Consider the following 56463-nt stretch of genomic DNA (forward strand, 5'->3'; position numbering starts at 1 on the left):
GGCGCCGGGGAACATCGATCCCGAGCGATTCACCTGGGGCCTGGTCACCCCGCGCGAGACGGTGATGCTGTTGCTGCCCGACGCCGTACTGCCGGAGAGCCCGCGCAGCGGATGGTCGGCGTACGAGATCGGGCCCGGTGAGCTGGCCGCGGCCGAGGAGGGCCTCGACGAGCACTGGCCGGCCGAGATCGAACGCGGCCGCCGGCACTGGGGTGCCCCGGTGTACGTCGGACCTGGATCGGACCCGCGGGTCCCGCCGGAGTGGCGGGATCGCCGGCGGCACCTGGCCGTCTGGCTGCGCCCGGGCGCCGAGTTCCACCTTTATGCCACGCAGCCGACTGTGGACACCCCGCAGGCCGGGTTCGGGTACTCCGTCTATGCGAGCGAGGTCGCCTGATGGCTGATGAAGCCGAAGAGATGCTGGAGATCCTGTTCAAGCAGATCAGGAAGCTGGTTCGCGACCTGGACAAGGTCCGCAAACAGATCCAGCAGTACAAGCAGGCGCAGATGCCGCGCTCCCTGATGGAGGAGGCCCGCGACATCCAGCAGCAACACCCGGGCGTCGATCGGGTCACGTCCCAGCGCGAACCCGCGGATCGGTACGCGCAGATCGAGCGCGAAGTGCAGGTGCTGCGGCAGCGCGAGGCCGACCTGCAGCGGCAGCTCGACGACCGGCAGCGCGAACTCGAGGCGAACCAGGACCTGAACCGCGACGGTATCGACGACACCTCGGTCGACGACCGCGACGAACGCGACGAGGTCACCGACGACCGCGACGACCGCGAAGAGAACACCGACGACCGCGACGAGCGGGACGAGCAGGAGCAGCAGGACGAGCGCGAACGCGAGGAGCAGGAGCAGCGCGAGCGCGAAGAGGAAGAGCGCCGGCGCGAGCAGGAAGAAGAGCGCAAGCGCGAGGAGGAAGCGCGCAAGCGTCAGGAGGAGGAGAAGCGCGAGACCGGTACGCCGAACCCCACGCTGCCGGTGGCTGGTGCCGCAGCGGGAGCGGGCGCCGCGGCCGCACTCGACGACGACTTCGACCAGACCGCCGAGCAGATGCAGGCGGACAACGAGGCTGCACGCGATCAGTTGCGCGAGTCGATGGACGCCCAGCGCGAGCAGATCGCGGAGCAGCAGCGTGAGCAGCTGAACCAGGGTCTGGAAACTCCGGAGCAGGAGCAGACGGAGACACGCCAGGAGCAGGCTCAGCAGGAGCGGGTCCAGCAGGAGCAGCCCGACCAGACCCAGGCTCGGCAGGAGCCGCTCGAGCAGACGCAAGCTCAGCAAGAGCAGCTTGACCAGACTCAGGATCCGCAGGAGCAGGTTCGCGAGCAGGAGGAGCGGGAGCCGCAGGCTCAGGAGGATCGCGAGCAGCAGGCCGAGGTCGAGCAGGACGGCGTGGATGGCGACGGGCCCGAGAGCCGGCGGGAGCAGGAGACCGAGCGGCAGGAAGAGGATCGCGAGCAGGCTGACGTCGGTACCGGGGAAGGGTTCGCGACCGGCGGCGATCACGCGGTGGCGGATCGTGCGGCTGAGCAGGCGGAGCAGCCTGATGGGCGCGTTCAGGCCGAGGACCAGCTGCTCGAGCAGGAGCGGCTCGACCGCCAGAACCAAGGCGGCGCGAGTCCCGAGCAGGACGGGACCGGCCGGAGCCAGATGTCACCGGAGGAGATGCAGCGTCTCCAGGACATGAACAAGGGCCTCGAGAACCCGAACGGCGCCGTCGGCAGCCGCCCCAGCGGGGAGTCGCTGGATGGCGCCCGCGGCGGTCAGACTGCGGCCCAACTGCATGCGAAGACCACCCAGCGCGGCGGCCGCGAACAGAGCGGCCACGAACTGCAGAAGGGTTAGTAGACGATCGCCTGGGCGTTGTCGGCCAGGATCTCCTCGGTGAACGCGGGCGCTCCGGCGATCCGCGTACCGGGGAGCAGATCGGCCTCGGTCAGATCCCGGCGCTTGACGCACTGCGTGCAGGCGGTCAGCTGACCACCTTCCAACACCGCCGCGAGCAGATCCGCGAGAGGAGCGGCGTACGGGAGTTCGAAGCTCTCGGCGCGCCCGGGGACGGCGAACCAGACGGCCTCACCGGTCAGCCAGAGCGACACCTCGGCACCGGCCGCGACCGCGGTGGCGGCGACGGTGAAGGCCTGGTTGGCGCGCTCGGCCTCGTCGGCGCCTGCGGTCAGTTTGATCACCAGCGTGCGGGACATCACGCCACGGTAGCCGAAGGCCCGCGAACCATCCTCTAGACTCGTGATCGTGCTCCACGTCATCTTCACCACGCTGCTGGTCCTGGTCACGATCTTCATGGGCTGGTTCTCGGCATACGTCGTCTACCGGCTGTTCAAGGGCCGGACGGCCAGCTGATGGCGTTCGAGATCCCGCAGAACCTGCACCCCGACCTGATGCCGCTGGCCTGGCTGCTCGGTCGCTGGGAGGGCCGCGGACACGGTGACTACCCGACCATCGAGAAGTTCGAGTTCGGGCAGCAGATCGACTTCAGCCACAACGGCAAGCCGTTCCTGCACTACGTCAGCCAGACCTTCGTGGTCGGCGAGGACGGCAAGCGGGAGCGTCCGCTGGCGCTCGAGACCGGCTTCTGGCGGCCGAAGCCGGACAACAAGCTCGAGGTGATCCTCGCGCACCCGACCGGCTTCGCCGAGATCTGGTACGGCGAGATCGAGGGCGCCAAGATCGAGTTGCGGACCGACGTCGTCGCCCGCACCGAAACGGCCAAGGAAGTCACCGCCGGCCACCGCCTCTACGGCCTCGTCAAGGGCGAGCTCATGTGGGCCTACGACATGGCCGCCGAAGGCCAGCCCCTCCAACCCCACCTCTGGGCCACTCTCGTCCGCTCCTAGCTCTCGGCCACCCAGCTGTACTCAACCTTCGGGCGGCCGCTGCGCCCGTCGTATCGCTGGGTGCGCAGCGCCTGGCCCTGGTCGGCGAGGTGTTCCAGGTAGCGGCGTGCGGTGATGCGCGACGTACCGAGTGAGGTGGCGACTTCTTCTGCGGTCCAGCCTTCGCGGTTGCCGAGGAGTTGGACCACTCGGTCCAGGACTGAACCCGCCAGGCCCTTGGGGACCGACGAGATTCTTGCTGGGTGCAACAAACGGTCGACCTCGTCCTGGTCGGCGACCACCTGGCCGGCTTCGGCGGCTCGGCGTTGGCGGGCGTACGCCGTGAGTCGGTCGCGCAAAGTCTCGTAGGCAAAGGGTTTCAGCACATACTGGACGACGCCGATCCGCGCCGCCGCCTGGACCGCCGCGACCTCCCGTGCGGACGTCACCGCGACCACATCGGTTTGGTTGCCCTGGGCCCGCATTCGGCGAACCACGTCCAGGCCGTGACCATCCGGCAGGTTCATGTCCAGCAGCACGAGATCCACGCCCGGCCGGGTGAGCACCTGGAGCGCGCGAGCCGCCGTACCGGCGATGCCGATACACGTGAACCCCGGCAGCCGATCGACGTACATGCGATGTGCCTCGGCCGCGACGGGGTCGTCCTCGACCACGAGGACCTGCAGGTCAGGCACTCGCGCTCACCGCCCGCGGCAGCCGCACGCGCACGGTCAGAGCTGGTACGTCGGCCAGTTCGGAATCCGGGTCGACCATCAGGGTGCCCTGCCAGCGCTCGACCGTGCTGCGGACGAGGACGAGTCCAAGGCCATGACCGGGCTCGGCCTTTGTGGTCCAGCCGCGCTCGAACATGTGCGCCAGTTCAGTCGCGCCGAGCTCGGCGCCGGTGTTGGTGACAATCAGGTCGATCGCGTCTGGCGTCGTACCAGCTCGGAGCTCGACGCGGCGGGGTGCCGGTCCGCCGCGGGCGGCCTCGATCGCATTGTCGAGGAGGTTGCCGACCACAGTGACGACATCCTGAGCCGGGAGCCGGGTGTTCAGGGGCTCGTGGCCGAGTTCGAGGGTGAGCGTGACACCGCGCTCCTGGGCCTGCGCCAGCTTGGCGAGCAGCAGCGACGCCAGCACCGGGTCGCCGACGGTGCCGACCACTCGATCCGTCATCGCCTGGGCGAACTGCAACTCGGACACTGCGAACTCCCTGGCCCGCTCGGGCTTGCCGATCTCGATCAGGCTGACGACCGTGTGCAGCCGGTTCGACGCTTCGTGGTTCTGTGCCTGCAGCGATTCGGCCAGGCTGCGAACCGCGTCCAGCTCGCCAAGGAGTCGCTGCAGCTCGGTGTGGTCCCGCAGGGTGACGATCCGGCCGGCCCGGGACGGTTGCTGGTTCACGACCAGGACACCACTCGCGCCGAGGTGAAGTTCGTCGTACGCCGTCCGGCCGTCGCGGAGGAGCTCGGCCAACGGCGTACCGAGGTGGAGCTCCTCGATCGGCGTACCGGGTGGGACCTCGCGCAGGCCGAGCAGCTGCAAGGCCTCGTCGTTCGCGAGCTGGACCCGGCCGTTGGCGTCCAACAGGATCAGGCCTTCGCGGGCGGCGTGCAGGACGCCCTCGTAGAAGTCGAGCATCCGGGCCAGCGATTGCGTGCCGATCCCGCGGGTGGCACGGCGGACACGGAAGGCGACCAGTGCGTTTCCGGCGATCGCGACCCCGAGCATCAGGCTGGCGATGCCGAGCATCGGACGCAGATCGAGCCGGATGAGCTCCCACAATCCGGCCGGGGTGGTACCGGTCGCGGCCGCGTCACGGTCGGCCTGGGCGCGGGATCTTGCGACCAGGGAGATCCAGACCATCACAATGAGCACCAGGACCGTGACCGTCTGCAGCCAGAGAACCTGGCGACGGAGTTCCCACGGCCTGCGTTTCACACCGGACAGTCTGCACCGAGAACGATATGAACGAAACGCGCACTTCTCCTGTGCGTCACGTCACAGTTACTCAAGCCCTCCCAGTCCCTTGGTTGTCAGTACTGCCCGCCGGCCGACACAGGAGTCCCGCATGGCCACGACCGAACCCCGACCCACCCCGGTCCGGAACGATCGAACCCACTTCCTCTACATCGCCGTCATCGTCGCCGCTCTGCTCGGTATCGGTGTCGGACTGCTGTTCCCGAGTTTCGCGGTCGAGCTGAAGCCGCTCGGTACCGGATTCGTGAACCTGATCAAGATGCTGATCAGCCCGATCATCTTCTGCACCCTGGTGATCGGCATCGGCTCGGTCCGCCAGGCGGCGTCCGTCGGCAAGGTCGGTGGCCTTGCGCTCGTCTACTTCCTGGTGATGTCGACGGTCGCGCTGTTCATCGGGCTGCTGGTCGGCAACATCGTCCAGCCGGGCTCCGGTCTGAACCTGACCGACAAGCTCCGCGAGGCCGGCCAGAAGCAGGCCGGTGGCGCCCACGAGACGACGACCGACTTCATCCTCGGGATCATCCCGAAGTCGCTGCTGTCCTCGCTGACCGAAGGTGAGGTCCTGCAGACCGTCCTGGTGGCGTTGCTGGTGGGCTTCGCTCTGCAGGCTCTGGGCTCGAAGGGTCAGCCGATCCTGGTCGGCATCGGCCACATCCAGCGGCTGGTCTTCAAGATCCTGTCGATGATCATGTGGACCGCCCCGATCGGTGCCTTCGGCGCACTCGCCGCGGTCGTCGGCGCGGCCGGCTCGACCGCGCTGGTCAGCCTGCTGAAGATCATGGTCGCCTTCTACATCACGTGTGCGCTGTTCGTGTTCGTGGTCCTGGGCACCATTCTCAAGATCGTCACCGGGATCTCGATCTTCCAGCTGCTCAAGTACCTGGGCCGCGAGTTCCTGCTGATCGTCTCGAGCTCGTCGTCGGAGACCGCGCTGCCGCGCCTGATCGGGAAGATGGAACACCTCGGCGTCGGTAAGCCGGTCGTCGGTATCACCGTCCCGACCGGCTACTCGTTCAACCTGGACGGCACCGCGATCTACCTGACCATGGCGTCCCTGTTCATCGCCGAGGCGATGGACACCCCGTTCTCGCTCGGTCAGCAGGTCTCGCTGCTCGTCTTCATGATCGTCGCCTCCAAGGGCGCCGCCGGTGTCACCGGCGCCGGCCTGGCCACCCTGGCCGGCGGTCTGCAGTCGCACCGCCCCGAACTCGTCGACGGCGTCGGCCTGATCGTCGGCATCGACCGCTTCATGTCCGAAGCCCGCGCCCTGACCAACTTCGCCGGTAACGCGGTCGCCACCGTCCTCGTCGGCCACTGGGTCGGCGACTTCGACAAGGCCCAGGCCCGCCAGGTCTTCGCCGGCGAAGACCCCTTCGACGAAGCCGCCTTCGCCGCCGGCGACACCCACGCCGGCGACGTCCCCCAACCCACCGCCCCCGGCACCGCCGCCACCCACTAACCACCTTCCCACCCCCCACACTGCCCGCCGGAGCCACAGCCCGGCGGGCAGTGTCACGCCCACCCCACCCCAGCAGGCAACCCCCCACTCCCCCCGCCAACCCCCCAACTGAAGGGGTGCCCGTCCACATCGGGGGTTGCCCCCTCAGAATCTCGGTGGGCAACCCCCCATCTCAGCGGGCAACCCCCTACTCTTCCCGCCAACCCCCCAAGCTGAGGGGGTGCCCATCCACATCGGGGGTTGCCCCCTCGGAATCTCAGGGGGCAACCCCCCAATCGCGTGGATATCCCCTGAGATGGGGGGTTCGCCGGCGGGGTGGGGTGGGGTGGGGTGGGGTGGGGTGGGCGGTTGGTTAGTTGCCGGCGAGGAGTTCGATGACGGGGGCTAGGTCCTCCAGGTAGCCGTCGTTGACGGTTATGTAGGTGGTGCCGATGGATTCGCGGCGGCGGAGGAGTTCGTCGGCCATTTGGTGAGGGGTGCCGCGGAGGAGCATGAGGGAGTCCATGGCCTCTAGGGCGTCGGGGTCTACGCCGGAGGCTCGTTTGGTCCAGGGTGGGAGGGGGCGGGTGCCGGCGGCCAGGAGGTTCGTGGCTAGTTCGATGTCGTCGGCTCGGGAGCCGGCCAGGGTGCGGAGTTCTTGGGCTACGGCTTCCACCTCGGAGCGTGGGGTGGTGGCGTCCTTGGCCAGCGAGACGATGTCGGCGCGTTCTGCGGCAAGGGCGAGGGCTTTGGGTCCGCCTGCGGCGAGCATGATCGGCGTACGGCGTTCTCCGTCGAGCTCGCGCAGTAGGTCCAGCGTCTCGATGACCTGCTCACGGCGTTCGCGAGCCGTGCCCCAGGGCAGGCCGACCTCGGCGGTCTGCTGTTCGGCGACCGGGCGTCCGGTGCCGATGCCGAACTCGAACCGGCCGTCGGTCAGCACGGTCAGCGTGTGCGCCTCCCAGGCCGTCTGCCGCGGAGTGCGAAGCGGGGCCGCGGCCACGAACGTGCCGACGCGGATGTCGGCGACCGCCGCCGCCATCGCCAGCGACGGGAACGGGGACGGCAGTTGCAGCCCGTCCGGCATCAGCACGGTCTCGTAGCCGAGTTCGGCCGCTCGTCGTGCGGTCGTCATCCAATCCGCTCCGCTCCGCGGGCTACCCACCACACCGAACCGGAATCGCCTGTCACTCATCGTCCTGCTCCCTTCAACCTGGTGTACCCACAGCCTCGCCGGAGACGGGTGTCGTTCACATCCCACGGTGGGAGGCGATCGCCGTACGCCGGGCGACGTACTCTGGTGACATGTCACGGACCCGCAGCCCCCTGCTCGACCGGCCCGCAGCCGTCGAGGCCGACGGACTCGACGCCGGAGTCGCGGCCCACTACGGCTCGGATCTGCGCGAACAACGCGCCCTGGTCGCCGGTACGGCGTTCGTCGACCTGTCGCACCGTGACGTCGTCACGATCGCGGGCCCGGATCGCCTGACCTGGCTGCACGCGCTCACCACCCAGTACTTCGAAGGTTTCAAGCCCGGTACGTCGACCACCGCGCTCCTGCTGTCGCCGACCGGACACGTCGAGCACGCCATGTACGGCGTCGACGACGGCGAAACGTTCTGGCTGCACACCGAGCCTGGTGCCGCGGCCGCGTTGGTCGAGTGGCTGCAGAAGATGGTCTTCATGTCGCGAGTCGAGATCACCGACGTCACGGACGACTACGCGATCGTCTGGCGGCCGGGCGCGGCCAGCGGTGAGCACCTGACGCGCTCCGGCGCGGACTCGCTGGGCGGGCACGAGGTCTTCCTCCCGCGGGCTGAGCTGGCCACGCTGGAGGGTCCGGCCGCTGGTATCTGGGCCTACGAGGCGCTCCGGATCGAGGCCGGCCACCCGCGGTTCGGTCTCGACACCGACGAGCGCGCGATTCCCAACGAGCTGGGCTGGCTGGGCATCGGCGTCCACCTGGACAAGGGCTGCTACCGCGGTCAGGAGACAGTCGCCCGCGTCCACAACCTCGGCCGCCCACCGCGCCGCCTCGTCCGACTCCTGCTCGACGGCTCGGTCGACCACCTCCCCACGCACGGGTACGCCGTACGGGCCGGTGAGAAGCAGGTCGGCTTCATCGGCTCCGCGGCCCGGCACCACGAGCTCGGCCCGATCGCGCTCGCGTTGGTGAAGCGGAACGTCGACCCCGAAGCCATCCTCGAGGTCGTCGCCGACGAGCAGCCGACCGTGACCGCGACCCAAGAGGTCCTGGTCGACCCCGAGGTCGGCCTGCACGTCCGCTCCCGGCTGTGAGCCGGATCATTCGCAAGACCGCTTTTTGCCCCTGACATTCAGGCCGTACAGTTCGTGCCGTGAGCGAACTTGTGATCCTGGCCGACGTCGTCCGCAGCGGCTTCGTCGAAGGCCACCACCGTGGCTCCGTCGTGGTGACCGACCCCGACGGCACCGTCTCCTGGTCGGTCGGTATCACCGACCAGCCGATGTTCCCCCGCTCCTCCAACAAACCCATGCAAGCCGTAGGAATGCTCCGCCACGGCCTCCCGCTGGAGGATGAGCTGCTGGCACTCGCGGGAGCGTCGCACTCCGGCGAGCAGTTCCACCTCGACGGCGTACGGCGGATCCTCGCGCTCGCGAAGCTGGATGAGTCGGCGCTGCAGACCCCGATCGCCTATCCGCTCGACGACGCGGCCCGGGACGCCTGGGTCCGCGCCGGTCACGGTCAGGAGCGGGTCGTGATGAACTGCTCGGGCAAGCACGCGGCGATGCTCCTCACCTGCACGCTGAACGACTGGTCGCTCGAGAACTACCGGGAGCCGGATCACCCGCTCCAGCAGGCGATCCGCGTTGCCGTCGAAGACGCGGCCGGCGAGAAGGTCTCCTACGTGGCTGTCGACGGGTGCGGTGCGCCGATCTTCGCGATCAGCCTGGCCGGTCTCGCTCGAGCGTTCGGGATGTACGCCGCCGCTGCTCCCGGCACCCACGAGCGTCAGGTGGCCGATGCCTTCCGCGCGCATCCGGCGTACGCCAGTGGGAGTACGCGCGACGAGTACGAGCTGATGCGCGACACGGCCGGTGTGTTCTGCAAGGCCGGTGCTGAGGGTGTGTACGCCGTTGGACTGCCAGACGGCCGGGGTATCGCGCTCAAGCTGGAGGACGGGACTCCGCGCGCCCGCAAGGTGGTGATGGCTGCGGTGCTGCAGCGTCTGGGCGTCACGAACCCGACGATCGAGAGTCATCTGCAGTTCGCGTTGACGGGTGGCGACAACATCGTCGGCGCCGTGCAACCGCATGCTCCTGCCTTTGGGTGAGTGAGGTCACTGCGGGTCTGCTTGCAATTGCAAGCAGGTTGCTAGCAGACTGTGGGTATGGCCAGATTGAGTGATCGTGTTGCCGGGTCGGTGGGCTCCGTGGGGGAGTACCTGGCCGAGCAGCGGCGGCAGGCGCAGTTGTCGTTGCGGCAGCTGTCGGATCTGGCTGGAGTGTCGAACCCGTACCTGAGCCAGATCGAGCGCGGCCTGCGGAAACCGTCGGCCGATGTGCTGCAGCAGCTTGCGAAGGCGTTGCGGATCTCTGCGGAGACCTTGTACGTACGGGCCGGCATTCTCGATCCGGACGACAGCTCGGACGGCGAACGCGCCTCCGGGGTGGTTGATGCCGTTCTGCTGGACCCCTCGCTCAACGAGCGGCAGAAGCGGGTTCTGCTCGACGTGTACGCCTCGTTCGTCCGTGAGAACACGCCCACCGAGGAGCCTGCGAAGAAGCGGGCCGCGGCCAAGAAGACCCCTGCACGACCCCGCAGTACCAACTCGCCGAAAATTCAAGGAGAAGCCTGATGGCTACCCGTACGCCCGTCACCCCGTTGTACGCGATCGCCGGTGCCGGCGACCTGGCCGTGGAGAAGGTCCGCGCTGTCGGCGCCGACGTCACCACCCGGTTCGCCAAGCTCGACCAGAAGACCGTGCAGGCCGAGATCAGCAAGCGCCAGAGCGAGCTCACCGCGGAGCTGACCAAGCGTCAGGCCGAGCTGACCAAGCGCTTCGAGGCCCTGGTTGCCGATGCCCGCACCGCCCCGGCCAAGCTGCGTGAGCTGCCGGCCGTCGCGCAGGCCGGTTTCACCACCGTGCTCGGCCAGGCCGAGGAGACCTACGAGGACCTTGCCGGTCGCGGCAAGGACCTGGTCGAGCGGATCCGCTCGCAGCAGGCCACCGAGGACCTCGAGGCCGCCGCGAAGACCACGGTGAGCAAGGCCAAGGCCACCCGCACGACGGTGAAGAAGACCGCCGAGACCGCGCAGCGCAACGTCAAGGCGACCACCACCGCGGCCAAGAAGACCGCGAAGACGGCCGCCAAGGCCACCACCGACGCGGCCGCCAAGGTTGGCGACTGACAGTAGTAATTCACCCAACTCTGGGTGAAAGTTCCGCCTGGGCGGCCCGCACCTGTGCATGACGGGGGTGGGCCGCCCGGTCTTTCGGCTAGGCTCGGGGCATGCTCCCACTCGCCACGTTCCCGAACCTCTTCCCGGGGTTCGCGGGCCCGTTCGAGATCATCTGGTGGGTGCTGCTCGGGCTGAAGCTGGTCGCGCTCCTCGATGCGGCCTTCCGGCCGCGGGCGGTGTTCCTCGCCGCGGACAAGCTGACCAAGCCCGGCTGGGTGCTGATCCTGGTCGTGTTCTCGCTGAGCCAGCTCTTCCAGGGATGGCTGAGTTTCTTCGGCCTGATCGGGATCGCGGCCGCCGGTGTCTACCTCGTCGACGCCCGGCCCGCCCTGCGCGCCGCCACCGGTCGTGGCCGGGGTGGCTGGGGCATCCGCCGCCGCCGCGGCCCCCGTCCGCTCTGAGGTACCGCTACGAGCGGTAGACGATCACCTTGTCGCCGACGTGCACCTGGTCGAACAGGATCTTGATCTTGCCCAGGTCCCGGACGTTCACGCAGCCGTGTGACGCCCCGTTGTAGCCGCGGGCCGCGAAGTCCGACGAGTAGTGGACGGCCTGGCCGCCGCTGAAGAACATCGCGTACGGCATCGGTGAGTCGTACAGCTTCGACACGTGATTCCGGCTCTTCCAGCCGACCGTGAAGCCACCCTCACGAGTCGCCGTCTTCACCGCCCCGAACCGTACGTCGAACTGCATCTTCACGACGCCATCGACGACGTACCGCAGTTTGCGCGTGGTCTTGTCGATGCACAACGCCACCCCGGTCGCACACCGCGAGTCCAGCTTCCGCCCGTCGACCACCGGCACCGGCGGGTACAGCTCCTTCTGCGTCGGTTCCTTCGTGACCGCAGCCAGCTTGTCCCACGTGTTCTGGTCGACATACCCGAGCGGCGGAATCCCCTTGGACTGCTGGAACTTCTTCACCGCGGACCGCGTCATCGTCCCGTACTCGTTGTCCAGATACCGCTTGTCCAGCAGCTTCAGCTGGATCAACCGCGCCTCGAGCTTCCGCACGCTCACACTCACCGCGCCGTACCGGTACAAGGCCTTCGGGTAGATCGGAAGCTCGCCGCTCACCTCGAACGGCACCACCTTCACCTCAGCCGGCGTCGCCTTCGCAACCACCCCAGCCCCAGCCACCACCGCAACCGCCACCCCGGCGACCACCCCGGCCACCACGTTGCGAATGATCAGCGCGCGCATCGGACACCCCTCAGTCGACCTTGTCCCCGTACCCCGTAGGACGTCCTCACAGCCACTTTTGTTGACCCCCCAGCGTAAATTACTCACCACCACCCCGCATCCGCCGTAAGCAACTCGTGACCGGAGAACCCCGCATGGAGATCGTCCTCAGTACGGCGGACATCACCACCGTGCCCGCCGACGCGATCGTGAACGCCGCCCACCACGCCTTACGCGGCGGAGGCGGTGTCGACGGCGCGATTCACCGGGCCGGTGGTCCCGAGATCCTGGCGGAACTCATCGAGCGCTATCCCCGCGGTGCATCTGCCGGTGAGGCCGTGTGGACGACTGCGGGGGCGCTACCGGCGTCGTACGTGATCCACGTGGTCGGACCGAATTACAACGCTGGGCAACGGGATCCGGCGTTGCTGGAATCGTGTTACCGCAACGCGTTGCGGATCGCCGACGAGCTTGGGGTGAAGACGTTGGCGCTGCCGGCGGTTTCGGCGGGGATCTTCGGGTGGCCGGCGCAGTCGGCGGCCGACATCGCGGTCGGGACAGTTCGTCGTACGGCGAGTGGTGTCGTGACGGCGACGTTCTGTCTGGTGGAGCCGCGGCTGTACAAGGCGTTCGGGAACGCAACAGCGGCCGAGGCGTGAGCCCCGGCCGCTGTCAACGAACGATATGTCAGCCGCTGTAGACGACGACCTTGTCGCCGATCTTGATCTGGGCGTAGATCTTGGCGAGCTTGGCCTTGTCGCGGATGTTCAGGCAGCCGTGCGAGGCGCCGTTGTAGCCGCGGGCCTTGAAGTCGGACGAGTAGTGGACGGCCTGGCCGCCGCTGAAGAACATCGCCAGCGGCATCTTCGACTTGTAGAGCTTCGAGACGTGGTTCTTCGACTTGCGGTAGACCTTGAACTGGCCGTTCCGGGTCGGCGTCTTGGAGCCGCCGAAGCGGGCGTCCAGGACGTAGATCGTCTTGCCGTTGATCAGGTAGACCATCTTGCGCGTCTTCTTGTTGGCGCACATGACGCGGCCCTTCATGCACCGCGGGTCGAGGTGGTAGCGGCCGATGTACTTGGTCTTGACGGCGGCCTTCTGCGGCACGGCCACGGCGGTCTTGGGTGCGACCTTCGGAGCCACGGTCGCGGCCTGTGCCGTCGTACCGACTGTCAGAGCACCGACCCCGACGAATGCGACTGCGGTCACGGTGGCGCCGAGCTTACGCAGCATGCCCATGGTGTTTCCTTCCCCCAACTGAAGTTTTGCTGTTCACAGAGTCAGACGTCGGGCAGCGCCATCTGGTTGGTAACGATCCAGAAGTATCTGCCCGACGACGGGCCGAAAAACGGTGTATCACACCGGTGGAATTCGGCGCACGTCGTCGGGGTCGGCGTTGCCGAACCGTGTTGCGAAAAGGCTTATCAGGCCTTGGCTTTGCGCCCCAGCTTGGCGCGCTCGATCTGCGTCAGCGCGACCTTGCGCATCCGGATCGCGTCCGGGGTGACCTCGACGCACTCGTCCTCGCGGCAGAACTCCAGCGACTGCTCGAGCGAGAGCTTGCGGGCCGGCACCAGCTTCTCGAACTCGTCCGCGTTCGAGCGGACGTTGGTCATCTTCTTTTCCTTGGTGATGTTGACGTCCATGTCGTCGGCGCGCGAGTTCTCGCCGATGATCATGCCCTCGTACACCTCGGTGGTCGGCTCGACGAACATCGTGCCGCGCTCCTGCAGGTTGATCATCGCGTACGACGTCGCGGCGCCGGCCCGGTCGGAGACCAGCGAACCGGACGGGCGCGTGCGCAGCTCACCGAACCACGGCTCGTAACCCTCGAAGACGTGGTGGGCGATACCGGTACCCCGGGTGTCGGTGAGGAACTCGGTGCGGAAGCCGATCAGGCCACGCGCGGGCACCAGGAACTCCATCCGGACCCAGCCGGTGCCGTGGTTCGTCATCTGCTCCATCCGGCCCTTGCGGACCGCGAGCAGCTGGGTGACGGTCCCGAGGTACTCCTCGGGGCAGTCGATGGTCAGCCGCTCGACCGGCTCGTGGCGCTTGCCGTCGATCTCGCGGGTGACCACCTGCGGCTTGCCGACGGTCAGCTCGTAGCCCTCGCGACGCATCTGCTCGACCAGGATGGCCAGCGCCAGCTCACCACGGCCCTGCACCTCCCACGCGTCCGGACGCTCGGTCGGCAGCACCTTCAGCGAGACGTTGCCGACGAGCTCACGGTCGAGCCGGTCCTTGACCAGGCGGGCGGTCACCTTGGTGCCCTTGACCCGGCCGGCCAGTGGCGAGGTGTTGGTACCGATCGTCATCGAGATGGCCGGCTCGTCCACGGTGATCAGCGGCAGCGGCTTCGGGTTCTCGGGGTCGGTCAGGGTGTCGCCGATCATGATCTCCGGGATGCCGGCGATCGCGACGATGTCACCGGGGCCGGCCGAGTCGCCGGGCACCCGCTCGAGCGCCTCGGTGACCAGCAGCTCGGTGATCTTCACCCGCTGGATCGAACCGTCGTGGCGGCACCAGGCGACCTGGGAGCCCTTCTTCAGCGTGCCTTCGTGCACCCGGACCAGCGCGAGCCGGCCGAGGAACGGCGAGGCGTCCAGGTTGGTCACGTGGGCCTGCAGCGGCGCGTCCTCGGTGTACTCCGGGGCCGGCACGTTGGCCAGGATCGTCTCGAACAGCGGCTCGAGGTCCTCGGAGTCCGGCAGGCCGCCGTCGGCGGGCTGGGTCAGCGAGGCCCGGCCCGCGCGCGCCGAGGCGTACACGACCGGGAAGTCCAGGGCGCTCTGGTCGGCGTCGTGGTCGAGCAGGTCCAGGAACAGCTCGTAGGTCTCGTCGACGACCTCGGCGATCCGGGAGTCCGGCCGGTCGACCTTGTTCACCACGAGGATGACCGGCATCCGGCGGGCCAGCGCCTTGCGCAGCACGAACCGGGTCTGCGGCAGCGGGCCCTCGGAGGCGTCGACCAGCAGCACGATCGCGTCCACCATGGACAGGCCGCGCTCGACCTCACCACCGAAGTCGGCGTGACCGGGGGTGTCGATGATGTTGATCGTCACCGTCTCACCGCTGGCCATCTTGTGCCGGACGGCGGTGTTCTTGGCGAGGATCGTGATGCCCTTCTCACGCTCCAGGTCACCGGAGTCCATCGCCCGCTCGTCCACGTGCTGGTGGGCGCCGAAGGCGCCGGACTGCCACAGCATCGCGTCGACCAGGGTGGTCTTCCCGTGGTCGACGTGGGCCACGATCGCGACGTTGCGCAGGTCGTTACGGACAGGCATGGGGAAGCGCTCCAAGCAGTAGACTGGGTGTCAGGCGGTGGCTACGGCGTGTGTTGAGTCACGCCGCATTGATTTGCAGCAGGGGCCACTCGACGCAAGGCACAGCCTCTCTATCCTACCTGTCACGGTGCGTGGCAACGAATCGCGATCAGCTCCCCGGTGGCCGCCAGTCCAGGACCCGGGTGCCCGACCGCTGCGCCGTACGGGCGGGAGTCAAGCGGAGCAGTGCATTGCGCAACGCCTGCCCGCGACCGAGGTGCGCACCCACCCGCGCCATCTGCGCCGACCTGGCAGCCAACTTCTGGGTACGCCGGTAGCGCGCGCTCTCGTAGTCGCGCAGATCACCATCCGCCCGCGCCAGCAGCCCGACCGTCACACCGTCCTCGAGCGCCGAATTCGCCCCCTGCCCAAGCGTCGGCAGCATCGGATGAGCCGCATCACCGATCAACGCCGTACGCCCACGGGTGTATCGCGGCAAGGGCTTCGCGAGCTGCCACACGTCATGCCGGATCAACTCCGACGACTCAGTCGCCGCAATCAACGCCTGTACGTCGGGCGCCCAGGAAGCGAAGTGTTCGTGAACACCGGCCAGCTCGTCCGAGAATCGGTGCCCAGTCGGCAACGCGACGTACCCGTACCAATAGATCTGCTGAGCGCTGATCCGCAGCCTGCCGAACTCGGCTCGCGGTCCCCACACCATCGCGAACCGATCGGCCGCCGTGGTCGCATCGGCCACGACCGCACGCCAGCTCGAATACCCGCTGTAGGCCAACGAATGGCCGGGAAAGAGCGCATCCCGGGTGGCGGAACGGATCCCGTCGGCGCCGATCACGAGATCCGCGGTCGTGGTGTGTGTGCCCCAGATCACCTTGGCTCGTTCGCCTCCCGGCGTACCGGGCTCGACGGCGGTGACCCGCGCCCCGGTGACGAGGTCGGCGCCGCGAGCCGCCCCGGCGAGGGCTGCGTGCAGTGCTTGGCGGTGGATGCCGACCATCTCGTTGAGCGCGTCCGGTTCAGGTGCCCTCAGCAACCATTTGCCGTCCGAACGCCGGGTCCCGGCCGGACGAACGGCGTACCCGGATCGTCGGACCGCATCAGCCGCGCCGATCGCTGCCAGGGCCCGCATCCCGTTGACCGTCACGGCCAGTCCGGCGCCGACCTCGCCCAGCTCCGGCGCGCTCTCGAGAACCTGCACCTGCCAACCCGCCTGCAGCAACGACGCCGCAGCGGTCAGCCCGGCGATCCCGCCGCCGATCACAATTGCTCGTTGTGCCATGGCTCCACGCTAGGAGTTTGCGGCGTTCTTCGCGTACGGCGGTGGGCGTATTCGCGGAGCCTTCCAGCGGAGGATGCCTGGCGGGTGCTGCCGCGGCCAGAGTGATCGGCATGGACAAAATCACGCGTCGGCGGGTGTTAGCCGGATCAATGGGAGTCGCGGCCGGTGCCGCACTAGGGACACCGGCGATGGCCGTCGCGGACCCGATCGACAACTGGATCCGGCGCAACGCCCAGCCGATCGGAGACCTACGTCGGTCGATCGGTGGCGCGCAGATCGTCGGGCTCGGCGAGGCCGTGCACGGTACGGCGGAACTCACCCGGCTGAAGCTGCGAGTGGTCCGGTTTCTCGTGGAGGAGCTGGGTTTCCGGGCCATCGCCTTCGAGGACGACTGGTCACTCGGCACGCAGCTGAACGAGTACGTGCTCACCGGTCGTGGCGATCTGCGGGCGCTGGTTCGCCAACTCAGCAAGGAATCCCGGACCCACGAGATCGCCGAGCTGTTCGAATACCTCCGCGCCTACAACTCAACGCATCGCGACAAGGTCCGCTTCGCCGGCGCGGAGTACTTCGCCACCAGGCATCTCTCCTACGACGCGATCGACGAGTACGTCGGCCGCCGCGCCCCGGCCCGCCTGTCGGAACTGCGTCGCACCCTGAACCCGATCCGGCCGACCATGACGGATATCGGCGACTACGTGCAGTGGTACTGGCGCGAAGTTCCGGCAGCCGACAAGGCGTCGTACATCGCGAAGGCGGAGGCAGTGCACGACCTGATCGCGGATCTCCCGCATCGCGCCAACGACCGGGATCACGCGATCACCGAGCAGCACGCCCGGCAGATCCGCTCGTTCTACACCGCATTCAGCCTGCCAGAGGCCGAGATCTGGGCCTACCGCGATGCACGCGCGGCCGAGAACGTCCGCTGGTGGCACGGATTCACCCGCAACAAGGTCATCTACTGGGCCGCGAACGCCCACACGATGAACGCTCCGAACCTGCGCTTCGTGACCCCCGATGCCACCTTCACGAACGTCGGTACGGCGCTCCGCGACTGGTACGGCGATCGCTACCGCTCACTCGGCTGCACGTTCGACCGCGGTACGGCGTTCGGCGGGGTCGACCTGCCACCGGCCGCGCCCGACTGGTTCGAGCACCGACTCGGTGTGGCGAACCTGGACCAGTTCATGCTCGACCTACGCCAGCAGCCGCAACCGCCCGCGGTCCGCGCGTGGCTGAACCAGACCGCACGCACGCGCGGGGTCGCCGGAGTCCCCGGCTCATACCTGACCGGTGACAGCCCGGGCACCTGGTACGACGTCGTACTGCACACGCGCGAGGTGTCGCCGACGCACGCCTACTGAACGCGGTGGACCTTGTGCTGCGCCGCTTGGGCTCGGGGGCGGACGGTGATGCGGTCGAGGTTCACGTGCGGCGGGCGTGAGGCGACCCAGCTGACGATGTCGGCGATGTCGTCGGACGTGAGCGGTTCGGCGACCCCGGCGTACACGGCGTCGGCCTTGGCCTGGTCGCCCTCGAACCGGGTGAGGGCAAAGCCTTCGCTCTTGACCATGCCGGGCGCGATCTCGCTGACCCGGACCGGCTGGTCGAACAGCTCGAGACGCAGCGTGTCGACGACCGCCTTGGTGGCGTGCTTGGCGGCGACGTACCCGCCGCCGTTCTCGTAGGCCACCTGGCCGGCCGTCGAACCCATCACGATGATCGTGCCCTGCCCGGCGATAAGGGCCGGGAGCAACGACTTGGTGACGGCCGCGACGCCGATCACGTTCACCTCGTACATCCGCCGCCAGGCGTCCAGATCGGCGTCGGCCACCGGCTCGGCGCCGAACGCGCCACCGGCGTTGTTCACCAGCAGATCCAGCCGGTCACCGACAGTCGCGGCCAGTGCGGCCACGTCGTCCGCCGACGTGACATCACACTGGACCGCGCGACCGTCGATCTCCTTGGCCAGCGCCTCGATCCGATCCAGCCGCCGGGCGGCCGCGATCACCTCGAACCCATCCTTGGCCAGCCGGCGGGCCGTGGCGGCCCCGATCCCGCTGCTCGCTCCGGTCACCACGGCAAGTGGACGTTCAGTCATACCTTCAGTGTTTCACCCGCCAGGATCTTGTCCGAACCTGTCTCAGGTACGGCGGCCTGTCGCCGGGCGGAAGCGATCGTGAACACCAGCAGGAGCAGGCTGAGTGCGAGGAAACCACCGAACAAACCCAGCGTTTGTCCGTCGGGGTGGATGACCGACTGCCCGCGGAACGCCTGGACGCTGGTGGTCACCATCAGACCGGTGTAGGCGATGACGGCTACACCGACGAGCCGGGCGCGGACCCGTTCCGGCCGGAGCCAGACCACGCGGACCGCGAGGACGCTCAGCAGTACAACGACCGCCAGCAGGGCGTGGATCGCGTGCAATCCGATGAAGTGCGGCACCCGCAGGTCGCCGCCCTCAGTGCTCCAGTGGACGAACGGCAGGCCGGGACCGCCCGCCTCGACACCGACGCCGTGGCTACCGCCCAGCTCAACCGCGTTGCCGTAAGCGTCCACAGTCTGCTGGCGCGCGCCGTTCGCACCCACCAGGTAGAAGGCCAGAGCCATCCCAGCAAGCGCCAGTGCGATGCCGGTCCGGATCGCGCGGTTCAGCGGGGCATCCCCGACTCGCTGGAACTGCAGCAGGATCGCGATCACGAGACTCGCGCCGAACAGCCCGAGAACGCCGGACATGAAGACCTGCTGACCGACCTGGTTGAACGTGTCGGTGTTGGCGTTGAAGTGGCTGAACGTGCCGCGTGCGGCCTGGACGGCGACGAACCCGACGTCGACCACACCGGTGACCGCGAACACGGTCCCCAGCCACCAACCGAACCGCTTGCCCTTGCGCAACCGCGACAGCAGCCAGGCGAGAGTGGCGCCGTACAGGACGAAGGAGATGCCGAACTTGGCTGGCTTGAGCCAGACGGACTCGTTCAGGATCTCGCGGCTGTCGATCAGGAGACCGACGAAGGAGACCAGGACCAGGGCGGCCATGACCGACACCATCACCATCAGCGGGCGATGCCACGTGCGTACTTCGGCGAGGACTTTGTGCATGCATTCATGCTTTCTGCGCAACGCCTGCACCGCAGTGGGCTCAGTCCGCCTCCCATGGGGGTGGTAGGTCTACTTACCGGCGTACGCTGGCGAGGTGAGTTTCCCGCCGTCCGCCGACCGCCCGCCGCGGCGGGTCGCGATGATCAGCCTGCACACCTCACCGCTGGACCAGCCGGGTATCGGCGACGCCGGCGGCATGAATGTGTACGTCGTTGAGCTGTCCAAACAGCTCGCGGAGCTCGGGATCGAGGTGGACGTCTTCACCCGGGCGACCACGTCGGCGCTGCCGCCGCGGATCGAGCTGATGCCCGGCGTGACGGTTCGCAACGTCGCCGCGGGTCCTTATGAGGGCCTGACCAAGAACGAGCTGCCGGCCCAGCTGTGCACGTTCGCCCGGGCCGTCCTGCGGGCCGAGGCGATCCACGAACCCGGCTGGTACGACGTGATCCACTCGCACTACTGGTTGTCCGGGCAGGTCGGGTTGCTCGCGCGAGACCGCTGGGCGATCCCGCTCGTGCACACCATGCACACGATGGCGAAGGTCAAGAACGCCAGCCTGGCCGAGGACGACGTACCGGAACCACCGGCCCGCGTGATCGGCGAGGAGCAGGTGGTCGAGTCCGCGGACCGGCTGCTGGCCAACACTCCGGACGAGGCCCAGGAGCTCATCAGCCTGTACGGCGCTCAGCCGGCGAAGGTCGGTGTGGTCAACCCTGGCGTGGACCTGGAGGTGTTCGGGCCCGGCGACCAAGCGGCGGCGCGGCGGGCGGTCGGCGTACCGGAGGATGCCGTCGTCCTGGCTTTCGTCGGGCGGATTCAGCCGCTGAAGGCTCCTGATCTGCTGATCCGGGCGGCTGCGCGGATTCTGGAGCGGGACCCGTCGCTGAGAAGTCGGCTGGTGGTCGCGATCATCGGCGGCCCGTCGGGGAACGGGATGGAACACCCGGAGGCGCACGCCGAGCTGGCGCGGGAGCTGGGCGTGGACGACGTGACCCGGTTCGTGAAGCCGATGGAGCGCAGCGGGTTGGCCGACTGGTACCGAGCGGCCTCGGTTGTCTGCGTACCGTCGTACTCGGAGTCCTTCGGGCTGGTCGCGCTGGAAGCGCAGGCCTGCGGTACGCCGGTGGTCGCGGCAGCCGTCGGTGGGCTGACGACCGCGGTCGCGAACGGGCAGACCGGGCTGCTGGTCGACGGGCACCGGGTCGACGACTTCGCCGACGCGCTGGCCCGGATCGCGACGGATCCGGTCACCCGCGAGACGATGAGCCAGGCAGCGGTCAAGCATGCGCGCGGCTTCGGCTGGGAACTGACCGCTCGGAAGACGCTGACGGCGTACCGGACCGCAGCGGAGTCGATGGCGGCCGATCTGGCTGCGGAGGTAGCCGGATGAGAGTGTCCGCGGCGGACGTGATCCGCCAGGTGCTGACCGAGAACGAGATCGAGTTCACCGAGAGCTCACCAGGCGTCTTCAGCGCCGACCTGCCGGGGGAGCGCAAGCTCAAGACCACGGTCGCGCTGACGGTCGGCGCCCAGGCCGTCCAGGTGCACGCCTTCGTGGCCCGGCACCCCGACGAGAACCACGAGGCCGTCTACCGCTGGCTGCTCGAGAAGAACCTGAAGATGTACGGCGTCGCGTTCGCGGTCGACCATCTCGGCGACATCCACCTGGACGGCCGCGTCCCGCTGCACGCGATCACCCCGACAGAGGTGGATCGGCTGCTGGGCGCCGTACTGGAGTATGCGGACTCGTCGTTCAACACGATCCTCGAGCTCGGCTTCGCCTCCTCGATCCGCAAGGAGTACGACTGGCGGATCTCGCGGGGCGAATCCACCCGGAATCTGGACGCTTTCAAGGGCTGGCTGGAGCCTCGTTAGACTCGCCGCATGACCTATCGTCTGATCCTGCTCCGCCACGGCCACAGCGACTGGAACGCCAAGAACCTCTTCACCGGCTGGGTCGACGTCGACCTGAACGCTCAGGGTGTCGAGGAGGCGCACCGCGGCGGTGAGTTGCTCCGCGACCGCGGTCTGCTCCCCGACGTCCTGCACACCTCGCTGCTGCGCCGCGCGATCCGCACCGCGAACATCGCGCTCGAGGTGGCCGAGCGCCAGTGGATCGACGTCCGCCGTTCCTGGCGCCTCAACGAGCGCCACTACGGCGCTCTGCAGGGCAAGGACAAGAAGCAGACCCTCGAAGAGCTCGGCGAGGAGCAGTTCATGCTCTTCCGCCGCTCCTACGACACCCCGCCGCCCGCCATCGAGCGCGGCTCCGAGTTCGACCAGGCCGGCGACCCCCGCTACGCCGCCCTCCCGCCGGAGATCCTCCCCGCGACCGAGTGCCTCAAGGACGTCGTCGCCCGGATGCTCCCCTACTGGTACGACGCGATCGTCCCCGACCTCCGCGCCAACAAGACCGTCCTCGTGACGGCCCACGGCAACTCCCTGCGCGCCCTGGTCAAGCACCTCGACGGCCTGGACGAGCCCACCGTCGTCGGCCTCAACATCCCCACCGGCCTCCCCCTCCTCTACGAACTCGACGAGGACCTGAAGCCGATCACCCCCGGCGGCGAGTACCTCGACCCCGCCGCAGCCGCCGACGCCATCGAAGCAGTCAAGAACCAAGGCCGCTGACACCTGCCTTCCCCACCCGGACACGCGTGAGTGCGCGGGTGGGGGTTCGGGTTCGTACGGTTGGTGCGTGAGTTTCGTGCGAGCCCTGGGGCGGGGCGTTCAGCGGGTGTTGACGAGCGACAACCTCGATCTGTGGTTGCTGACCGGCGCAGCCGGAGTGTTCACGGTGCTCGGCATCGTGGATGTGGCCGACATGGCTGTGTTGAGTTCGGCGATTCTGGCGTTGCTGGCCGTCTTGGCGTTTGCACAGATCCGGTCCCGGCGACTGGTGGCCGAGATGGCGGGCAAGGGCCGACCGGCCGACGTACTGTTGCGGGATTTTCCTGAGGATCTGGCGCGGCGGCGGGCCGAGGCGGACGACGTACTGCTGATCGGGATTGCGATGGCGCGGACCGTTCAGGGATCGCGCGACGACTTCCACCGGGCGCTGGTGCGTGGGGCGCGGCTGCGGGTGCTGGTGGTCGATCCGAACGAGCAGGCGCTCGTCGAGCAGGCTGCGATGAACCGGCCGGTCGGTCGCGCGGCGCTGTTGTCGCAGCGGATCCTGAGCACGCTCGAGGAACTGGACGAGCTCAAGGCCAGCACACAGGGAAACCTCGAGATCCGGGTCGCGCAGTTCGTCCCGCCGATCGGTGTGAACCTGATCCGGTCGCGTGGTTCGTCGACCGTGACCGTCCAGCAGCCCGAGCTGCGGCCCGCGTCCGAGCCCGGCCCGATCATGCACTTCGCCGAGTCCGACGGCGGGTGGTTCACCTTCTACGCGCAACAGGCCGAGCGGCTATGGGAGGCCGGTACGGCGTGGCCGCCACCGCCGAGCCGCCGGCTGCAAGCGATGGCGCGACCGCAGTTCGCCCAGTCGTTCGGACCCGAACTCATGAATTCGATCAAGGCCGCGAACGACCTGTTCATCACCGGCGTCGCGCGGAACACGCTGCTGACCGAGAACTACAACGAATTCGAACGCCGTCTGCGGCACGGCTGCACGATCCGGATGCTGCTGATCGAACCCTCGTCCAGTGCGGTCGGGATCGCCGCCGAACGCTATTACGCAGAACGATCGCCGGCGTCGGCCAGGGCCAGAATCGAGCAGTCGCTGCGATTGCTGGCCGAGCTGGCCGCGTCGACCGGCGGATCACTCGAGGTCCGCCTCACGAACCATCCGATCCCGCTCGGAGTCGTTGCAGTCGACCCCGGCGGGCAGACGGAGTACTCGGCGCTGTTCGTCGAGTACTACACCTTCCAGGCTGAAGGCGAACCGAAGTTCGTCCTTCAGCCGGCTGACACTTGGTATCCGCAGTTCCTGGAAGAGGCTGAGATCCTCTGGCGTGCTGCGAAGCCCGTGCAGCTCTGACGGTCAGTCGCCGTTGCCGTTCGGGTTCGGGGTGGAGGCTCCGGCGCCGGAGCCGGCTGCGGTGCCGCCGACGGCGACCGGGAGCTCGCCGGTGACCAGGTAGACGACGCGGCGGGCCATCGAGACGGCGTGGTCGGAGATGCGCTCGTAGTACCGGCCGAGGAGGGCGATGTCGACGGCGACCTCGACGCCGTGCGGCCAGCTGTCGTCCATCATCAGGCGGAACTGGTTGGTGCGGAGCTTGTCCATCTCGTCGTCGGTGGCCTCGAGGGCGCTGGCGGCTTCGACGTCGCGGGTCTTGATCACGTCACCGGCGGCGTCGACCATGTGGCCGGCCACGGTGCCCATCTCCTGGATGACGTCGTGCAGCTCGGTGGGGATGGCCGGGGACGGGTAGCGCAGCCGGGCGATCTTGGAGACGTGGGCGGCGAGGTCGCCCATCCGCTCGAGGTCGGCGACCATCCGGAGGGCGGCGACCAGCATCCGCAGCTCGTTGGCGACCGGGGCCTGGCGGGCCATCAGCTCGAAGACCTTCTCCTCGACGCCTTCACCGGCCGCGTCCAGCTGGATGTCGGCGGCGATGACGTCCTCGGCCTGGCGGATGTCGGCCTCCAGCAGGGCTGAGGTCGACCGGCGGACGGCGGTGGACACGGTCCGGGTCATCCGCTCGAGCTCGGCGAGGATGTCGTCGAGCTGCTCGTGGTAACTGTCACGCATTGTGTTCGTTTCCGTTCTGTGGTGTGCCCGTGGCCCGGTGCCGGACAGGCCAGTACCCGCCCAGCGGTCACCGTATGCCGTCGAGGTTGCTAGTCGGCGACGAGTAGTGAACGCCTGATGAACAGTTGAGACGTGTCCCGGTCATCCCGTGCTCATACGGTCTTTCCCTGCTGGTTGCCCGCGTAGCATCGTTGCTGTGGACCCCACGCTGGCTGCGGTGCTGGGCGGCGTCATCGGCGCGGCCCTGGCCCTCCTTTCACTCGGCGCGATGATGCTTTCCGAGCGATCCCAGCGCAAGATCCCCGAGTCCCCGGACCCCGCCGTACCGGGTGGTGTCGCGACCGTCCTGTCGGTGCTGCGCTCCTCCGCGGTCGTGATGGGGCCGGAGGATCAGGTGCTGCAGGCAAGCGCTCCGGCGCACGTGCTCGGCATCGTCCGGGGTGAGCGGCTGGTGGTCGACGACATCCTGACCATGGTCCGGGCGGTCCGCCGGGACGGCGAGATTCGCCAGCAGGACCTGGAGATCGTCCGCGGCCGGCTCGGCGCCACGCAGTACGTGAGCGCCCGGGTGGCGCCGCTGGGCAGCCAGCTGGTGCTGGTGCTGGTCGAGGACCGGACCCGCGAGCGCCGGCTGGAGGCGATCCGGCGCGACTTCACCGTCAACGTCTCGCACGAGCTCAAGACCCCGGTCGGCGCGCTGATCCTGCTCGCCGACGCGGTCTCCGAAGCCTCGGACGACCCGGAGGCCGTGCAGCGGTTCTCGGACCGGATGCGGATCGAGGCCTCCCGGCTCAGCCGCCTGGTCAAGGAGATCATCGAGCTGTCCCGGCTGCAGGGCGACGACCCGCTGGAGCACCCGCACTCGGTCGACATCAACGGGGTCATCGAGGCCGCCGTCGACCGCTGCCGGGTGGACGCCGAGGACCGCGACATCAAGATCGTCGTCAAGACCGAGCCGGAGCTGGAGGTGATGGGCAGCGAGGACCAGCTGTCCATTGCCATCGGCAACTTGGTGGAGAACGCGGTCAACTACAGCCCGGACGGCACCCGGGTCGCGGTCGCCGCGCACCCGATCGGCGACCTGGTCGAGGTGACCGTCAGCGACCAGGGCGTCGGTATCCCGACCAGCGACCTGGAGCGCATCTTCGAGCGCTTCTACCGGGTCGACCGGGCCCGCAGCCGGGAGACCGGCGGTACCGGGCTCGGACTGTCCATCGTCAAGCACATCGCCTCGATCCACGGCGGTGACGTGCGAGTCTGGAGTGTCGAAGGCCAAGGCTCCACATTCACCGTGAGACTCCCGTTGCGGCTCGAATCCGCCCCGGGCCAGACCGGTTCCCCCAGCCAGGAGGAGCCGGCCGTCACTCTGACGCCTACCCCGTCGGAGCAGATCACAAAGGAGACAGCTTCGTGACCCGAGTGCTGGTCGTCGAAGACGAAGAGAGCTACAGCGACGCGTTGTCGTACGTCCTGCGCAAGGAAGGCTTCGAGGTCGCCGTCGCGGAGACCGGGCCGGACGCACTGGACGAGTACGACCGGGCCGGTGCGGACATCGTGCTGCTCGACCTGATGCTGCCGGGCCTGTCCGGTACCGAGGTGTGCCGGGCGCTGCGCAGCCGCGGCAACGTCCCGGTCATCATCGTCAGCGCCAAGGACACCGAGGTGGACAAGGTCGTCGGGCTCGAACTGGGCGCGGACGACTACGTCACCAAGCCCTACAGCCCGCGCGAGCTGCTCGCCCGCATCCGCGCCGTACTGCGTCGTGGTCAGGACGTGGAGCTGCTGCCGGACACCCTCGAAGCGGGGCCGGTCCGGATGGACGTCGAGCGGCACGTCGTGACCGTCGGTGGCACCGAGATCCGGTTGCCGCTGAAGGAGTTCGAGCTGCTCGAGATGCTGCTGCGCAACACCGGCCGGGTGCTCACCCGCGGTCAGCTGATCGACCGGATCTGGGGCGCCGACTACGTGGGCGACACCAAGACCCTCGACGTCCACGTGAAGCGGCTGCGCTCGAAGCTCGAGAAGGACCCCTCGAACCCGTCGCACCTGGTCACCGTCCGCGGCCTCGGCTACAAGTTCGAGTCCTGACTCACAGCCCCGCGGGTCGTCAGGACCATCGGGGTTAGCTTAGGCTGTCCTTAGTTTCGACTGAGGAGAGTCTCTGATGGCATTGCCCCCCTTCCGGGCGATCAGTGCGGCCGCCGGCGTACTGATCGCAACCAGCTTGCTCGTCGCCTGCAGTACTGCCGACGACCCGCAGCCGCAGGGGTCCGCCAGTACGGCGGGATTCCCGGTGAAGCTGAAGAACACCTTCGGGGAGACCGTCGTACCCGCGAAGCCGCAGCGCATCGTCACCCTCGGCTGGAACGCCCAGGACATCGTCCACGCCCTCGGCGAAACCCCGGTCGCCATGCCCAAGGTCACCTACGGCCCGACCCCGGCCGGCGTCACCGCCTGGGACGCGTCGTGGTTCGACCCCGCGAAGACCGAACTGCTCGACACCGGTGACAAGTACCCGTTCGAGAAGATCGCGGCGCTGAAGCCGGACGTGATCCTGGCGCCGTACGAGGGGTTCGACAAGGCGACGTACGACACCCTGTCGGGCATCGCGCCGACGGTCGCGTACCCGGGCGCCCCGTGGCAGACCACCTGGCAGGACCAAACCCTGCTGGTCGGCGAAGCCCTCGGCAAGAAGGCCGAGGCCGAGAAGCTGATCACCGGCCTCAACGACAAGATCAACCAGGTCGCCGCCGAGCACCCCGAATTCAAGGGCAAGACGCTCGCCGTCGGCTCCTTCGGCCAAGAGAACTGGCTCTACATGCCGGGCGACCCGCGCGTGCAGATCCTCAACCAGATGGGCTTCGTGAACGCGCCCGGCGTTGAGGCACAGCAGAAGAAGAACACCAAGAACGAGTTCGCCATCAGCATCAGCAAGGAAAAGATCGCCGACGCCGATGCCGACGTCCTGATCGCGTACGTCGACGGCCTGGGTACGGCGAAGTTCGCCGCCGACCCCGTCTACTCGTCACTGGGCGCGGTCAAACGCGGTAGCGCCTACGCCCTGGACGACGAACAGGTCATCTCCGGCATGAGCTCGGTCAGCGTCCTGAGCGTCCCCTGGGTCCTCGACAAAATGATCCCCAGCCTCGCCAAAGCGGCCCAAGCCGCCAACTGAACGTCCGACGGGACCTCGGCCACAGGCCCCGCCGGCACGACGAACGGGCCGCCCCGCGCCGGGAGCGGCCCGTTCGGTTGTCTACCCCCGCACCGGCTTCCCCCGCACCGGCTCCCACCTCGCTACCGCTCGGCCCGCCGGCGCCCCCCCGCTTCCTGGTGAGAACAGTTCGCCCGACCGCACGTACTGGCGAAAGCCTCCCGCCCGTGGCCTTCGGGAGCATGTCGCGCGTGGCGGCGGACTGGGTATGCGCTCGGGGCGGACCGCCAGCACTCACCAACTGCCTGTGGGAGCGGACGCCACGCCTGAGCCCGCCCCGCCAACAGCAGTTGGTGAGTGGCTCAGGTCCGCTTCCAGTGCGGAACGGGATCCCGCGCTACGCCGCCCCGCGGTTGGTCAGTGCCGGCCGTCCGCAGCGCGCAACCGCCTGAGTCATCGAGAGCGACACTCCCCATCCCACGCAACCCGGTTCAGCAAGCCGCGTGCACGCGGCGGCGGTCGCGAATGCGCGGTCGCCGAAATGCTGCTGGCAGGAAGCGGCGGCAGCCGCGCAGGAAGGGTGGGTGGGACCCGGCGCGAGGGGTACTAGTGCTCGCCCTTGGGGGCGTCGTCGCGCGGGGTGGGGGCGTAGTGGTCGTCGGTGAGGACGGGGATGTCGGTGGTGATGGGGCCGGCCTTGGCGAAGGTGATGACTACGTTGACCATCTTGCCGGGCTCGGCGCCGGTGACCGAGAAGGGAGCCGCCGCGGGGGTCTTCGGGGTGCCCGAGGGAGTGACCGTGGGGGTGGTGCTCGGGGTGACCGTCGGGGTGGGGTCGACGCCGCCGGTCTGGGGGAGGCGGAGGGCGGCGCCTACCGCGAGGCTGAGGGGGTCGAACTTGCCGAAGGTGACCGGCGCCGGGTCTTCCGGCGGGGTGTCCGCGGTCGGCGGCTTCGGCGGGGCCTGGGTGATGGAGACCAGGGTGTCGCTGGCGGTGCCGTTGTTGATGACTACGCCGTGCAGTTCGCCCTTGCCGTGCTCGTCCGCGAGGACCAGGAGGTTGCGGACCACGATGCCGCCGGAGGAGGCGTTGGTGCCTTCGGCCGGCTGGTACGGCTGTGCGGTCTGGGCGTTGAAGTTCGCGCCACAGGCCGCCAGGACGATACTGAGAGTGGCGGCGGCACTCGCCAGCGCGGCGCGCCGGACGGACCGCGCGGACAACGTGATCGGCACTGGAATCCCTCTCCTGCAAGCTGTTTCGGGGTCCTTCGGCGCACGGCCTCCGGCGCAGCACAGCGTAGTGCCACCCCGGGTGCGGGCCGACGCCGGGTGGGCACCCGTTGGTGTCACCGGCAACAGTCTTCGCGCGCACGAGGCATGGCGGGGAGCCTTTGTCAAGGCGGGAAATGGCCTCTGACCAGCACAAACGTCAGAACCGGACCAGCCGGCGCGTGGTAGGATAGGACTCGGAAAGGGGCACGTGACATATGACTTTCACAGTCGGCGAGACGGTTGTTTACCCCAATCACGGTGCGGCCGTCATCGAGGACATCGAGACCCGTCAGATCAAAGGTGAGGACAAGACCTATCTGGTCTTGAGGATCGTCGCTCAGAACGACCTGGTCGTCCGGGTCCCCGCGTGCAACCTCGATCTTGTCGGCGTGCGTGACGTCGTGGATCAGGCCGGTCTGGAGCGCGTCTTCGACGTGCTGCGGGCTCCGCACACGGAGGAGCCGACCAACTGGTCGCGACGTTACAAGGCGAACCTGGAGAAGTTGCACTCCGGTGACGTGATGAAGGTGGCCGAGGTCGTCCGCGACCTGTGGCGCCGTGAGCGGGACCGTGGTCTGTCCGCCGGTGAGAAGCGGATGCTGGCGAAGGCTCGCCAGATCCTCGTCTCGGAGCTGGCGCTAGCCGAGCACACGAACGAGGACAAGGCGGAAGCCATCCTCGACGAGGTCCTGGCGTCCTGATTGTCAGGTCGAGTCTGATCCCGTGACCCTGCTGTCCTGTGTTGTCGCCAGATGAGTACGGCGGCGATCATTCCGGCGGCAGGTCTCGGGTTGAGGCTCGGTGGTGAGACCCCGAAGGCGTTTCGAGAGGTCGGTGGCGACGCGCTGCTGGTCCATGCGGTTCGTGGACTGAAGGCAGCGTCCGCCGCCGACCTCGTCTGTTTGGTGGTCGCAGTCCCACCCGGCACCGAAGAGACGGTCACCAAAGAACTCACCCCGTACGTCGGGGACACCCGCCTGCTCGTGGTCGCGGGTGGCGCGGAGCGGTCGGACTCGGTCCGGACCGCGCTGGAGTTGGTTCCGGTCGAGGGGATCGACTGCATTCTCGTGCACGACGCGGCCCGGGCGTTCGTCCCGGTCGACGCGATCGAGCGCGTGGTGGCGGCTGTGCGAGCCGGCGCCGAGGCCGTCGTACCGGCGGTTGCGGTGACGGACACGATCAAGCAGGTCGGTCCGACCGGTGAGGTCGTGGCCACGCCGGACCGGTCGACGCTGGTTGCGGTGCAGACTCCGCAGGGCTTCGCTCCCGACGTACTGCGGCGTGCGCATGCGGCGGGTGTGGTCGGAGCGACCGACGATGCGATGCTGTGCGAGGCGCTCGGCGTGACTGTGCTGACGGTCGAAGGGTCGCCGGACGCGTTCAAGGTGACGCGCCCCCAGGACTTGCTGCTGGCGGAGGCTCTGCTGGCGGAGAGGCGATTGGTTTGATCGAGGGCAGGATCCCCCGGATCGGCAACGGCATCGACATTCACCCGTTGGAGGAGGGCCGCCCGATGTGGCTGGCCGGCCTGCACTGGCCGCGCGAAACTGTCGGCGCCGCAGGACACTCGGACGGCGACGCAGCAGCCCACGCAATCTGTACGGCGTTGCTGAGCGCAGCCCGGCTGGGTGATCTCGGAACCAACTTCGGGACGGATGATCCTCAGTTCGCCGGTGCCTCCGGGGTATCGCTGGTGGCCGAGTCCGCCAGCCGCGTACGTGCCCTCGGCTACGAGATCGGCAACATCACCGTGCAGGTGGTGTGCAACCGCCCACGGTTCCTCCTGCGCCGGCAGGAAGCCGAACAGGTCCTGAGCGAAGCCTGCGGCGCCGAGGTCTCAGTAGCCGCCGCCACCTCCGACGGCCTAGGCTTCACCGGCCGCAACGAAGGCATCGTCGCCATGGCCACTGCCCTCATCTACTGACCGTGGTTGGGGAGTAAGACGCGCGCGGCGAGCTCGTCGGGTCTAGCTTGGGGGCGCGTCGCGCTCGACTGGGTCTGGTGAGAAGCGGGCGGCTCGGGCGTCCAGCTCGTCCCCTCTGACCAGCGTCAGCGGGGTGTACAGGTCTGGGCGGCGGCCTCTGATCCAGCGTTGGCCGGTTGAGAGCGGCACGAGGTCCAGGTCTAGGTCGGCGGTTACTACCGCTTCGGCGGGGACTGGGGTTTCGGCGATGATTCGGCCGTAGGGGTCGAGGATCATCGCGTTGCCGGTGCGGAGTTCGTCGTCGTCCGGGCCGACTCCGTTGCTGAAGACGACGAAGATGCCGTTGTCGTGGGCTCGGGCCGGCAGCCAGCGCAGCAACCACTCCCGTCCGTTCGGGCCGTTGAAGGCTTCGGTCGGATCTCCGTCCCAGACCGACAGCGGGATCGGCTTCATCCCATGCGGGCTCCGTGAGTTCGTACCGCCGGTCTGATGCGGCGCGAGCAAAACCGTGGCCCCGAGCAACGCCGTGATCCGCACGTTCTCGACCAGGTTGTTGTCCCAGCAGATCAGCACCCCGGCGCGGAATCCCCACGGCGTCTCGAACACCGTGTACGACGATCCGCTGGCGATCGCCTCGTGTTCGAACGCATGCAGTTTGCGGTGCACGTGGACCTCGCCGTTCGGCAGACAGACGGCGTACGCGTTGAAGAGTTGACCGTCGGCGGCCTCCAGAAACCCGACCCCAAGACCGGCGTCCAGGTCCTTGGCCAGGGCAAGCACCTGACGGATCAGCGGACCATCGACCGGCTGAGCCAGCTCGGCCAATCGCGCCGCCGTGTGCCGCCGCAAGTGCCAGTAGCCGAGCAGGCAGAGCTCCGGGAAGACGACCAGCCGCGCGCCCTCGGCAACGGCCTGCCGGGCCAGCCGCTCGACCGTGGCGAGGTTCTGGGCGGGCTGGTCGGGGAAGGCCTGGAACTGGACGGTGGCGGTGCGAAAGAGCGTCATACGACCATCGAAACGCCCAGCGATCCATCACGTCCAATAGATGTTTATCGATTTTCCATATCCTGTGGTTATGGACCTGCGCTTGCTGCGGGCATTCGTCACCGTCGCCAGGCTGCGGACCTTCGGGGCCGCGGCCGATGAGCTCGCGACCAGTCAGCCCGCGCTCACCAAGCAGATCCAGGTCCTGGAGCGTCGCCTCGGTTCGGTGCTGTTCATCCGCGGCCGACATGGTGCGCGACTGACTCCGGAGGGTGAACTGCTGCTACCCGACGCTCTGCAGTTGCTCGAGCGTTCAGAAGCCTTCGAACGCCGAGCCGCTCAGGTCGCCGCAGGTGTCGAGGGCTCGCTAGCGATCGGCTTCGGCCTGTCCGGCATCGAGCTGGCCCCACGCGCGGTAGCGCTCTTCCGCAGCCGCTGGCCGCGAGTCTCGGTGTCGCTGGAAGACATGTCGTCAGCCGAGCAGTACGAGCGGCTCCAGGCAGGCGGTCTGCAGATCGGTTTCGTCCGCCTCCCGGTCCCGGCCGGCCTCGAGCACCTGCGCCTCCGCAAGGACCGCCTGGCCCTGGCGCTGCCCATCGACCAGTCCGTGCCCCGAGACCTCGCCCGCTGGCTGGACGGTCGCCCACTGGTCCGACTGACGCCAGACCGCGGCCCCGGCCTCACAGCCCAGATCAACGGCCTGTACGCCGAGCTCGGTTGCCACCCGCAAGTACTTCAGGAAGCCGGGGACCTGCAGACGATGCTCGCGCTCACCGCAGCCGGCGCCGGACCCTCCGTCGTACCGCTGTCTGCCGAACGCATCGCCCCCGGCGAGGTCCGCCTAGTCCCACTACCCGGCCGAGCCGCCACCTGGTGGATCGGTGCCGCCTGGTCCACCCGAACGCCCCTCACCGAACGCTTCCTCCAAGCCGCCGCCGAAGTAGCCCGCGGCTAGCGGTTGCGGGGGCGGCGGGGGGCGGGTGGAAGGGCGTATTCGGCTAGCCAGGTGGCGAACAGGGAGCGGAGGGCTGCCTGGTCGGCGGAGAACTGGGTGGCCATGGCTACGAAGTCGGCGGTGGTGACGGACGCGTGGCGGTAGGTCTTGGTCCAGGTGCGGAGCATGTCGAAGAAGGCGTCGTCGCCGAGGTGCAGGCGGATCGCGTGCAGGGTGATGGCACCGCGCTTGTAGAGGCGGTCGTCGAACATCAGCTCCGGGCCGGGGTCCGACAGCAGCAGATCCTGCGGCAGTCCACGCAGTCGCGTGTGCGCCTTGGACACCTGCTGGTCAGCACTCAGACCACCGGACTCCTCCGACCACAGCCACTCGGCGTAGCAGGCGAAGCCCTCGTTGAGCCAGATGTCCTTCCAGGCCGACGGTGTGAGGCTGTTGCCGAACCACTGGTGCGCCAGCTCGTGTGCGACCAGTCGCTCCGACGTGCGCTTCCCGTCCACATGGTTGCTGCCGAAGACCGAGATGCCCTGTGCCTCCAGGGGAATCTCCAGGTCGTCGTCGGTCACCACGACCGTGTAGTTGCCGAACGGGTAGGACCCGAACAGCCGGCAGAACAGCGTCATCATGTCCTGCTGCCGACCGAAGTCGTACTTGAAGTCCCGCAGCTCGCCCGGCGGCACCAGGGCGCGCGTGGTGACCGGAGTCCTGGCCAGATCGAGAGCGTCGTACCGGCCGATCTGCACAGTCGCCAGGTACGTCGCCATCGGCGCAGCCTGGTCGTAGACCCACGTCGTGCGACTCGCCTTGACCCGGCGCGACACCAGTCGCCCGTTCGCCAGGGCGTGGTACGGCGAATCGGTGGTGATCGTGATCCGGTAGTGCGCCTTGTCGCCGGGGTGATCGTTGCAGGGGAACCAGGTGGCCGCCCCACTGGGCTGGCTGGCCACGATCACACCCTCGGTGAGCTCGTCCCAGCCGAGGCCGCCCCACGGACTGTCCTCCGGCTTCGGGTTCCCGTTGTACTGGATGTCGACAGTGAACTCGGCACCGTCCATCAGCGTGCTCGCCGGGGTGATGTGCAGCTTGCCGGCACGCTGGGTGAAGCGGGAGACCCGGCGGCCGTTCACCGTCACCTTGGTGGCGCGCAGCCCGGACAGGTCGAGTGCGAACCGGGACAGGGCCTGCTCGGCGACCGCAGTGATGTTGGCCTTGCCGGACAGCCGGTTGCTGTTGACGCGGTAGTCCAGCTCGAGCTCGTACGACTCGACGTGGTACCCGCCGTTGCCGTGGCTGGGCACATAGGGGTCACCGGCGGATGAGGCTCCGGGGTGTCCCGTCTGGGGGCGACCGGCACCATTAGCGAAGGCCATATTCAGCCTTGCCAGGGAGCGATCGGGTTCCCTGCCCAACGGGTTCCGTCGGGCACGCCTTCACCACGCATTACGAGAGACACCGGGCCGATGGTAGCCCCCGCACCGACTGACGCGGCAGGCAGGACGATGCCGTGCGGTCCGAGGGTCGCGCCCGGCCCGAAGGTGACTGTGCTCATGGAGAGCACTCGATCATGAAACAGGTGTGTCTGCAGCACGCAACCGCGATTCACTGTTGCCCCGTCGCCCAAAGTGACCAGATCGGCCTCCGGTAACCAGTACGTCTCGCACCAAACGCCCTTGCCGATCTTGGCCCCGAGGGACCGCAGCCAGAGCGCGAGGACCGGCGTACCGGCGGCGGCGTTCGCGAACCAGGGGGCGGCGACCAGCTCGACGAAACTGTCGACCACTTCGTTGCGCCACACGAACGAGCTCCACAGCGGGTACTCGACCGCGCGAGTGCGGCCGACGATCACCCACTTGGCCACGGTCGCCATCCCGCCCGCGACCGCGCCCGCGGCCAGGATCACCGCACCGGACAGCAGCAGCGCCGCCCACGGGCCGAGCCAGATGTCGAGCGCCTGCAGTGCGAACAGCACGCCGAGTGCGATCAGCACCGTGCACATCATCGGGACGAACCGGCACAACTCCACCAGCGCCCGGGCGACCTTGACCTTGAACGGCGGGTGGAACGTGCGGCTCTGGTCGCCCGCGACCGCCTGCCTGCGCAGCTTCACTGGCGGCGACCCGAGCCACGACGTACCGGCTTTGGACTTCTTCGGCGCAGCGGACAGTACGGCGACCAGTCCGTTCTTCGGAACTGAGCGGCCGGGGGCGGTCATCCCGGAGTTGCCCAGGAACGCGCGCTTGCCGACCTTCGCGCCGGCCACGTGCAGCCAACCGCCACCGAGCTCGTACGACGCGATCATCGTGTCGTCGGCCAGGAACGCACCCTCGCCGACCGTGGTCATCTTCGGCAGCAGCAACACCGTGGACGCCTCAACGTCCTTGCCGATCTTGGCGCCCAGTGCGCGCAGCCACCACGGTGTCGCGAGGCTCGCGTACAGCGGGAAGAGCAGAGTCCGGGCGGTGTCGAGCAGCCGCTCGGTCGCCCACACCTGCCACCCGATCCGGCTCCGCACTGGGTAGTGGCCGGGCTTGATGCCGATCCCGAGCAGCCGCACGCCAATCAACGTCAGTACGGCGAGGGTGACGAAACCGACCAGTGTCATCAGCGGAACCGCAGCGAGCGCGCGTAGCGCAGCATCACCGAGTGTCTGGGTGCCCTGGAGCGCGCGCCCGAGTACGAACAGCGCTGCGGCGGCAGCGGCGACCGGGAGCAAGGACATGACCGCGGACTGAGCGCCGTACGCCGCTACCCACCAGGGGGCGCGGGCCGGTCGCTCGTCGGGCCACGGGTGCCGGGCACGGCCGACACGGCTGGCCGGGGAGCCGGACCAGCGCTCGCTCGGCGGGACCTTGCCGGAGACAGCGGAGCCGGCTGCGATCTCAGCGCCGCGGCCGATCTCGACACCGGGGAGCAGCATGGAACGCGAGCCGATGACCGCATCCGGGCCCACACTGATCGCACCGACGATCAGCTGGTCGCCGTCGATCCAGTAGCCGGACAGGTCGACCTCGGGCTCGATCGACGCGCCCCGGCCCATCGTCAGCATGCCGGTGACCGGCGGCAGCGTGTGCAGGTCTACGCCGCGACCGATCTTCGCTCCGAGCGCTCTCGCGTAGTAGGCGATCCAGGGCGCACCGGCCAGGTTGGCTGCACCAGCTGCGTCGGCCAGGTTCTCGGCGGCCCAGAGCCGGACGTGCACGTTGCCACCGCGTGGATACGTGCCTGGCTTCAGACCGCGCAGCAGAATCCGCGCACCGACCACAGCGATCCCCATGCGACCCGCAGGAGTGATCAGCAGCAGCCAACCGGCCAGGATCCACCACCACGACACCGTGCGGATCCACGGCAGCGGTCCGGCGAACTCGTCGAGCAGGTTGTTCAGTGTGAACAGGTAGACCAGCCAGCGCACGCCAACCACGGTCTGCAGTACGAGCGTCAGTGCGGTCTGCAGCAGTTGCGTACCGGGCGGTGTCGGCCGGATGTCGCGCAGCTCGACCGGCTCCGCCAGCACCTGCGTGGACTCGTCGAGCCGATCGGCCAGTGCGCCCAGCCGCGGGTACTCGTAGATGTCAGCGACGGTCACCTCGGGGTAGCGCTCGCGCAGCGCGGACACCAGCTGCGCGGCGGCCAGACTGCCACCACCGTGCATGAAGAAGTCGTTGTCGGTACCGGTGACCTTGGCACCGAGCACTTTCGTCCAACGCGCGGCCAGCCAGCCCGCCGTACCGTCCAGCTCGGCAGCTGGGCCGTCGGAGTCAATCCCGGGCAGCGGCCAGGGCAGTGCGTTCCGGTCGACCTTGCCGGACGTGCGGGTGGGCAGGGTGTCGACGATGGCGAGTAGCGGCACCAGCGCCGCGGGCAGTGCCTCACGCAATCGCTCTGTCGCACTCTGCTGATCGAAGGCCTCGTCCGGTACGACGTATCCGACGAGAAGCTGATTACCAGCCGCACTGGCCCGTACGGCGGCTGCTGCACCGGACACCCCGGGCAGTGCCTGTAGAGCCGCGTCGACCTCGCCCAGCTCGATCCGGCGGCCACCGAGCTTGATCTGCTCATCGGCCCGGCCCTGAAAGAGCAGACCGGCCGCCTCGTTCTTGACCAGGTCACCGCTGCGGTAAGCGCGCTCCCAGCCCAGTGTGGGCATCGGAGCGAACTTCTCCGCGTCCTTGGCCGGGTCCAGGTAGCGGGCCAGGCCGACGCCACCGATGATCAGCTCGCCGATCCCGCCCTCGGCCACTTCGTTGCCTTCGGCATCGACCACGGCAAGATCCCAGCCGTCCAGTGGGAGGCCGATCCGGACCGGGCCTTCTCCGGTCAGCTGTGCGCCGCACGCGACCACAGTCGCCTCGGTCGGGCCGTACGTGTTCCACACCTCGCGGCCGTCGACGGCGAGCCGCTCGGCCAGCTCGGGCGGGCACGCCTCACCGCCGAAGATCAGCAGCCGGACCTGGTCGAGCGCATCGGCCGGCCAGAGCGCAGCCAGGGTCGGCACGGTCGAAACGATCGTGATGCCCTGAGCGACCAGCCAGGGACCGAGGTCCATGCCACTGCGGACGAGTGAGCGAGGCGCCGGTACCAGACAGGCGCCGTACCGCCAGGCGAGCCACATCTCCTCACAGGACGCGTCGAACGCGACCGACAGTCCGGCCAGCACCCGGTCGTCAGGGCCGATCGGCTCCTGCTGGAGGAACATCCGGGCCTCGGCGTCGACGAACGCGGCCGCGGACCGGTGAGACACCGCCACACCCTTCGGTACGCCGGTTGAGCCCGAGGTGAAGATGATCCAGGCATCGTCAGTGGGTTCGGGCCCGTCCGACATCCGAGGCGCCGGGAGGGCCTCGGGGGCGTCCATCCGGGCCGAGTACGGGTAGTCGGAGTAGCCGTCGGCGTTGTCGTTCGACACCGGGAGAACCGGCTGCTCGCGCAGTACGGTGAGCTCGAGGTCGTCGGCCACCGTCGCAGCGACGGCGGCCTCGCCGAAGACCAGTTCGGCGCGCTCCTCCGGGTCGTCCGCGTCCACCGGCACGTACGCCGCTCCGGCGTGCAGCGTGCCGAGAATGGCGACGTACAGGTCGTTGTGTCCGGACGAGATCCGGACACCGACGCGGTCACCGGGACCGACACCGGCTGCGGTCAAGCGGGCGGCAAACTTCTCCACCTGGGCCATCAGCTCGCGATAGCTCAGGCTGACACTGCCGTCGTCCAGCGCGGGCTCGTCGGCGTACTTGGTGGCAGTCTCGGACAGCACGTCCACCAATGTCCGCGCCGACGGCGCCAGGTCCCCGCGTCGCAACGTCACGGGCGCATGTTACGCCGTTCGGTTAACGACGCCGGAACGTCGAGCAACGGGTGGACTACTTCACCAGGTCGGTGTTCACCGCGAACGTGTTGCAGGCCTTGTTCGAGCCGATGTTGAAGCCGTTCTGGATCCAGAAACCCTGGCTGGTGGCCAGTCCGTGCGTCCGCTCGTTCTCGGGCGTCGACGGGCTCTCACCGAAGCTGTTGCTGGACTGCTCTTTGAACTCGTCCAGTCGATTGGTCAGCGGGTAGGACTGCTCAACGGCCTTGCTGAACACACCTGCGAAGCAGGACGCCTGCAGCTCGTTGCGGCGCGACGACTCGAGCTTCTGCTCCGGGTGGTCCTGCAGATAGGTCATCCGCGCATAAAACAAACCAGTGACTCCCTGCACGTGGTGTCCGTACTCGTGCGAGATCGTCATCAGGTACGCGAGGTCCTGCTTCGGGCCGAACGCCTTGTTCATCTGCAGTACGTCGGTGTACATCACCTGGTTGCCGTAGCAGTAGAAGGCGAGCACCCGGCCGGACAGCGGTGCGAAGCTGCCACACGGTGTGACCACCGGCTTGTCGAACACCACCAGACCCGGGTCCGGCTTCTCCTGCCCGATCTCCTTGAAGATCGGCCGCCATGCGTCGTTCAGGCAGGCGAACAGCTTCTGGTAGTAGACCTTCTGCGCTTGCAGGCTGCCGGTGCCGAGGTTCTCGGCCTTGCAGTTCTGCACCGGTAGCGGACCGGTCCGGTAGATGTTTGCGTTCAGCAGGAAGTCCTCGGCGGTGCCCTTCTGCGGCTTGGTGGTAGCCGTCGGCACGATCGACGGACCGGTCACGCCCGGATCAGCACTGGCGTCGCCGCCCCGGCCGAGCAGCGCGATGATGACCACGAGTGAGACGCCTAGGAAGCCCACGACCAGGACGCAGAACACCAGCAAGCGGGTGGCGCCGCCACGGCGCTTCGGTGGCTGGAAGCCGTTGAACTGCCCGCCGGGCGGGCCGTAGTACGGCTGGGCCCACTGACCCTGCGGCTGCTGGTACTGACCGTATTGCTGCTGCCCCGGGGGAGGGCCGGAGTACTGGCCCTGCCACGGTGCTGCCTGGGGTGGCGGGAGCACACCGGGTGGGGGACCGACCCGGTCCTGGGGACCGCCGTACGGGCTGCTCACCGGTCTTGCCCTCCTGATTTCGCTCGACGAACCGGGACGAGACTACTCTCAACCCATGTCACTGAAGCGCCGCGTCCTCCCGGCCGCCCTGATGATTTGCCTGACCGCACCGATCGTTGCCCTGAGCACGTTGCCCGCCCACGCCGCGGACGACCAGATCTCCGGGTACTCCGCCGATGCGACGCTGACCAAGGACGGCAAGCTCCAGATCAAGGAGACCGTCGACCTGACCGCGGGCGGCTCGACGTTCAGCCGGACCCTGACCACCCGGGTCCGCGCCGACGCCGAGCGCGACCGCACGTACGACGTGACTGACATCTCAGCCACCGTCAACGGTCAGCCCGCGCAGGGCTTCAGCGACGAGGGCATCGACGGCGGCCGCCGGATCACCGTGAACGCCACCGGCAAGACCACGGTCGTCTACAGCTATACCGTCGGCAACGTGGTGGCCGAGTCCACCGAAGGCCGCGAGGTGAGCTGGCCGGTCGTGCAGGGGTTCAACACCTCGATCCCGAAGGCGGCACTGTCGATCAACGTACCGTTCGCCACCTGGGTGACCTGCTTCGCCGGCCGCACCGGCTCGAGCATGCCCTGTACGTCGTCGCAGCTGGCGGAGTCCGCCGGGCTGGAGATCACCCAGAACGGCGTCCCGGCCGCCGGCCGCGTCACCTTCCTGACCGGTCTGAGCGACCAGGCGACCGTCCAGCCGAACGCGGCGTTCAAGACCCGCTGGACGCTCAGCCGGGCATTCACCGTCGACGCGAGCACGGTCGGCCTGGCTGTGATCGTGCTCGGCATCGGACTGCTCGGTGCGGCGGCGCTGTGGTTCCTGCGCGGTCGTGACGCGGCCAAGGTCGGTGAGGGCGCACCGGAGCGCCCGGTGCTGGAGGGTGCCGACGGCCCGCAGTTCGCTGCGCCGGACGGGATCCGTCCTGGGCAGGTGGGGACGGTGGTCGACGAGACCGCCGACGTGGTCGACATCACCGCGACCCTGCTGGACCTTGCTGTGCGCAACTACCTCACCATCGTGGAGCTGCCCCGGCAGTCCCAGTTCGGCAAGCTGGACTGGGAGCTGCATCGCCAGCACCAGGGCGGACCGGAGCTCCTCCCGTACGAGAAGGCACTGCTGGACGCGCTCTTCGCAGACGGTGACACGGTGGTCGTCTCCGAGCTCGGCGCCGCACTGCGCCCGCGCCTCAACCAGGTCCGCGAACACCTGTACGCCGACGTCGTCACGCAAGGCTGGTTCGCGAGCCGTCCGGACGCCGTACGGAACCGCTGGACCACTGCGGGAGTCGTGCTGCTCGGAGCAGGCGTCGTACTGACGATCGTGCTGGCTGTGGTGAGCAAGTTCGCTCTGGTCGGCTTCGCACTCATCCTGGCCGGTCTGGCCCTAGCCCTCGCCGGCCAAGCCGCACCGGCCCGCACCGCCCGCGGCGCCGCGGTCCTAGGCCGGGTCGCCGGTCTCCAGCGCTACCTGACCGACGAGACCTCCTCCTCACTCCCGCACAGCCACCGCCTCGAGTTCGCCTCCCGCTGCCTCCCGTACGCCGCAGTCCTAGGCCTCACCGAGAAGTGGGCCGCCGAAATCGCCGCCACCGACGATGACGACGACCCCGACGCCGGCATCGGCTGGTACTCCGGCCCCGAGAACTGGCACCTCTCCGACATCGGCGAGTCCCTCTCCAACTTCGTAACCTCCTTCGGCGGCTCCCTGGCCTCAGCCCGCCGCCTCTTCTAACCGCCGGCAACAGTTCCTCAGGCACCTTCGGCGCGACCACCTCCCGTGGTCGCGCCGAACCCATTTCCCGCGACCACCGCGATCCACCGCGCACAAGCCAGCGCCACTTTGAGCACCCACCACCCAAATCCCACCCGCACACATGACTGCCCCGTGCTCAAAGCCCTCGCGCCGAACCACCTTGGGCACCCGTCAACCACGTCTCGCGTGCGCAAGTGATCGAACCGTGCCCAAGGCCCTCGCGTCGCCACTTTGAGCACCCACCAACCACTTCCCGCCCGCGCACGTGACTGGCCCGTGCTCAAAGCCCTCGCGCCGAACGACCTTGGGCACCCATCAACCACGTCTCGCGTGCGCAAGTGATCGAACCGTGCCCAAGGCCCTCGCGTCGCCACCTTGGGCACCCGCCAACCACTTCGCGCCCGCACACGTGACTGGTCCGTGCTCAAAGCTCGCGCGCGGGATCGCCTTGGGCACGCATCGACCACCTTTCGCCCGGACATGTGACTGAGCCGTGCTCAAGGTGGGCTTCAGCATGCGCCGACCGCGTTGCTTCGTCGACATGCGTTCGGCGCAACCACGGGGGTGGTTGCGCCGAAGGTGTTGGAAGGTGCGGTGGGGTTAGGCGACTCGGGCTTGGCCGGCTTTGAAGGTGTTGCAGCTGCCGGGGCGTTTGGTGTTGAAGCCGGCGATGTTCCACTGGTAGTTGCTGGCGCGGTTGCCGTGGTCGTGGACTCGGGGGCGGGAATACTCGTCGCCGGTGTGCGAGATGAGGAAGCGGTAGCTCTGCAGGAGCGGGCCGGTGATCGGGATGAAGCCGGAGTTGATGCCGAGGTAGGCGGCGCCCAGGCAGCTGGCCTGGAGTTCGCGGCGGCGGCTCTCCTCGAGCTTCTGGTTGGCGTTCATGTGCTGGGCGCGTTCGAGGGAGGCGGCCAGGATGCCGGTGCGCTTCTGGATGTGGTGCCCGTACTCGTGGGCGAAGGTGCTCAGCATCAGTGCGCGTGCGTAGACGGCGTTCGACTTGTATGCGCGGGCGTCGACGGAGTACGGCATGTAGATGGTCTCGTTGGCGCCGCAGTACGCCGCGCGCACGCTGCGCTGCACTCCGCACGGTGACGCGACTTTGCCGTTGTAGACGGCGACCTTCGGGCCGCGGTACTTGACCTTGATCTTGTTCATCGCCGGGAGCCAGGTGGCGTTCAGGCATGCCAGGGACCGGTTGTAGTAGTTCGTCGCGAGCGCGAAGCTGGTCGGCACGAACGGGGGTTCGGGGCACTTCGACGGTGCGAGCAGACCGACGGCGTACAGGTTGCTGCTGTTCACTACCTTGTCGGCTGCCGCGGTGTTCGGGCCGGTCGGGGTCGGTGATGGCTTCGGGGCCGCCGAAGTGGGTGTCTGCGACGGTTGGGTCGACGGGGTGTCCGAGGAGGAGACCGGGGTCGGGGTGTCGGTGGACTGGGGAGCCTTGTCGTCGCCGAGGTTGCCGACGAGCAGGGTGATACCAGTGCCGACCACCAGTACGGCGAGGGCGACCAGACCGATCAGCAGGGCGCGCGGTGTCTTGCGGGGCTTGCGCCGCCGACCCGAACCGGGCGGCTGCGGGATCGGAATCGGCGGGTACTGCCAGGTCGGCGGCTGCTGCACCGGCTGACCCATCGGCCCGATCGGACCACCCGCCGCGTGCCGCGCACCACCCGACTGCCCCTGCTGCTGCTCAGGAGCCCCCCACAAATAAGACCCCTGCGACCGCTCTGCCGCCGGCGGACCGGAGTGAGCCCCGAGCGGCTGCTGCGGTGCGCGCTGCGGAGGAATCGGTCCCGCGTACGGCGGCTGTGCGGGCCGAGTGCCAGCAGGACCCGACTGGTGCATGCCGGGCGCGGGCTGCGCCGGGCGGGAGCCGGCCGAGCCGGACTGGGGCGTTCCGGGAGCCGTCTGAGCCGGCCGGGAGCCAGCCTGGGGTGTGCCCATCGCGGGTCCCGACTGGGGACGAGTCCGAGCCTGCTCACCAGGAGCCGAGGTCGGTCGCCCCGGAGCTGCCTGCCAACCACCTGGTTGACCAGCGGTGGGCTGGGCCGGGGCAGGTTGACCGGAAGCGGGCTGGCCGGGGGTGGGCTGGGTGGAGGTAGGCGGGGTGCGGTGGTCGGCCGGGGGCTGGGTGGGGCGGCCGGGGGCGGGCTGAGCGCCACCTGGCTGACCGGTGGTGGGTTGAGCCTGGGCGGGGCGGCCGGAGGCGGGTTGGGTGGAGGTAGGCGGCGTGGGGTGGCTGGCCTGGGGCTGGGTGGGGTGGTTGGCCGGGGGCTGGGGCGGGGCGGGGTGGCCGGGGGTGGGCTGCGTACTACCTGGCTGCCCAGCAGTCGGCTGCCCAGTACCTGGCTGGCCGGCGGGGTCTTCGGGGCGGCGGGTGGTCCAGCCTTCGCCGAACCAGTTGTTGGCCGGGGGCGGTTGTTCGGACCCGGTGGGGTCCTGGAACTCGCGTTTGGCCTCGCTCCCGGTCCACCACTGGCGTGACTCCGGGGGAGCGGCGTTCTCGCCGTCCGCCGGTTCGTCCCCCCGTGGTGGGTTCCCGCTGTCCGACATCAAGACTCCTCACGACCTTGCTGGGTGTAGCCGTCGACATGGTGCTTCCGGCGCTTCTCGGGGTGCCGAAGCAGCGCACGGTCCTTCGCCCCCCAGGCCTTCGCCGTACGCCCCCGGGTCATACTCTGCGTGATCCCGGGGCCGGACGCCAGCCACGGCGGCCCGTCGGTGAGCTACTGCACGTCTACTGCACCTTCTTGGGGGAGGCGACGTAGGTGTTGCACGAACTCGGGTTGCGGGTGTTGTAGCCGCGCAGGGCCCAGTACTTGTGGTTCGGGGCGTCGCCGTGGTCGTTGTTGTTGTCGGTCACGTGTCCGATCAGGTAGCGCCACTGGGCCGCGGACTGGCCGGAGATCGGGTAGCTGTTCCGGTTCGCGCCGATGAAGATGTCGCTGAAGCAGGACGCCTGCAGCTCGAGCCGGCGGCTGAGCTCCAGCTCCTTCGCGGTGGACGGCGCCTCGTACCGCATCCGGGAGTACGCCCGGAAGATCCCGGTCAGCTCCTGCACGTGGTGCCCGTACTCGTGGGCGAACTGGTGCAGCATCCACATCCGGGACCAGACCCGCGGGATGCTCTGGTTGTACTGGTTGTAGTGACCGACGTCCTCGGTCAGGTTCATGTAGATGGTCTCGGTGCTGGGGCAGTAGAACGGTGGGCCGGAGTCGTTCCAGCTGCCGCACGGGGTGTTGATGGTGCCGGTGAAGGTGCGCACATTCGGCGGACGGAACTTCGCACCGGACTTGGTGACCAGGGACGGCCACGAGCGGTTCAGGCAGTTCCACAGATTCTTGTAGTTGGCCGTGGCCCCGGCGTACGTCGACTGCCGTGCCTTCGACTCCTTGCAGTTGACCGACCGCATCGCGCCGGACTTGTAGAGCCGGTTCCGCGCCACGATGTCGAGGTCGGTCAGCACCACCACCGGCTTCTTGGGCCGAGTCGTCCGCGGCGCGGTCGGCTTCACGACCGGGCGGGTCGTGGTGGGCCGCGGCGGGGGCTTCGTGACCGACTGGGTGGTGGTCGGCGTCGGCTGGTCCACAGTCGGCGTGTACGACGGACTGCTGCCATAGGTCGACGAGTACGTCGGCTCCGGCTGGCTGCTGTACGGTCCGTCATCACTGCCGTTGTGCTTCAGCGCCGTCGAGACACCGACCAGTCCGACCACGCCGACGACGATCAGACCGACCACCGTCAGAGCGAGCTTGGCGCCGCCACCCTTCTTCCGCGGCGGCTTCGGTCCGCCGGGACCCGCGCCCCACCCGAACTGCGGCTGCCCGGGCGGCGGTCCGTACTGCGGAGCGCCGTACTGCGGAGGAGCGCCGTACTGTGGCTGTTGAGGCGCCCACGGCTGACCCGGTGGCGGGTACTGACCCTGCGGCGGCTGCTGGGGGTACTGGCCCGGCGGAGGGCCCCACTGGTTGCCTGACACCCGCTTGACGGTAGCGGAGTCCTGGCTCACCGCACCTTGGCAGGCCCCGCGCTGAAGGTGTTGCACTTGGACGGGTTGTGGGCGGCGAACCCACCCCGCGACCAGTAGCCGTGGCTCCCGGGTGTGCCGTGGTCGGCAGGGAACCGCGGGTCGACGTCACCGCTGTTGTTCACGATGTAGAGCCAGTTGCGGTAGGACTCGCCCTTGAGCGGGTAGGAGTTGCGGTTGGCGCCCAGGAACACGTTCGCCAGGCAGGACGCTTGCAGTTCCATCCGGCGGTTCATCTCCAGCCTGCGGGCACTGGTGGGCTGGTTGTAGCGGACCCGCTCATAGGCCGACATGAGTCCGGTCGACTCCTGCATGGCGTGCGCGTACTCGTGCGCCACGGTGTGGGTGGCCAAGGCGCGGGTGAAGCCTGGGTTGGTCTTCCAGTTCGCCACCTCGTTGCTGGCCCGCATGTAGACGCCGTGGCTGGATGAGCAGTAGAACGACAGCCCGCGATCGGAGTTGCCACAGGGGGACTGCACCTGGGTGTTGAAGACGATCAGTCGCGGCGCCTCGAAGCGTGCGCCGGATGCGCTCACCTGGCGCGGCCAGGCGCGGTTCAGGCAGTTCATCAAGGTCTTGTAGTAGGTAGCGGTCTGGCTGAGCGTCCGCATCCCGCCCTTGGACTCCTTGCAGTTCACCGACCGCATCGGACCGGACTTGTAGAGCCGGTGCGTGGCGACGTACTTCAGCGGGTCGGTCTGCGACAGCGGGCGCGGAGTGGTCTTGGTGGCCGTCGGCGCCGTGGTCGGCCGTGTGGTGGTTGCCACAGGCATCGAAGGGGTAGTCCGCTGCGGCGGAGTCCACCGCGTCGGTCCGGCCGGTGTGTTCGTTGCCACGTCCTCGTTACCGTTCTGGACGATCTTCACTGCGATCAGTACGCCGCCAGCCGCGATCACGGCCAGTAGTCCGAACACGAGGAAGGCCAGTCCACGCTTGCGTGGCGGCTTTTGCTGCGGCGGCATCGGCCCCCAGCCGTACTGCGGCGCGCCCGGCGGCGGACCGTAGTACTGCGGCTGCTGCGGCGGAGGCGCGTAGTACCCCTGGGGAGGAGGCGGCGGTCCCCACTGCTGGTTGCCTGACACGGGCTGAACGCTACTCAAGGTGCGGCTCACACTGGTGGTGGCCCGCGTCACGGTAGGGTGCCCGAGTCAACTGACCCTCTGATTACGGTGTGATAGGGCGATGCGTCTACGTCTGCTCGGGACTTCTCTGTGTGCACTCGGTCTTGCCGCCCTGACCGGCGTACCGGCCGGCGCGACAACCACCCATTCGACGGCCGATCCGGTCGTTTCCAGTTACTCGGCCCAGGTACGGATCGAGGAGGACGGCCTGCTCCGGGTCGCCGAGACCTGGAAGCTGAGCAATGTCACCGGCACCTTCAGCCGGTTCCTGCTCACCCGGCGGCACCTGGCCGATGACATCGATCACGTGCAGCAGATCGGCGACCTGAAGGTCAAGGCCGGCGGTGCGGACAAGAACGTCGAGCAGAAGGTCGAGGGTGACGTCACCTCGATCGCCGTGGGTGATCTGAGCGGTGACACCCAGCTGGACGTGAGCTACACGGTCAAGGGCGCGGTGGCGAAGACGCTGAACGGCACCGAGGTGCAGTTCGCTCCGCTGAGCGGTATCAACCTGACCATCCAGTCGGTGCACGTCGAGTACAGCGTCCCCGAGACCAGTCACATCGCCTGCTTCGTCGGTGCGATCGACAGCAACACCCCGTGCACGCTGGCGCAGCTCGCCGAGGTGGCCGGTCCGACGTTCGAGCAGGCGAGTCTGCCGCCGGGTAACACGGTCCGGATGACGGTCGGCTTCCCCGAGGGGGAGATCGCGGCCAACTCGATCGTCGAGTACCGCAAGACGTTTGCCCGCGCCTTCTCGACCGACACCGCCCAGCTGCTGACCGCGGTCGGCTTGCTGGTGCTGGGTGCGCTGGCACTGCTGGTCCTCTACCGCCTCCGCGGCCGCGACGAGGTCGACCCGCGACGCGTCGTACCGGCGTCGCTGTTCAGTCTCGGGCAGGAGGCGAAGATCGACTTCACGCCGCCGTCGGGTCTGCGGCCTGGTGAGGTCGGCACACTGATCGACGAGCGGATCGACCCGGTGGACGTGACCGCGTCCATCATCGACCTGGCCGTCCGCGGTCACATCACGATCATCGAGCTCGCGCACCAGAGCGAGTACGCGCGTCCGGACTGGGAGCTGCGCCGCGTGGCGAACGCCCCGGCCGAGGAGCTGCAGCGCTACGAGAACGTGCTGATCCGTGCGGTCTTTGGCGACTCCGACTCGGTGCTGGTCTCGGAGCTCGGCCGCCAGGTGCGCGCCAACCTCGCCCAGGTGCAGGACGCCCTGTACGACGGAGTGGTCAAGCGTGGCTGGTTCAACGAGCGCCCGGACCGCACCCGCTCGCTGTGGGCGACCATCGGGATCGGGACCACGGTTGCGGGCGTCGTACTGACTGTTGTGCTTGCGCTGTTGAGCAGCTGGGGTCTGGTCGGCCTGGCGGTCACCGCCGTCGGTGTCGGACTGCTGTTCATCGGCCGGCACATGCCCGCCAAGGCCCCGGCCGCTGGCAAGGTCCTCGGTCAGATCGCTGCGATCCGGGGCGAGCTGGCGGAGATGGACGTCAGCGAGCTGCCGACCGATCAGCACGCCGTACTGTGCTCCCGCGCTCTCCCGTACGCCGTCGTGCTCGGCGGCTCGGAGCGCTGGATCGACGCGCTGGTCGCGACCGACGACGACGCCGATGAGGACGAAGGCTTCGCTTGGTACCGCGGTCCGGCCGGCTGGCACCTGCAGAACCTGCCGGACTCCCTGCGCAACCTCACCACCAACCTCACCGGCGCTCTGTTCGCTCGCTAGCAATCACCAGTTGGCTTGCGGCTCATGCGGTGGGAGCGGCGTACCAGCTGGGTGGATGACGTAGACCAGGCCGCCGGAGTGCGGGACCCACGCGTTCTCGAAGGCGGCCCGGTCGTACGTCGTCCGCACCTGGTCGTTGCTGGCGATCAAGTGTGACGCCGGGTCGTTGACGACCACGTCGCCGTTCGGGGCGAAGCCGACGATCACCATCAGGTGGCCGTTGGTTCCGTAGCCGGCGCCGGGCAGATCGCCCTTCTTGAACGACAGTGAGGCGACCAGTGGGATCCCGGCCTTGATGAACTGCTCCGCCTCGGTCAGCGACCGCAGCCGGGTGACGAAACCGTCGACGCCCCGACTCCCGGCGTACGCGGTGTTGAACGGCCAGTTCCCAGCGCCGTCGTACGCGTAGTCGAAGACGTTGCGGGCCGAGTGGTCGACCTGCGGGTCGGGCTCGTCGCCCACCCAGTCGGTCTCGTCAGCTGTCGGCCCAGCGCCGTAGTAGTCGAGCACCATCGCGGTAGAGGTCGCCGAGCACCACGCCTCACCACCGTTGTCCCACTGCGGGTAGTGGCCGATATGCGTCTCCTGCGAGTACGGCGGTACGTCCAGTACGACGCCTTCCGCGCCACCAAGGGGGCTCACGGCAACCTTCGCGTCAGCGGGCAGTCGGGATGACACCGCCCCGACCGATCGGACGAGTGGCGCCTGCGTGGAACCGGTGAGCCGGTAGAGGGTCACCTTGAGCTGCCAGCGGTCCATCCACCGGTCCTTGGCGGCGACGAACGTGTCGACGGCCACGCGGCCGTTGGTGTCGCCCTGACTCGGTACCGAGGTGCGGTGGATGTCACCGGCCGCAGTGTCGTCGCCACCGGCCCAGCGACCGAGCACGTACCACTTGGTGGTCGCACCGAGGTTCGTCTTGGCCGCCATCGACACTTCGACCCAGGTGCCGGGCGGGGTGGCCGCGTTCCAGGAGGCGATCAGCTCGGTCACCCCGAAGCCAGTACTGACCTGTGGCGACACCCAACTGGCCTGGTCGTAGCTCTTGGCAGTCCCGTCGCCGAACGGATCGACGTACGACGTACTGCCGGTCGCCTGGCCGAAGGTCAGCGAACCGTCGGTGACTGTGGTGCCGGAGTGCGCACCGGCGAGGAAGTCGGCGTTCGACGTCCACGTGTGGAAGGTGATCTGTCGCGGTGGGGCTACCTTGACGGCCTCGCTCGGCAGCACTGCCGAGCTCAGCACGACCACACCGGTGAACAGGGCGGTGAGGGTACGGGGGGCGGTCATCTTTCGACGGTAGACCCGCTTGATGTCCCTGTCGCGGTGAACGCGTGCCGCGATCACCCAGCGAACCGGTTAATTTCTTACTAGCGTTTGATCCACTCGTCCTGGAGGATCGCGAAGACGGCCTCGTCGGTCCACTGGCCCTTGATGAACTCGTTCCGGACGAAGTGCGCTTCCTGACGCATTCCGAGCCGCTTCAGCAGGTTCGCCGAGCTCGTGTTGATCGCGTCGAGGCGGCCGATGATCCGGTGCATCCCGAGCTCTTCGAACCCGAGCCGCAGCAGTTCGACCGACGCCTCACCGGCGTACCCGTGGCCGTGGAACTCCGGGTGGAATACGAAGCCGATCTCGCCACAGCGGTGCTCGAAGTTGTAGACGAACAACGTCACCTCGCCGACGTGCTGGCCGGTCTCCCGCAGGATCACGGCGACCGTGAGCGCCTGGTCCGGGCCGTCCATCGGAACATCGGCCAGCCGGCCGGCGAGGGATTCCTTGACCTGCTCGGGCGTCTTCGCGTCGTACAGCAGGAAGCGGGCGACGTCCGGGTTGGACTGCAGCTTCAGCAGGTCGTCGTAGTCGGATTCAACGTAGCGGCGCAGAGTAAGACGGTCGGTCTCGATCGGCAACGTGTAAGTCACCTATCGAGGCTATGTGACCGTGCAACCCGTTTATCCGTTCGCAAGTGCGGTCAGGCGGGACATGTCTCCGTTGAACCGGTCCTGGTCGATCGGCGTGGAGCTGTACTGCCAGATGGTGTAGACAGGCCAGCCGCCCGGCAGAGTGCCCGGCGCCGAGGCGTAGCGGGCCACCCAGAGCGGATTGGTCGTGCGGAACGCAGTGCTGTTGCCGGTGCAACGGGTCCACCAGTCCAGGTTGGTGTAGATGACCGGGTCGCGGCCGGTGCGGGCCTTGTAGGTGTTCAGGAAGTCCCGGATCCAGCTCACCATGGCGGACTGGCTCAGCCCGTAACAGGTGGCGCCGTACGGGTTGTACTCGATGTCGAGCGCTCCCGGCAGCGTCTTGCCGTCGCGGGACCAGCCGCCGCCGTGGGCCAGGAAGTAGTTGGCCTGGTTGGCGCCGCTGGAGTCGTTGGGGGTGGCGAAGTGGTAGGCGCCGCGGATCATGCCGACGTTGTAGGAACCGTTGTACTGCTGGGCGAAGTACGGGTTCGTGTAGTAGTTGCCTTCGGTCGCCTTCACGTAGGCGAACCGCTTGCCGGCGTTCCACTGGGCCGACCAGTTGACGTTGCCCTGGTGACTGGACACGTCGATGCCCTCGACCGAGGCGGCCGGTGCCATCTCGGTCGGGGCGGCGCTGGTGCTGGTGTTCTGCAGCCAGCCGGCGTAGGCCTCGCCGGCGCGGTCGATGCCGTGCTGGCGCGCTTGCGGGGTGGGCTGGTGTGCTGCGGTGTTGCTGGCTTGGGCGGAGCCGATCGAGGCCAGGAGGAGGCCAAGAGTGACGGCGGCACCCGTGAGAACTGACTTCACGGTGAACCTCCACAGAGCGATGGGGGCGGTACAGAGCGCTCGGCAGAGGTTTACCCGGTCTTCGTAAGAATCAACCTTCTCGGATAGTGATCACCGTGAGTATCTACCGGACGTACTGCGACCCGGCGACGAACGTGTTGCAGAACCCGGGATTCCGGGTGTTGTAGCCACGGTCGGCCCAGTACGGCTGGATCTCCTTGCTGCCGTGGTCCCGGACGGTGTCGTACTCGTCGCCGGAGTTGTTGTTGATGTAGACGAGCTCCTTGCGGATCCCGCTGGTGATCATCGTCCTGCGGTTCGCGCCCAGGAAGACGTGCCCGAAGCAGGTCGCCTGGATCTCCATCCGCCGGTTCTGCTCGAGCGCCTTGTCACCGCTCTTCTGGTACTTGAGCCGGTGGCTGGCCGACAGGATCCCGGTGACCTTCTGCAGGTGGTGGCCGTACTCGTGGGCCGTGGTGTCCATCATTCCGGCGCGCACCCAGTTCCGGCCGGCCGGGAAGTTGGGGTACTTCTTCCAGTCGTCGACATCGGACTTGGCATCCATGTAGATCGTCCGGTTGGAGCCGCAGTAGAACGACCGCAGCGTCATGCTGCCGCAGGGGCTGTAGCCGGAGTACCAGTACGACGTCATCTTGACGCCCTGCCATTCCACACCGGACTTGCGGACCTGCGCCGGCCACGCCTTGTTCAGGCAGGCGATGACAGCGGCGTAGTACTTGCGGGCGTTCGGCTCGTTGACCGGGGCAAGGTTCGGGGCTCGGCAGTTCACCGACTTCTGTACGCCGGTCTTGTAGAACTTGTTCCGCGCGGTCAGGTCGAGGTCCGACGGAGGCGGCGGTGTCGTCTTCGTCGGCGTCGGCTGAGTCGCCCGCGGCTGAGTCGGCTGGGTCGCCGTCGGCCGGGTGGTCGACGGGTTCCACTTCGGCGCCGGGGTGGGCGTCGTGTAGGTGTACGTCGGCTGTGAGCTCGAGTAGTTGTTGCGGCGCTCCTGCTTCGCGTGCAGGGCGAACAGGTAGAGCGACACCACACCGGCGAACAGCAGCACGGCCGGCACGATGATGAACGGCGCCTTGCTCCTCTTCTTCTTCGGCGGCGGGAAGCCGTTCCCCCCGAACCCGAAACCCGGTCCCGGTGGCGGTCCGCCGTACGGCGGCTGTCCGGGCGGCGGGCCCATCGGCGGACCCTGCGGAGGTCCCCAGTACGGCGGCTGCTGCGGTGGGCCGTACTGCGCCGGCGGGCCGGGTTGACCGCCGTACTGCTGGGGCGGCGGGCCGTACTGCTGGTTCGACAAGGGTCCTCCTGAGGGGTGCTCCGGACATCTTGTCAAGGAGAAGTGCCATTTCCCGTACTCTTGACCGGTGACACTTCGCTTGTACGACACCGCGACGGCAACAGTGAGGGATTTCGTACCGGTCCATCCGGGCAAGGTCGGGATCTACCACTGTGGGCTGACGGTGCAGGGTGCCCCGCACGTCGGGCACATCTACAAGGAGGTCGTCTTCGACGTCCTGCGGCGCTGGTTCGAGCGCTCGGGCTACCAGGTCACCGTGATCGCCAACGTGACCGACATCGACGACAAGATCCTGGCCAAGTCGGCCGAACGCGGCGTCGAGTGGTGGGCACACGCCTACGAGTTCGAGCGGGAGCTGCACTGGGCGTACGACGTGCTCGGTTGCCGCCCGCCGACGTACGAGCCGCGCGCCACCGGGCACATCCCGGAGATGCTGGAGATGATCGACCAGCTGATCGAGGCCGGGCACGCGTACGTCGCTCCGGACGGCTCGGGTGACGTCTACTTCGACGTGAAGTCCTGGCCGTCGTACGGCGCGCTGTCGCACCAGAAGATCGCTGACATGGAAGCCGCCGAGGACGCGGATCCGCGCGGCAAGCGGGACCCGCGCGACTTCGCGCTCTGGAAGGGCTACACCGAGGGCACGCCGCGGACGGCGTCCTGGCCGACCCCGTGGGGCCGTGGTCGCCCGGGCTGGCACCTGGAGTGCTCGGCGATGGCCGGCAAGTACCTCGGCGAGGAGTTCGACATCCACGGCGGCGGGCTGGACCTGCGCTTCCCGCACCACGAGAACGAGCTGGCCCAGTCGACCGCGGTCGGGCAGAAGTTCGCCCGGACCTGGATGCACAACGCGCTCGTCACCACGGCCGGCGAGAAGATGTCGAAGTCGATGGGCAACAGCGCCGTCGTCCGGAACGTCGTCGAGCGGGTGCGCCCGATCGAGCTGCGCTACTACCTCGTGCAGTCGCACTATCGCTCGGTCGTCGAGTTCTCCTTCGAGGCGCTCGACGAGGCCGCGAAGAGCTTCCAGCGGGTCGACGGGTTCGTCGCCCGCGCGACCGAGGTCACCGGCGGGGTCGCCCCGTCGGCCGAACTGCCGGCGGATTTCAGCGCCGCGATGGACGACGATCTGGGTACGCCGGCCGCGGTCGCCGTACTGCACAACACCGTCCGCGACGGGAACAAGCTGGTCGCCGACGGCGACTCGGCCGCGTTGCGGGAAGCACTGGCGGCGGTTCGGGGCATGCTCGGCGTGCTCGGACTGGACCCGCTGGCCGAGCCGTGGGCGTCCCGTGCCGCGGCCGGAGACGAGCTCACCGAGGTCGTCGACGGGCTGGTGAAGGCACTGCTGGAGCAGCGCCAGGCCGCCCGGGCACGTAAGGACTACGCCGCGTCGGACGCGATCCGCGACCGGCTGAAGGCGCTCGGCGTCGTCGTCGAGGACACACCCCAGGGGTCGCGCTGGACGCTCGCGGCGCCGAACCCGACCGAAGGAATCTGAAGTGCCAGGCAGTAGCCGCCGTAAGGGCGCCATCCGGAAGAAGACAGGCAACCCGACGGCCGGGTCCGGCGGACGCGTCCGCCAGGGGCTGGAGGGCCGCGGCCCGACACCGAAGGCAGTCGACCGCACCAAGCACCCAGCCCACAAGCGGGCCAAGGCGAAGGAGCGTGCCGAGGAGCGTGAGGCCCGTCGCCGTCCGGTCCGCAAGGACACCGACGCCACCGTCGAGTGGGTCTACGGCCGCAACCCGGTCGTCGAGGCGCTGCGCGCCGGCGTACCGGCCGCTGCCCTGCACGTTGCCGAAGGCACCGAACGCGACGCCCGCCTGCGCGAGGCCCTCCTGATCGCCACCCAGCACGGCATCTCGATCCTCGAGGTCCCGCGCCCGGAGCTCGACCGCGTCACCGCTGGCGGTTCCCACCAGGGCCTCGCGATCCAGATCCCGCCGTACGAGTACGCGCACCCCGACGACCTCCTCGACCGCGCCTACAACGCCCACGAGGTCCCCCTGATCGTCGCCCTCGACGGCGTCACCGACCCCCGCAACCTTGGCGCCATCACCCGTTCCGCCGCCGCCTTCGGCGCTCACGGCGTAGTAGTCCCCGAACGTCGAGCCGCCCAGGTCTCCGCCTCAGCCTGGAAAACCTCCGCCGGCGCCGCCGCCCGCATCCCGGTAGCCCGAGCCACCAACCTCAACCGAGCCCTCAAGTCCTACAAGGACGCCGGCCTCCTGGTCATCGGCCTAGACATGGGCGGCGAAGTAGAACTCCCCGCCCTCGCAGCCGCCACCGAACCGATCGTCCTGGTAGTAGGTTCCGAAGGCAAAGGCCTGGCCCGCCTGGTCCGCGAAAACTGCGACCTCATCGTCTCCATCCCCATGACGTCCGCCACCGAATCCCTCAACGCCGGCATAGCCACCGGCGTAGCCCTCTACGAAATCTCCCGCCGCCGCGCAAGCTGAACCAACTCCGTCTATGCCCGATAAAGTGGGCATATGCCTGTTATAGTGGGCAATTGGAGGTGGTTGTGATGCGCTTCGTCGAGCCGGTATCGACAGTGGTGCCCGGTCTGCACGGTCAGGTGCTCGGTGTGCTCGCGCGCACCGAGCAACCCCTGACCGGCCGGGCCGTCGCCGGCCTGCTGCGAGTGCCCGGGAGTGCCAGTGGCGTGCAGAAGGTGCTGGACGATCTGGTCAGTAGCGGTGTGGTGATCGCCCAGCCGGCCGGTCGCGCCCGGCTCTACGTCCTCAACCGCGAGCACGTCGCCTACGAGGCAATCCACAGTCTGGCGCGCCTCCGCGACGTACTGCTCGATCGAATCCGTGCCGAGGTCAAGGCGTGGAAGGTGCCCGCGCAGGCGGTCTGGCTGTTCGGTTCCACCGCACGCGCCGAGGGCGACGTCGGCAGCGACCTCGACCTGCTGATCGTCCGCCCCGATGCCGTCGACGAGTCGGACCCCCGCTGGCTGGATCAACTGGAAGCACTCTCGGCCCACGCCACCGCCTGGTCCGGCAACTCCTGCGAAGTCGTCGAGTACAGCGCCACCGAAATCGCCGACCTGGTCGAACGCGGCGAGCGCCTAGCCGGCGAACTCCGCCGCGACGCCGTCCCCATCGCCGGCACCACCCCCCACCGAACCCTCACCCGAAAGGCCAGTTAGTGGCTCCCCTCGACGAAGCCCGAGCCCACCTGGCACCCGCAAAGCCGACAACCACGCCGAAGCCGTCGCAGAACTGAAGAACTCGGGCCCCACCGGCCGAGAAGCCAGTACGACGTTCTCACGCCTACTCAAACTGAAGTCCAAGTCGCAGTACCAATCAACCCCGGTCTCCGCCGCCGATGCCACCAAGAGCATCGACTGGGCCACCCGCCTTCTGGAAGCCGCCCAGTCTGCTGTGCCCGGCCGATGAAAGCCGACGGCCAGGTGGGCACCCACCTGGCCGCAGCTCTCTAATTTAAATCTTTGTCTTTGTTCTTAACTTATTTTGCTGTTCTTTTTGTTCTTGTCTTTTCTTTTGGTTCTGTGTTCTTGCTGTCTTGTCCTTAGTAGACGTGGACTCCGTAGCGGTTGAGGACCTCTACTACGGGCTGGAAGTAGGTGGTGCCGCCGGAGGTGCAGTTGCCGGAGCCGCCGGAGGTTAGGCCTAGGGCTACGGTGCCGGCGAAGAGGGCGCCACCGGAGTCGCCGCCTTGGGCGCAGACGTTGGTGCGGATGAGGCCGGTGACGGTGCCTTCGGCGTAGTTGACGGTGGCGTTGGTGCCGGTGACTGAGCCGGAGCGGAGGCCGGTGGTGCTGCCGGAGCGTTTGACGGCTTGGCCTACGGAGGCGTTGGCAGCCGACGTGATGTCTTGGGTGCTGCCGTTGTAGAGGTTCACGACGCCGGGGTGGTTCGTGTACGACGTGCTGTACTTGACGATGGCGTAGTCGTTGCCCGGGAAGCTGGAACCGGTGACGGTGCCGAGCAGCGTGGTCTTGGCGGAGTTGGCGTACCAGCTGGAGGCGATGTTGCCGCAGTGGCCGGCGGTGACGAAGTAGTAGGCGCCGGCGTTGTCCTGGACGTTGAAGCCGAGCGAGCAGCGGTACTGCCCGCCGTAGATGGCGTCGCCGCCGGCGATGTACTTGGTGAGTTTGCCGGGGATCTTCTCGAGGGTGACCGCGCTACCGAAGCGCTCGGTGACGCGGGTCAGTGCCGACAGCTTCGACGCGGTCACGGTGTCGTCGTACGACACGATGATGCGGCCGTCGGGGTTGGTCTGCCAGGCGGTGCCGGGGATCCGGGCGTCGCTGTTCAGCGCCGACGTGATCGCGGCCGGGGACGGTACGGCGGGTGCGGCCGAGGCTTGCCCGGTGGCGAGCAGTCCGGCGGCGGCGAGCCCGGCGGCGGCCAGGATCGCGGTGGTACGGCGGATGGGAGAAACGTTCACGGTTTCAGCCTCCTCACGATGAGGACGCGCTCGGGGCGGGTGCGTCCTTGACTTCAACCGTGAGCACTCCTACCCGCAATCACCGCAGGGTATTCAACTGGATCCGGAGCGTGAGGGATTTCCCGCACGCTCCGGCCAAAAAATCAGTACACGACGACGCCGTACGCCTTGAGGGCTTCGGTGACCGGCTGGAAGTAGGTCACGCCACCCGGTGTCTTACAGTCACCGGTTCCACCCGACGTCAGGCCGTAGGCGCTGCGCCCGCTGAACAGCGGACCACCGGAGTCGCCCGGCTCGGCGCAGACGCTGGTCCGGATCAGTCCGGTG

52 protein-coding genes (2 of these 52 running past the window's edge) are annotated in these 56463 nt (G+C 68.2%); 27 read left to right on the forward strand and 25 right to left on the reverse strand.

What is annotated here, in order from left to right:
• Together ACFTSF_RS05435 and ACFTSF_RS05440 are read left to right on the forward strand one after the other, a co-directional pair.
• A protein-coding gene (locus ACFTSF_RS05435; protein WP_380152634.1) for a hypothetical protein crosses the window boundary here: on the forward strand, positions 1-397 show its 3' portion. It extends 161 nt beyond the left edge of the window; only the last 397 of its 558 coding nucleotides appear in the window; its start codon lies off the left edge, out of view; the stop codon is at positions 395-397.
• Complete coding sequence (locus tag ACFTSF_RS05440) at positions 397-1851, forward strand: hypothetical protein (protein WP_380152635.1); 1455 nt, start codon at positions 397-399, stop codon at positions 1849-1851. The genes ACFTSF_RS05435 and ACFTSF_RS05440 overlap by 1 nt, the downstream gene beginning before the upstream one ends.
• Here ACFTSF_RS05440 and ACFTSF_RS05445 read toward each other — a convergent pair.
• Positions 1848-2210, reverse strand: a complete 363-nt coding sequence (locus ACFTSF_RS05445) for a DsrE family protein (RefSeq protein WP_380152636.1) — start codon at positions 2208-2210, stop codon at positions 1848-1850. The genes ACFTSF_RS05440 and ACFTSF_RS05445 overlap by 4 nt on opposite strands.
• Positions 2211-2366: 156 nt before the next feature.
• Here ACFTSF_RS05445 and ACFTSF_RS05450 point away from each other — a divergent pair, with 156 nt between their 5' ends.
• Complete coding sequence (locus ACFTSF_RS05450) at positions 2367-2861, forward strand: FABP family protein (RefSeq protein WP_344159542.1); 495 nt, start codon at positions 2367-2369, stop codon at positions 2859-2861.
• Here the strand turns inward: ACFTSF_RS05450 and ACFTSF_RS05455 are convergent.
• Together ACFTSF_RS05455 and ACFTSF_RS05460 are read right to left on the reverse strand one after the other, a co-directional pair.
• A complete protein-coding gene (locus tag ACFTSF_RS05455; protein WP_344159545.1) occupies positions 2858-3535 on the reverse strand; it encodes a response regulator in 678 nt (225 codons plus the stop codon). The genes ACFTSF_RS05450 and ACFTSF_RS05455 overlap by 4 nt on opposite strands.
• Positions 3528-4784, reverse strand: coding sequence for an ATP-binding protein (locus ACFTSF_RS05460; protein WP_344159548.1), 1257 nt, complete (start codon positions 4782-4784; stop codon positions 3528-3530). Before ACFTSF_RS05460 ends, ACFTSF_RS05455 begins: the two co-directional genes overlap by 8 nt.
• Before the next feature lie 130 nt (positions 4785-4914).
• Here ACFTSF_RS05460 and ACFTSF_RS05465 point away from each other — a divergent pair, with 130 nt between their 5' ends.
• Positions 4915-6282, forward strand: coding sequence for a cation:dicarboxylate symporter family transporter (locus tag ACFTSF_RS05465; protein WP_380152637.1), 1368 nt, complete (start codon positions 4915-4917; stop codon positions 6280-6282).
• Positions 6283-6634: 352 nt separating this feature from the next.
• Here ACFTSF_RS05465 and ACFTSF_RS05470 read toward each other — a convergent pair whose 3' ends face one another.
• Positions 6635-7456, reverse strand: a complete 822-nt coding sequence (locus ACFTSF_RS05470; protein WP_380152638.1) for an LLM class flavin-dependent oxidoreductase — start codon at positions 7454-7456, stop codon at positions 6635-6637.
• A gap of 110 nt (positions 7457-7566) precedes the next feature.
• Here ACFTSF_RS05470 and ACFTSF_RS05475 point away from each other — a divergent pair, with 110 nt between their 5' ends.
• The 5 genes from ACFTSF_RS05475 to ACFTSF_RS05495 all read left to right on the forward strand — a co-directional run bounded on the left by ACFTSF_RS05475 (position 7567) and on the right by ACFTSF_RS05495 (position 11106).
• Complete coding sequence (locus tag ACFTSF_RS05475) at positions 7567-8559, forward strand: YgfZ/GcvT domain-containing protein (protein ID WP_380152639.1); 993 nt, start codon at positions 7567-7569, stop codon at positions 8557-8559.
• Between the two features lie 59 nt (positions 8560-8618).
• Positions 8619-9575 carry an asparaginase gene (locus tag ACFTSF_RS05480; protein ID WP_380152640.1) on the forward strand — a complete coding sequence of 319 codons (957 nt, stop codon included), beginning with the start codon at positions 8619-8621 and terminating at the stop codon, positions 9573-9575.
• A gap of 57 nt (positions 9576-9632) precedes the next feature.
• Positions 9633-10100, forward strand: a complete 468-nt coding sequence (locus ACFTSF_RS05485; protein WP_344159564.1) for a helix-turn-helix transcriptional regulator — start codon at positions 9633-9635, stop codon at positions 10098-10100.
• A complete protein-coding gene (locus ACFTSF_RS05490) occupies positions 10100-10654 on the forward strand; it encodes a hypothetical protein (RefSeq protein WP_344159567.1) in 555 nt (184 codons plus the stop codon). The genes ACFTSF_RS05485 and ACFTSF_RS05490 overlap by 1 nt, the downstream gene beginning before the upstream one ends.
• 101 nt (positions 10655-10755) lie before the next feature.
• On the forward strand, positions 10756-11106 hold the full coding sequence (locus tag ACFTSF_RS05495; protein WP_344159570.1) for a DUF2516 family protein: 351 nt from the start codon (positions 10756-10758) through the stop codon (positions 11104-11106).
• Positions 11107-11113: 7 nt separating this feature from the next.
• On the opposite strand, the gene ACFTSF_RS05500 is transcribed toward ACFTSF_RS05495, so the two are convergent.
• Entirely contained in the window at positions 11114-11905 is a 792-nt protein-coding gene (locus ACFTSF_RS05500; RefSeq protein WP_380152642.1) for a L,D-transpeptidase family protein, read from the reverse strand.
• Positions 11906-12039: 134 nt separating this feature from the next.
• Between ACFTSF_RS05500 and ACFTSF_RS05505 the strand changes: the two genes are divergently transcribed.
• Positions 12040-12543, forward strand: coding sequence for a macro domain-containing protein (locus ACFTSF_RS05505; protein ID WP_380152643.1), 504 nt, complete (start codon positions 12040-12042; stop codon positions 12541-12543).
• A gap of 28 nt (positions 12544-12571) precedes the next feature.
• Here the strand turns inward: ACFTSF_RS05505 and ACFTSF_RS05510 are convergent, their stop codons facing one another.
• The 3 genes from ACFTSF_RS05510 to ACFTSF_RS05520 all read right to left on the reverse strand — a co-directional run bounded on the left by ACFTSF_RS05510 (position 12572) and on the right by ACFTSF_RS05520 (position 16447).
• Complete coding sequence (locus ACFTSF_RS05510; RefSeq protein WP_344159579.1) at positions 12572-13123, reverse strand: L,D-transpeptidase; 552 nt, start codon at positions 13121-13123, stop codon at positions 12572-12574.
• 185 nt (positions 13124-13308) lie between these two features.
• Complete coding sequence (typA, locus tag ACFTSF_RS05515) at positions 13309-15171, reverse strand: translational GTPase TypA (RefSeq protein ID WP_344159582.1); 1863 nt, start codon at positions 15169-15171, stop codon at positions 13309-13311.
• Between the two features lie 148 nt (positions 15172-15319).
• Entirely contained in the window at positions 15320-16447 is a 1128-nt protein-coding gene (locus ACFTSF_RS05520; protein ID WP_380152644.1) for an FAD-dependent monooxygenase, read from the reverse strand.
• Positions 16448-16557: 110 nt separating this feature from the next.
• On the opposite strand from ACFTSF_RS05520, the gene ACFTSF_RS05525 reads away from it, so the two are divergent.
• Positions 16558-17811, forward strand: coding sequence for an erythromycin esterase family protein (locus ACFTSF_RS05525; RefSeq protein WP_380152645.1), 1254 nt, complete (start codon positions 16558-16560; stop codon positions 17809-17811).
• On the opposite strand, the gene ACFTSF_RS05530 is transcribed toward ACFTSF_RS05525, so the two are convergent.
• Complete coding sequence (locus ACFTSF_RS05530; protein ID WP_380152646.1) at positions 17805-18548, reverse strand: SDR family NAD(P)-dependent oxidoreductase; 744 nt, start codon at positions 18546-18548, stop codon at positions 17805-17807. The genes ACFTSF_RS05525 and ACFTSF_RS05530 overlap by 7 nt on opposite strands.
• A complete protein-coding gene (locus tag ACFTSF_RS05535; RefSeq protein ID WP_380152647.1) occupies positions 18545-19549 on the reverse strand; it encodes a hypothetical protein in 1005 nt (334 codons plus the stop codon). Before ACFTSF_RS05535 ends, ACFTSF_RS05530 begins: the two co-directional genes overlap by 4 nt.
• A gap of 139 nt (positions 19550-19688) precedes the next feature.
• On the opposite strand from ACFTSF_RS05535, the gene mshA reads away from it, so the two are divergent.
• The 4 genes from mshA to ACFTSF_RS05555 all read left to right on the forward strand — a co-directional run bounded on the left by mshA (position 19689) and on the right by ACFTSF_RS05555 (position 23531).
• Positions 19689-20939, forward strand: a complete 1251-nt coding sequence (mshA, locus tag ACFTSF_RS05540) for a D-inositol-3-phosphate glycosyltransferase (protein WP_380153083.1) — start codon at positions 19689-19691, stop codon at positions 20937-20939.
• A complete protein-coding gene (locus ACFTSF_RS05545) occupies positions 20936-21424 on the forward strand; it encodes a YbjN domain-containing protein (RefSeq protein WP_344159599.1) in 489 nt (162 codons plus the stop codon). The genes mshA and ACFTSF_RS05545 overlap by 4 nt, the downstream gene beginning before the upstream one ends.
• A gap of 9 nt (positions 21425-21433) precedes the next feature.
• Complete coding sequence (locus ACFTSF_RS05550; protein WP_380152648.1) at positions 21434-22180, forward strand: phosphoglyceromutase; 747 nt, start codon at positions 21434-21436, stop codon at positions 22178-22180.
• 67 nt (positions 22181-22247) lie between these two features.
• On the forward strand, positions 22248-23531 hold the full coding sequence (locus ACFTSF_RS05555; RefSeq protein WP_380152649.1) for a hypothetical protein: 1284 nt from the start codon (positions 22248-22250) through the stop codon (positions 23529-23531).
• 3 nt (positions 23532-23534) lie between these two features.
• Here the strand turns inward: ACFTSF_RS05555 and phoU are convergent, their stop codons facing one another.
• Positions 23535-24248, reverse strand: coding sequence for a phosphate signaling complex protein PhoU (gene phoU / locus ACFTSF_RS05560; protein ID WP_380152650.1), 714 nt, complete (start codon positions 24246-24248; stop codon positions 23535-23537).
• Positions 24249-24444: 196 nt separating this feature from the next.
• On the opposite strand from phoU, the gene ACFTSF_RS05565 reads away from it, so the two are divergent.
• The 3 genes from ACFTSF_RS05565 (at position 24445) to ACFTSF_RS05575 (ending at position 27423) form a co-directional block, all read left to right on the forward strand.
• Positions 24445-25662 carry a sensor histidine kinase gene (locus ACFTSF_RS05565; protein ID WP_380152651.1) on the forward strand — a complete coding sequence of 406 codons (1218 nt, stop codon included), beginning with the start codon at positions 24445-24447 and terminating at the stop codon, positions 25660-25662.
• A complete protein-coding gene (locus ACFTSF_RS05570) occupies positions 25659-26336 on the forward strand; it encodes a response regulator transcription factor (RefSeq protein ID WP_185442982.1) in 678 nt (225 codons plus the stop codon). The genes ACFTSF_RS05565 and ACFTSF_RS05570 overlap by 4 nt, the downstream gene beginning before the upstream one ends.
• 76 nt (positions 26337-26412) lie before the next feature.
• Positions 26413-27423 carry an iron-siderophore ABC transporter substrate-binding protein gene (locus ACFTSF_RS05575; RefSeq protein ID WP_344159618.1) on the forward strand — a complete coding sequence of 337 codons (1011 nt, stop codon included), beginning with the start codon at positions 26413-26415 and terminating at the stop codon, positions 27421-27423.
• A 585-nt stretch (positions 27424-28008) separates the two neighbouring features.
• Here ACFTSF_RS05575 and ACFTSF_RS05580 read toward each other — a convergent pair.
• Complete coding sequence (locus tag ACFTSF_RS05580; RefSeq protein ID WP_380152652.1) at positions 28009-28635, reverse strand: hypothetical protein; 627 nt, start codon at positions 28633-28635, stop codon at positions 28009-28011.
• Between the two features lie 254 nt (positions 28636-28889).
• Between ACFTSF_RS05580 and ACFTSF_RS05585 the strand changes: the two genes are divergently transcribed.
• The 3 genes from ACFTSF_RS05585 to ispF are packed head-to-tail and all read left to right on the forward strand — an operon-like array spanning position 28890 to position 30598.
• Positions 28890-29375 carry a CarD family transcriptional regulator gene (locus ACFTSF_RS05585; protein WP_012918679.1) on the forward strand — a complete coding sequence of 162 codons (486 nt, stop codon included), beginning with the start codon at positions 28890-28892 and terminating at the stop codon, positions 29373-29375.
• Between the two features lie 51 nt (positions 29376-29426).
• Complete coding sequence (ispD, locus tag ACFTSF_RS05590; protein WP_344159630.1) at positions 29427-30122, forward strand: 2-C-methyl-D-erythritol 4-phosphate cytidylyltransferase; 696 nt, start codon at positions 29427-29429, stop codon at positions 30120-30122.
• Complete coding sequence (ispF, locus tag ACFTSF_RS05595) at positions 30119-30598, forward strand: 2-C-methyl-D-erythritol 2,4-cyclodiphosphate synthase (protein ID WP_380152653.1); 480 nt, start codon at positions 30119-30121, stop codon at positions 30596-30598. The genes ispD and ispF overlap by 4 nt, the downstream gene beginning before the upstream one ends.
• Before the next feature lie 42 nt (positions 30599-30640).
• Here the strand turns inward: ispF and ACFTSF_RS05600 are convergent, their stop codons facing one another.
• Positions 30641-31603 carry a nitrilase family protein gene (locus ACFTSF_RS05600; protein WP_380152654.1) on the reverse strand — a complete coding sequence of 321 codons (963 nt, stop codon included), beginning with the start codon at positions 31601-31603 and terminating at the stop codon, positions 30641-30643.
• 70 nt (positions 31604-31673) lie between these two features.
• Here ACFTSF_RS05600 and ACFTSF_RS05605 point away from each other — a divergent pair, with 70 nt between their 5' ends.
• A complete protein-coding gene (locus ACFTSF_RS05605) occupies positions 31674-32537 on the forward strand; it encodes a LysR family transcriptional regulator (protein WP_380152655.1) in 864 nt (287 codons plus the stop codon).
• Here the strand turns inward: ACFTSF_RS05605 and ACFTSF_RS05610 are convergent.
• The 3 genes from ACFTSF_RS05610 to ACFTSF_RS05620 form a co-directional block, all read right to left on the reverse strand.
• Positions 32534-33832 (reverse strand): M1 family metallopeptidase, encoded by a 1299-nt coding sequence (locus tag ACFTSF_RS05610; RefSeq protein ID WP_380152656.1) that lies wholly within the window; start codon positions 33830-33832, stop codon positions 32534-32536. The genes ACFTSF_RS05605 and ACFTSF_RS05610 overlap by 4 nt on opposite strands.
• 74 nt (positions 33833-33906) lie before the next feature.
• Complete coding sequence (locus tag ACFTSF_RS05615) at positions 33907-37833, reverse strand: Pls/PosA family non-ribosomal peptide synthetase (RefSeq protein WP_380152657.1); 3927 nt, start codon at positions 37831-37833, stop codon at positions 33907-33909.
• A gap of 55 nt (positions 37834-37888) precedes the next feature.
• Complete coding sequence (locus tag ACFTSF_RS05620; protein ID WP_344159644.1) at positions 37889-38992, reverse strand: neutral zinc metallopeptidase; 1104 nt, start codon at positions 38990-38992, stop codon at positions 37889-37891.
• Between the two features lie 55 nt (positions 38993-39047).
• On the opposite strand from ACFTSF_RS05620, the gene ACFTSF_RS05625 reads away from it, so the two are divergent.
• Positions 39048-40733 (forward strand): DUF2207 domain-containing protein, encoded by a 1686-nt coding sequence (locus tag ACFTSF_RS05625; RefSeq protein ID WP_344159647.1) that lies wholly within the window; start codon positions 39048-39050, stop codon positions 40731-40733.
• 621 nt (positions 40734-41354) lie between these two features.
• Here the strand turns inward: ACFTSF_RS05625 and ACFTSF_RS05630 are convergent.
• From ACFTSF_RS05630 to ACFTSF_RS05640, 3 genes are all read right to left on the reverse strand, one after another.
• The gene (locus ACFTSF_RS05630) at positions 41355-42389 is read right to left on the reverse strand and encodes a neutral zinc metallopeptidase (RefSeq protein ID WP_344159650.1); all 1035 of its coding nucleotides are present in this window, start codon (positions 42387-42389) and stop codon (positions 41355-41357) included.
• A 1105-nt stretch (positions 42390-43494) separates the two neighbouring features.
• On the reverse strand, positions 43495-44736 hold the full coding sequence (locus tag ACFTSF_RS05635) for a neutral zinc metallopeptidase (RefSeq protein WP_380152658.1): 1242 nt from the start codon (positions 44734-44736) through the stop codon (positions 43495-43497).
• Between the two features lie 26 nt (positions 44737-44762).
• The gene (locus ACFTSF_RS05640; protein WP_380152659.1) at positions 44763-45866 is read right to left on the reverse strand and encodes a neutral zinc metallopeptidase; all 1104 of its coding nucleotides are present in this window, start codon (positions 45864-45866) and stop codon (positions 44763-44765) included.
• A 100-nt stretch (positions 45867-45966) separates the two neighbouring features.
• Here ACFTSF_RS05640 and ACFTSF_RS05645 point away from each other — a divergent pair, with 100 nt between their 5' ends.
• Positions 45967-47646 carry a DUF2207 family protein gene (locus ACFTSF_RS05645; protein WP_380152660.1) on the forward strand — a complete coding sequence of 560 codons (1680 nt, stop codon included), beginning with the start codon at positions 45967-45969 and terminating at the stop codon, positions 47644-47646.
• A 3-nt stretch (positions 47647-47649) separates the two neighbouring features.
• On the opposite strand, the gene ACFTSF_RS05650 is transcribed toward ACFTSF_RS05645, so the two are convergent.
• The 4 genes from ACFTSF_RS05650 to ACFTSF_RS05665 form a co-directional block, all read right to left on the reverse strand.
• On the reverse strand, positions 47650-48936 hold the full coding sequence (locus ACFTSF_RS05650; protein ID WP_380152662.1) for a peptidase C39 family protein: 1287 nt from the start codon (positions 48934-48936) through the stop codon (positions 47650-47652).
• Between the two features lie 80 nt (positions 48937-49016).
• Positions 49017-49571, reverse strand: coding sequence for a GNAT family N-acetyltransferase (locus ACFTSF_RS05655; protein WP_380152663.1), 555 nt, complete (start codon positions 49569-49571; stop codon positions 49017-49019).
• A gap of 30 nt (positions 49572-49601) precedes the next feature.
• Positions 49602-50420: a lysozyme gene (locus tag ACFTSF_RS05660; protein ID WP_380152664.1), complete on the reverse strand. Its 819-nt coding sequence runs from the start codon at positions 50418-50420 to the stop codon at positions 49602-49604.
• Between the two features lie 103 nt (positions 50421-50523).
• Positions 50524-51711, reverse strand: a complete 1188-nt coding sequence (locus ACFTSF_RS05665; protein WP_380152665.1) for a neutral zinc metallopeptidase — start codon at positions 51709-51711, stop codon at positions 50524-50526.
• A 67-nt stretch (positions 51712-51778) separates the two neighbouring features.
• Here ACFTSF_RS05665 and cysS point away from each other — a divergent pair, with 67 nt between their 5' ends.
• The 3 genes from cysS to ACFTSF_RS05680 all read left to right on the forward strand — a co-directional run bounded on the left by cysS (position 51779) and on the right by ACFTSF_RS05680 (position 54871).
• The gene (gene cysS / locus ACFTSF_RS05670) at positions 51779-53212 is read left to right on the forward strand and encodes a cysteine--tRNA ligase (protein ID WP_380152667.1); all 1434 of its coding nucleotides are present in this window, start codon (positions 51779-51781) and stop codon (positions 53210-53212) included.
• 1 nt (position 53213) lies between these two features.
• A complete protein-coding gene (gene rlmB, locus ACFTSF_RS05675) occupies positions 53214-54173 on the forward strand; it encodes a 23S rRNA (guanosine(2251)-2'-O)-methyltransferase RlmB (protein ID WP_344159674.1) in 960 nt (319 codons plus the stop codon).
• 68 nt (positions 54174-54241) lie between these two features.
• On the forward strand, positions 54242-54871 hold the full coding sequence (locus ACFTSF_RS05680) for a nucleotidyltransferase domain-containing protein (protein WP_380152668.1): 630 nt from the start codon (positions 54242-54244) through the stop codon (positions 54869-54871).
• A gap of 383 nt (positions 54872-55254) precedes the next feature.
• Here ACFTSF_RS05680 and ACFTSF_RS05685 read toward each other — a convergent pair whose 3' ends face one another.
• Positions 55255-56136 carry a S1 family peptidase gene (locus ACFTSF_RS05685; RefSeq protein ID WP_344159680.1) on the reverse strand — a complete coding sequence of 294 codons (882 nt, stop codon included), beginning with the start codon at positions 56134-56136 and terminating at the stop codon, positions 55255-55257.
• 143 nt (positions 56137-56279) lie between these two features.
• Positions 56280-56463: the 3' end of a S1 family peptidase gene (locus ACFTSF_RS05690; protein WP_380152669.1), read on the reverse strand. The gene runs 698 nt beyond the window's last position; only the last 184 of its 882 coding nucleotides appear in the window; the start codon falls outside the window, past its right edge — the gene reads right to left on this strand; the stop codon is at positions 56280-56282.

Origin of the sequence: Kribbella sp. NPDC056951 (assembly GCF_042674205.1) — a bacterium.
Classification (GTDB): domain Bacteria; phylum Actinomycetota; class Actinomycetes; order Propionibacteriales; family Kribbellaceae; genus Kribbella; species Kribbella yunnanensis.

What these genes read in the sequence shown, in the direction of transcription:
- ACFTSF_RS05440 (WP_380152635.1), top strand. Translation starts at nt 397, where the DNA reads ATGGCTGATGAAGCCGAAGAGATGCTGGAGATCCTGTTCAAGCAGATC.
- ACFTSF_RS05445 (WP_380152636.1), bottom strand. Translation starts at nt 2,210, where the DNA reads ATGTCCCGCACGCTGGTGATCAAACTGACCGCAGGCGCCGACGAGGCC.
- ACFTSF_RS05450 (WP_344159542.1), top strand. Translation starts at nt 2,367, where the DNA reads ATGGCGTTCGAGATCCCGCAGAACCTGCACCCCGACCTGATGCCGCTG.
- ACFTSF_RS05465 (WP_380152637.1), top strand. Translation starts at nt 4,915, where the DNA reads ATGGCCACGACCGAACCCCGACCCACCCCGGTCCGGAACGATCGAACC.
- ACFTSF_RS05470 (WP_380152638.1), bottom strand. Translation starts at nt 7,456, where the DNA reads ATGAGTGACAGGCGATTCCGGTTCGGTGTGGTGGGTAGCCCGCGGAGC.
- ACFTSF_RS05475 (WP_380152639.1), top strand. Translation starts at nt 7,567, where the DNA reads ATGTCACGGACCCGCAGCCCCCTGCTCGACCGGCCCGCAGCCGTCGAG.
- ACFTSF_RS05485 (WP_344159564.1), top strand. Translation starts at nt 9,633, where the DNA reads ATGGCCAGATTGAGTGATCGTGTTGCCGGGTCGGTGGGCTCCGTGGGG.
- ACFTSF_RS05490 (WP_344159567.1), top strand. Translation starts at nt 10,100, where the DNA reads ATGGCTACCCGTACGCCCGTCACCCCGTTGTACGCGATCGCCGGTGCC.
- ACFTSF_RS05495 (WP_344159570.1), top strand. Translation starts at nt 10,756, where the DNA reads ATGCTCCCACTCGCCACGTTCCCGAACCTCTTCCCGGGGTTCGCGGGC.
- ACFTSF_RS05500 (WP_380152642.1), bottom strand. Translation starts at nt 11,905, where the DNA reads ATGCGCGCGCTGATCATTCGCAACGTGGTGGCCGGGGTGGTCGCCGGG.
- ACFTSF_RS05505 (WP_380152643.1), top strand. Translation starts at nt 12,040, where the DNA reads ATGGAGATCGTCCTCAGTACGGCGGACATCACCACCGTGCCCGCCGAC.
- ACFTSF_RS05510 (WP_344159579.1), bottom strand. Translation starts at nt 13,123, where the DNA reads ATGGGCATGCTGCGTAAGCTCGGCGCCACCGTGACCGCAGTCGCATTC.
- typA (WP_344159582.1), bottom strand. Translation starts at nt 15,171, where the DNA reads ATGCCTGTCCGTAACGACCTGCGCAACGTCGCGATCGTGGCCCACGTC.
- ACFTSF_RS05520 (WP_380152644.1), bottom strand. Translation starts at nt 16,447, where the DNA reads ATGGCACAACGAGCAATTGTGATCGGCGGCGGGATCGCCGGGCTGACC.
- ACFTSF_RS05525 (WP_380152645.1), top strand. Translation starts at nt 16,558, where the DNA reads ATGGACAAAATCACGCGTCGGCGGGTGTTAGCCGGATCAATGGGAGTC.
- ACFTSF_RS05530 (WP_380152646.1), bottom strand. Translation starts at nt 18,548, where the DNA reads ATGACTGAACGTCCACTTGCCGTGGTGACCGGAGCGAGCAGCGGGATC.
- ACFTSF_RS05535 (WP_380152647.1), bottom strand. Translation starts at nt 19,549, where the DNA reads ATGCACAAAGTCCTCGCCGAAGTACGCACGTGGCATCGCCCGCTGATG.
- mshA (WP_380153083.1), top strand. Translation starts at nt 19,689, where the DNA reads ATGATCAGCCTGCACACCTCACCGCTGGACCAGCCGGGTATCGGCGAC.
- ACFTSF_RS05545 (WP_344159599.1), top strand. Translation starts at nt 20,936, where the DNA reads ATGAGAGTGTCCGCGGCGGACGTGATCCGCCAGGTGCTGACCGAGAAC.
- ACFTSF_RS05550 (WP_380152648.1), top strand. Translation starts at nt 21,434, where the DNA reads ATGACCTATCGTCTGATCCTGCTCCGCCACGGCCACAGCGACTGGAAC.
- phoU (WP_380152650.1), bottom strand. Translation starts at nt 24,248, where the DNA reads ATGCGTGACAGTTACCACGAGCAGCTCGACGACATCCTCGCCGAGCTC.
- ACFTSF_RS05575 (WP_344159618.1), top strand. Translation starts at nt 26,413, where the DNA reads ATGGCATTGCCCCCCTTCCGGGCGATCAGTGCGGCCGCCGGCGTACTG.
- ACFTSF_RS05585 (WP_012918679.1), top strand. Translation starts at nt 28,890, where the DNA reads ATGACTTTCACAGTCGGCGAGACGGTTGTTTACCCCAATCACGGTGCG.
- ispD (WP_344159630.1), top strand. Translation starts at nt 29,427, where the DNA reads ATGAGTACGGCGGCGATCATTCCGGCGGCAGGTCTCGGGTTGAGGCTC.
- ACFTSF_RS05600 (WP_380152654.1), bottom strand. Translation starts at nt 31,603, where the DNA reads ATGACGCTCTTTCGCACCGCCACCGTCCAGTTCCAGGCCTTCCCCGAC.
- ACFTSF_RS05605 (WP_380152655.1), top strand. Translation starts at nt 31,674, where the DNA reads ATGGACCTGCGCTTGCTGCGGGCATTCGTCACCGTCGCCAGGCTGCGG.
- ACFTSF_RS05625 (WP_344159647.1), top strand. Translation starts at nt 39,048, where the DNA reads ATGTCACTGAAGCGCCGCGTCCTCCCGGCCGCCCTGATGATTTGCCTG.
- ACFTSF_RS05630 (WP_344159650.1), bottom strand. Translation starts at nt 42,389, where the DNA reads ATGGGTCAGCCGGTGCAGCAGCCGCCGACCTGGCAGTACCCGCCGATT.
- ACFTSF_RS05645 (WP_380152660.1), top strand. Translation starts at nt 45,967, where the DNA reads ATGCGTCTACGTCTGCTCGGGACTTCTCTGTGTGCACTCGGTCTTGCC.
- ACFTSF_RS05650 (WP_380152662.1), bottom strand. Translation starts at nt 48,936, where the DNA reads ATGACCGCCCCCCGTACCCTCACCGCCCTGTTCACCGGTGTGGTCGTG.
- ACFTSF_RS05680 (WP_380152668.1), top strand. Translation starts at nt 54,242, where the DNA reads ATGCGCTTCGTCGAGCCGGTATCGACAGTGGTGCCCGGTCTGCACGGT.